Below are 57671 nucleotides of genomic sequence, written 5' to 3'. Positions count from 1 at the left end.
GCGGTCACCGCATTTCTCCCTTTGCCTGCATCATGGAAATGAAGATGGGAGCTGTGTTCTTGAAAATACTGCAATTCCAGTAGCTTCTTTACCAGTCTCGTTGAAAACTCGACTTCCCCCGCTGTTCCTGTGCGACTTTCCCAACTGACCAATTCGCACAATAAGTTTTCCAGTTGTTCAGGACTATTCCACTTCAGCTTTCCTACTCCCATTTGATGACCCCCTATTTCTATGAACGTATAAACTAGTAACTGTTTCATCTTTTGTTCTAAACGTACGACGGCAGGAATTGAATGTCAATTAATTTTATTGAATTAATTAAATAGAAAAATACTTTATTGTTAGTAAATAGACTAAAGAACTACTAATATGTGGAACGACGTTCTTACGAATGGTATAATTAATATAAAGATAGTTACTAATAGATTGATTTTTTCATACTATAGATTACTTGTACTCTCGTTCCCTCAACCGGTGGATTACACAGAAGTATTTCTTCGCGATAACGCGTTGTTTTTGTATAGAAAGGAAATGGAAATGTTGTTTTCGGAATTAAGTTATAACTCTCTCGTGTCTCTGTTGGATAAGAAATTCTGTGTATCAGTTGCTGATAAAAGAGGACGGATAACCTATGTGAATGACAACTTCTGTGCACTGTCCGGTTATTCCAAAGAGGAGTTGATCGGGAAAAGTTATGGTGTTGTCAATCCTAATTATACACCGGAGCGTTTTGTGGAGGAAATGGAGCAACATTTCTCACGTGACGAAGCTTGGCAGAAAAATATTATGGCAGTTGCAAAAGATGGCTCCCCTTATTGGGTGAACGCCAACATAATACCGGTCTTGAATGAGGACGGGGAGATCATCCAATTTCTTTCTATAGATAGTGATATTACAGCGCGAGAGTTAACGAAGGAAAAATATAAAGAAACGCTGCAAAATCTGCGTAATATCGAAAATGCGCTCGACCACTCGTCGGTCGTCGCAATCACCGACGCGAAAGGCATCATCACTTATGTCAATGAGAAGTTCTGCGCCTTGTCCCAGTATTCGAGCAATGAATTGATCGGAAAAACACACCGGGTCGTAAATTCAAAAGTTCATCCAAAGAGCTTCTTCAAGGAAATGTGGAACACCATTCAAAGCGGGGAAATCTGGCAAGGGGATATTTGCAACCGGGCGAAGGACGGCTCATATTATTGGGTCAGCACGACAATCGTTCCATTTCTTGATGATGAAGGGAAACCGGAACAATATATTGTAATCCGCCATGATATTACAGCACGGAAGCAGGCAGAAGAATCATTGGAAATCGCCTTACAGAATGATTTCCGTACGACCGTGAAAAACTTGCAAAATGCTATTTTCAAATACAAGGCTACTGAAGACGGAGAAATTGAATTCACCCTTTTCGAGGGACAAATTAAAGAACGGATCGGTATTTCGGTGGACAAGTTAAACACTCAAGAACTCGCCTATTTATTCACCGAAGAGGAACTCATCACATTCAAGAATCATTTATTGGCAGGGATGGCTGGGGAGATAGTTCAATTCGAGTTGCATTACGATGGCTTATACTTCCTCGTTTACCTCTCGCCGATAGCAAAAGATGGAGAAATCGCCGAAGTTGTCGGCACGGCGATTGACATTACAGAGCGGATTGAAGCAGAAAAAGTCATTGAGCACATGGCCTATTTCGATTCCCTGACCAGCTTGCCAAACCGGAGGAACCTTCAAGAACGAGTGAAAAAGAAAATCGCCGGAGCTAGTGAGGGTGAGCGGTTTGCCGTCCTGTTCCTCGACTTGGATCGATTCAAAAATGTCAATGACACGTTAGGCCACCATGTCGGCGATCAATTGCTCATTGCTGTCGGGGAAAGACTGCGCGATTGTGTTCACAGTGAAAATGCAGTTGCCAGACTGAGCGGGGATGAATTTGTCGTCCTCATGGATTCCGGTGATATAGATAAACTGACAGCCCTTGCCGACCAGATCGTTGAAGACATTTCACAGCCCTACTATTTTGAGAAACAAGAGATCTTCGTTGCCCCAAGCATTGGAATTGCATTGTATCCAAATGATGGCGAGGACTATAGTACACTGATCCGCAGTGCGGACACCGCCATGTATGTGGCAAAGGAGGCAGGCAGGAGAACGTTCCGATTTTTCACCGAAGAGTTCCACGAAGAATTGATGGAGAAGACATTCTTCGAAATGGAGCTTCGGCAGGCATTGGAAAAAGGGCAATTCCTTCTTCATTATCAGCCCCAATACGATTTAAAAACCGGGCAGATAAAAGGGATGGAGGCGCTAGCCAGATGGAATCATCCGGTCCGGGGGTTTATCCCGCCACTGAAATTCATTCCGATTGCGGAGGAGAACGGGTTCATCCTCCCGCTCGGCGAATGGGTATTAAAAACAGCATGTATGCAGGCAAAAGCATGGCAGGAACAAGGACTCCCTCCGTTACGGATGAGCGTCAATGTATCGATGAGGCAATTCAATCAGCCTTCCTTCGTGGAAGATGTACTCAGGATCCTGATCGAAACAGAACTGCATCCATCGTATTTGAATTTAGAAATCACGGAAAGCATGATGTCAGACGTCAAGCGCTGCGAAACTGTCTTGCAACAGTTGCAGGACGCCGGCATCACTGTCAGCGTCGATGATTTCGGGACAGGGTACTCATCTCTCCTCTATTTGAGCAAATTCCCGCTATCGCATCTGAAAATTGACCAGGCTTTCATCAGGGAACTGAGCAACAGCAACACCGCCATCGTAAAAGCGATCATCGACCTTGCGAAGAACTTAGGATTGAATGTCATCGCAGAAGGCGTTGAAACGGAAGAACAGGAACAATTCCTGAAGGACCTCGGCTGCAATGAAGTGCAGGGCTATCTTTATTCAAAACCGCTTCCTCGCAAGGAAATCGAGCAATTGCTGTTCCACTAAGTTACATTTTGCGCACTCCGGTTCGGGGTGCGTTTTTCATATTGTAGGGAAAGTCGCGTCGGGGGGGTTATGCGCGAGTATGGGTTAGTTTTGCTCACTATAAAGCTTTAGACCTCTAAGGAAGCAAACTACTACACCGCCTCACTCCGAGTCAATCTTCCTTTTCTTCCCCGTTTATGTCTAAAATAAGAGTTATATAATCCAGAAATGAAATCGAGGTGCACACATGCATAAAACCATTGGAGTCGTCGCACATGTAGATGCTGGTAAAACGACTTTTTCCGAACAGCTGCTTTTTCATACGCACAGCATTCGCCAACGGGGCCGCGTCGACCATCAAGACACATTCCTCGACAGCCATGAAATCGAGAAAAACCGCGGTATTACCGTCTTTGCAGACCAAGGTGCCTTCACATACAACGGTTCGCATTACACGCTCATCGATACGCCTGGTCACGTCGACTTTTCACCCGAAATGGAAAGAGCCATCCAAGTGATGGATGCCGCCATCGTTATCATCAGCGCGGCGGACGGAGTGGAAGGTCATACCGAAACGGTTTGGCAATTGCTGAAAAAGCATCAAGTCCCAACCTTCTTCTTTTTGAATAAAACCGATCGCGAAAGCGTAGATCTACAGGGGATCGTAGATGAAATACGCAGCAGTTTAGCAGAGGACATCGTTGATTTATCGGAAATGGAAAATGGAGTTATGATGGAAAGCCTTATTGAATTCATTGCGGAACGCGACGAGGATCTGCTCGAGCGCTATATGGACACCGGTTATGACGAAGCTGTGTGGCTCGACGCAATGAAACGGATGATTACTAATCGTGAAATCTTTGCATATGGGCATGGCTCCGCTTTAAAAGACATCGGCGTCCTCGAATTTCTTCAGAAGTTCGACCAGCTCACCGTAACAGAATATACGGATGCAGGAGATTTTTCCGCGCGCGTCTATAAAGTGCGACACGATGAAAACGGCAACCGGGTAACGTTCTTGAAAGTTCTGCAAGGCAATTTGCATGTTAGGGACGAAGTGCAGGTTGTAGGCAAACATGAGAAAATCACGCAGATTCGGCGATATAACGGAAAAAAGTTTGAAACATTGGAAGCTGCTCATGCGGGGGAAATTGTTGCGGTTATGGGGTTGTCGGAGGCAGGTGCAGGCGATCCAATCGGTACCCTCATTGAGAAGGCAGTATTTGACTTGATCCCCACGTTGAAATCAAAAGTCATCTTCGACTCCTCTATCCATGTGAAGGAAGTGCTGCGGTGCTTCAAAATGCTGGACGCAGAAGATCCTTCGTTGCGCGTTGTCTGGGATGAGCATGTCCAAGAAGTTCACGTCCATGTGATGGGCGTCATCCAGCTAGAGGTGTTGAAGCAGATCGTAAAGGACCGGTTCCAATTCGACGTGTCGTTCGGAGATCCGAAAATCTTGTATAAGGAGACAATCCGCTCCACCATTAACGGTTACGGTCATTTCGAGCCGCTGAAGCATTATGCGGAAGTTCATTTGAGGATTGAGCCTGCAGCACGCAACAGCGGCATTTCATTCGACAATGAATGCCACGCGAATGATCTGTCTGTCGGCAATCAAAACTTAGTGAGGACCCATATTTTCGAGCGGGCGCATCATGGTTTATTGACAGGATCATCATTGACCGACGTAAAGATCACCTTACTGACAGGCAGGGGGCATAATGAACATACATCCGGCGGAGATTTCAGGGAAGCGACATTCCGCGCATTGCGGCAAGGGTTGGAGAAAGCGGAAAACGTCCTGCTGGAACCTGTTTATGATTTCAAAATAAAAGTCGGAATGGATCATATCGGCCGTGTTCTGTCCGATATCCAGCAAGCATCCGGTAGTTTCGCGCCGCCTGAAACAATCGGCGAAAACACCGTTGTGACTGGTCGAGTTCCGGTTGCTACGTTCATGAATTACAGCACAACATTCGCATCGTACACGAACGGAAAAGGCGCACTCACTTTGCAATTCGGCGGCTATGACGAATGCCATAATCCGGAGGAAGTGATCGAGGGAATCGGCTACAACAAAGACGCCGACCCGGAATACACATCCACGTCGATTTTCTGTGCGAAAGGCAAAGGCTACCCCGTTCCGTGGCATGAAGCGGAGGCAGCGATGCATTTGTTGTGATTGATTTGATAAGGGCACTAGGCGCGACGGGAAAGGCCTATTACTTGTTCTCTTCCGCGGTCATTTTCATTGCGAATGGCCAAGCTTTGCGCGCCGAATGCTTTTGACCAATAAAAACTCTCTTCGCCATTAGAATCTTGTGGGTAAAAAGACACGAAATGACGATAACTTTGTGAATTTGACCGATAACTTTCAGAAAGTGACCGATAATTTCCTCGAACTGACCGATAAACTTGTAAATTTGACCGATAACTCACCGGAAATGATCGATATCTTTCTTACTCACCCAATCGATAGATCAAAAATCGCTCATTTTCATTTTTATCATATAGCCGGTCGACTTTTACTTCTTTCCATAGCTCAAATGGCGTCTGATTGTCCATATATTGCACATACTCCGCTGTCGGGTAATAGAGGATGACATCGACCGGGCGTGCATTCCGTTCTACAGACAGTAAAATGTTGCCGATGACCGTCATGAATATTTGAATGGAAAACGGGTTAAAGAAGTAGAATTTATTCTCCAATGGATCAATTTCATACGTTTCCGCGTAGCACCGTTCAAAACGGATCGCTCCACCACGGAATTTTGCTTTACGGCGATACCTGACCAAGTTTTCAATCGCGTCCTCGTAGAGCTGGCCATTCATCTCAATACCGGTCACCGATGCCCCGAAGTGATGATGGACGTAAAATGACACGCGCGCTTTGCCGCACCCAAAATCGACAAATCCGTCCGACTGCTGCAGCTCGTACGATTTGAACAGTTCATCCAACACTTCGTAAGGCGTCGCTTCATAACGGTTATAATGGGCGGACTGGCTCAACAGCTCGAGCGTTCCGCCTGTTTTTATCCGAAGAAGGTTGTCGTACTCCTTTTCATTCAACGAACTCACTCCCTTTCTTCATCGCCTCATTGTAGCTGTCTTACTTGCCTTATGACAAGCGGAAAACCACGATCCTTTAATCACATTCAGCAGTTATTCTCTCTACGCCATTACCCCTCGACAGATAGAAAATTGTATACTTTTTGATAACTCGTTAGGTATGATAAAAGAAAAAGCCAAAAGGGAGAAATGTTACATGGGGACAATCACAAAAATCGGACAAATTGGGGTACCGGCAAAAAACATCGAACGGGCAACAGCATTTTACAAGGAGCAATTAGGCTTGCAGCTTTTATTCACAACGGACACAATGGCGTTTTTCGATTGCGACGGCGTACGCCTTTTCATAAGCCTTCCTGAAAAAGAGGAGTTTGCCCATTCAAGCTCCATCCTTTATTTTCACGTGGAAGATATTCAACAGGCCTATGAGGAATACAAGGAGAAAGGCATTGTTTTTATCGATGAACCTCATGTAGTCGCGAAGATGGGGCAAACGGAAACGTGGATGGTGTTTTTCAAGGATACGGAAGATAATATGCACGCGTTGATGAGTGAAGTTGTGGTGAGATAACTTAGAGACACGCAAATGGACGACTACTGACCCAGTAGTCGCCTTCTTTTTATTATGATATTCATATAGTACTAAGATAGGGGTGTAAAATGAATAAAGCTTCCTCACCGTAGCGATAATAAACATCATTACTGCTTGTTCAGCTCAGGTTTTCTATTGGTCAATGCCGGATGGAACAATTGATTTGGCATGGTTCCAATTTGTGATATTCCCTTTAGTGATTGGATTAACCAATATTCTTCTCGGAGTCAGCAAATTTAGGATAGCGTCTTTCAAGCATTCACTCGCTGCCTATTTAGCTTTCCTAGTATCCAGTGTGGTTTCCTTTTTTATGAGTATAGACCCCTCTAAAGAGCTTCCGCCTGGCGAAATCATATTATTTGCGGATGTACTATTTATTACTTTGATATCAATAGTACAGCTACTCGTGCTGCTTATCTTACATCTTTTCATTTATATCGGATATCGTGTCTTTACTTCTCGTACGGAACAAGTAAACGAACGCCACTAGTGATAGCAGTATAACGATTGTCAGTGCTTCATACATGCCCCGATAGCCGAGACTTGGAACGACTACGCCTAAAAAATACGGCCCAAATCCGAGTCCGGAGTCAAGGAAGATATAGAACGTAGAAGTAGCGATACCAAGCCGTTCAACGGAAATCCCTTTCAATGCAATCGCTTGGGCACATGATTGGAAATTCCCGTAGCCAAGCCCAAAGACGGCACCCGCCGCAAGAAGCATAATACCGCTATGCGTCTGGCTCAATATGATCATGCCGAGCGCAAAAAGTAGAAGCGAAGGGATGACGACATACTTCGCTCCTTTTACGTCCAATAGCTTTCCTGAGAATGGGCGGGAAAGTAGCACGACGATGGCATAGACGAGGAAAAAGAAGCTTGCAACTTGAACGAGGTTAATTTCCTTCGCGTAAAACGAGATGAATGACAGTACTCCTGAATAGGCGAGCGCTACGAATAGCGTAATGATGGAGATCGGCAATGCTTTTCTTTCAATGAAATTGGATAGGCCAAATCGTTGTCTCGCTACTTCCGGCTTGTTCAATGAAGATGGCTTCACCGTTTCATTGACGAAGAAGAACATGATCAATGTCACAATGCTTAAAGCGAGGCAGAGGACGAACAGCATATGGAATGGATAGTGTTGGCTAATGAAGATGCCGAAAAACGGCCCGATTGCTGTTGCCATAACGGTGCTCATGCTGAAATATCCAATCCCTTCTCCTCTTCTCGAAGTTGGAATCGCTTGTGCAATCATTGTGCCGGTTGCGGTGGACGCAATGCCTAACCCGATTCCGTGAAATAGCCGGTTTGCAAGAAGCAATGGCATATTCGCTGATCCGAAATAAAAGGCGGTCGCGATCGTGGACACGAGAAGGCCGATAAACAGCATCTTCTTGCCGCCGACTTTTCCAATTAAGCCTCCTGAAAAGATCCGTGCAAAGAGCGTTCCGATAATGAATATACCCGAAACTAGCCCCGCCATGCTCGGCGAAGCCCCGTATTGCTCAACTGCGAACGGTGCAATGGTGACTAATAACAAATACATTGCAAGCATGAGGATGAAATTGATAATTGAGATCGTAATGAAATCCTTTGTCCATAATTTTTGTTCTTCCATATTTTCACTCTTTCATGATGTTAGATTTTGGTGGGCGCGCGCCAATACGCTTATGGCTATTTCCACTTCTTCTTTCGATGAACCTTGTAGAAGGTCTTCGTAAAGGGATGCGAGTTGCTCCATGACATCGCGGCAAACCGCTTCCCCTGAACTTGTCAGCCGAATCCATTTTTCCCTCTTATCTTGTCCCGGCGTCGATTCCACATACCCCATTTCTCCTAGACGCTGGAGGATCTTCGTGATGCTCGGCTTCTCTACTTGCTGCCGCTGCGCAATTTCCGCAGGCGTCATCGCGCCTTCCTGCATAAGCAGCTTCATGAGCTGCCATTGGGAACTAAACAACCCGTATTGGGTCAGCTTTGCATTGACTTGATTAAGCAACGGGCGATAAAGTTTGTAATAAAGCCCGAAAAAGTTTTGTTGTAACAATTCGATGGGTTTCGCCCCCCTTTGTGAATAATAGTTAGTTAGGTTAATTAACTATTTAATTATGACATATAAATGGAAAAATGTAAAGAGTCGAGGTTGAGTTCTGTTGAGTCCAAAGTCCCGAAATGACCATAACTCTCGGGAAATGATTGATAGTTAGATTCATGCCGTGTTTTCTTAAATGCGTAAAAAACCGCTTCAGTCTCCTCTGACTGAAGCGGTTTAATTTATTCATCCCAAAGATAATAATCCTGTCCTTGGACAGTCTGGAATCCGGTTGACTCATAAAGACGGAGGGCATTGCGATTTTTCGCTTCCACTTCAAGTCTGATCGGGTTGCCGGACAGCTGTTCCATACGGACAACAGCTTGCAAGGTTTGGCGGCCGTATCCTTTCCCTTGAAAGTCGGGATGAATGACAAAACCATAAATAGAAGACTCGCCATCATTCCGGCTTACACGGATTTTGCCCACGCTCTTGCCTTCCACTTCAATAATGTAATGTGCATCATTCGGATTCTTTTTCACTTCTTGCTTATGAAGAGTAGCGTCTTCCTGCGACATGCCGAAGCCTGCCATATCCAATTGGATTTCAAACGGGACATCCTCCTCGGTAGATTGCCTTAACTGGATACCCCTGCCTTCTTCCATAGGCTGCTGTTTCCAGACCATTTGGTATTCAGAAAAATCATAGGTACATGGCTGATTCTCAAGCCATTTCTTTGCCGTTTCAGAAGTGGAAGGCGCATTTAAGAGGATTTTTTTATATCCCTTTTCCTTGATGACTTGCAATGCTTGTTGCCATAGATTCAAAAAGTGTTTCTTCCTTCGTTCAGCAGGCTTCACCATCCCACAAACTTCTACAGTTGATCCAAAACCATACAGAGCCAAATATGCAACTAACTCGTCATCCTCGTAATGAAAAAAATCCATCACCTGATCTTCACGTTGACGAAGCATATCCCAGTTTAATTTCAATAGGATCCCGTCAGTTGTCTCGCATTCATTTTGCAAGCTTTCAATTTTCTGTAGCTGTTCAGTCGTTAACATTGTTTTCCTCCTCATTTTCCATAAACTAATTATAAAGGGAAAATGATGAATCGCCTATATGTCTTCAAAATTATTTGACGACGCATATCGCTCCTCATTCATCCACGAACCGGTATTGTCTCCTGCATCGGAAACACCTTGCGCCAGCCGAGGAATACTCCAATTAGCAGTACTGCGATATATACATAAATTCCACCCCTTATTGCAGTTGCAATTAGATGACCTATGACGAAAATTCCTGTCGAAAAGGTGATCAAAATCATTTTCGCCGAGCCTTCCGATTGAGCAAACTCGAAGGATTCGGTGAACGGAAATTCGCCTGAATTGAGCCACTTGTATGTGAGCAACGTTTGGAGAATCGCCCCTAATAACACAGCGAAGAGATCGGGCACAATACGCCACGAAAAGATTGTAATAAATGCAATTGACAGTAATACGAAAACCGGCATATATAACTTCACTAAAAATGCCTTCAGCGTCCCACTATATGCCGCAGCGGGCTGCTGGATCGGCGCTGCCCTGAAAAGCCAACTCCCTTTATGATTCACGGAAAACTGCATCGTATGAATGATGCTCGGGATCATCAGACTGCCGAAATAAATGAACAAAAACAACTTTCCTGTGGAGATTTCCGCCAGCGTCCTCATTTGCAGTTCCGTAAAGATGAAAATGAATGGAAATACCATTGCGAAGCCCAGTGATGGATAGACTTTGAGTTTGAAATCCCGTTCCTGTTGCATCATCAAGGCTCCAAAACGGAAGAAAGTCCTTTCTTCCTTGTTCCGGCAGCATAGCTTCGCCCAACTATCCACCCACCAGCTTGTTTTCTTCTTCCTATTTTTCGACTCGCTCATCAACTTATCCATATTGCGTTCAAATGAAGGCATGAGCCGCACGTAAATAAACATGGAAATGAGAGGGACGAGCAAGGCGAGTGTCGCTAACAGAATCAGCACTTTCGAGAAGTCTTGATTCAACAACAGTTCGAAGGCTGCGCCAAACCACATCGGAGGCAAAAATACATGCCACCAGCTAAATGTGTACGTCAAATCTATATCGACAAAATCGAATGCGCGGATGACAACTTGATAGCCAACGATGACGCCGACAGACAGCAGGATTTGCACGTAGTTGATGATGTCCTTCAGTTTTTCACCGTCAAAGAACCGCAGAACCGCAAAGTACACGAGTGACGTAATCACAACGATAAAGAGCATCGTCAACACCAATGCTGCAAGAAATACTAGGGTAAATAGAATTCCTTTCGCAAACAGCCCGACGACGAGCGGTATACCAATAAAAGCCCCCGCTATGAAAAACATATAGATCAATATGTGGATCGTTTTCGCGGTACCAAGTGTCCTGCTGCTCACCGGTTTGGTCTGCAAGATCGTTTTATCCCTTACATCCAGGAGTACCGAAGAGAAATCGGACACCATCGTCGTCGTCAAAATGAACATGATGATACCGAACACGATGCTCATTTGGAAAATATAATGACCATCCCGGAGGAGAAGGAACGGGATCACCATCAGCCCATATATGCCGTAGATCCATAAAGACTTCAGGAACTGATTGCCTTCCTTTTTCTTCTGCCCATTGAAAATGGTCGGCGTGCGCCTGCCATCCATCGTCAATTTTATGCGTAAAATGGTTTCCATTGCGTTGTAGTCAATTCCCGCTCTTTCGAAGAGCCTTTTACATTTAGAGAGGATCGCAAGTGTCCGGAATTCATGCATTGGCTGTTCCGTCCTCTACAATTGAGATGAATCGTTCTGCCCGACTTGCATGATCGGTGAATCCGGTCAGCTGGTTGAAGATTGCAGCTAGCGACCCCTCTTCGCTCAATTCCTGCAATTCCTCAAAACTGCCATCCGCGACAACGGTCCCTTTGACGAGCAGCACAATCCGGTTGCTGATCTTCTCAACGACATCCATGATATGCGATGAATAAAAGATCGTTTTTCCTTGCGCCGCCAATTGCGCAAGCATTTCACGGATAACCATCATGCTGTTCGCATCCAATCCGCTTAACGGTTCATCGAAGAATAAGAGATCAGGATTGTGCAGCAAGCTCGAAATGATGAGCACCTTTTGCCGCATCCCTTTAGAAAAGGAAGAAAGCCGCGTATGCATCACGTCGCCAAGTTCAAATTCCTCCATAAGCTTCTGCGCTTTCTCTTCCGCAAATGTACGGTCAAGTCCGTACAATTCCCCCGTGAACGCCAAATATTCCATTGCCGTCAAATTATCGTACAGCTCCGCTTGCTCCGGCACATACCCAATTCTTCGTTTATAAGATGGATCTCCCGAAGCAATATCCTCGCCGAAGATAACCACCTGGCCCTTATAATTTTGAATCAAGCCGAGCATAATCTTCACAGTCGTACTCTTCCCCGCACCATTCGGACCGATATAGCCGATGATCTGCCCCCGCTCGACTTCCAAGTTTACACCATTCAACACACGTTGATTTCCATACGTCATCGTCACGTTCCGCAAAGATAGCACTTTATTGGATGACTCCATATCAACACCCCCGTTTGTTCAAGTTTACCATTTAGTAACCAGATGAGGCATACTATTCTATGATTTTCAGCTGTTTTGATTCCACTTGACCGGGTACTGGATGAATAGAAGATTGAGAGCTAACAAGTGAAGGAGGAGATTGTATGACTACTGATAAGAAACGTGACCAAGACGAGTATTTCGAAGATCGCGCAGGAACGGACGATGCGAGATTCCACGTCGTTCCCCATGATGAAGATGGCTGGGCCGTGAAAGTGGAAGGCGACGATGAACCGGCCTATACAGCAGGCAACCGGAATGACGCTGTCGAGGAGGCAAAACGGATGGCGGAGGAAGCCGGAACGATGGTTTACGTACATGGAGATGACGGGAAGATCGAGGAACAGTTTGAATACGGAAAGTAAATAGAGAACGGCAACGCATTGTGCGCTGCCGTTTTTTTGTTCATTCAATAAAAACCGTTTTCACCTTGGGATTACACAATACTGCAATGCCAAAGATTCACTTACCAATTCCGCATGTCTATCATCTTTGAAGGGCACTGGAATATTTAGGCGGGATCAAAGTCCTGAAATGACGATAACTTTTGAGAAGTGACCGATAACTTCTTACAACTGATCGATAATTTATAGGAAATGAACGATAACTATTCAGCGGCAACAACTATATAGATTTTTCAGACTTTTATGGTAGAATAGATGTTACAAAACGATAATGGAGGCGGTATTTCATTGATCATGAAGGAAAGAGAAATCTCATTAAAGGCAATCGGGCTGGAGGCCATGCTACGAAGGCTGCCGGAGCATCACCCGCGCTACGCGGACATCGAGAACGAGCTGAGGAAGACGCGGGCCGGCGAAAACGGCGAAAAAATACTGGCGGATGTTTTCAATAAATATCAGTTCCCTTTCGAGCATTACATCTTCCATGATTTGAATATGCAATCCACAGGCAAATTCCAGGTGGACACACTATTTCTTTTTCAACAAGGCGCTGTCATTTTGGAAGTAAAAAATATTGCCGGCCGAATCAGTTTCCCTGAAACACAAAATCAATTGACACGAACCCTTGAGAATGGACAAGTTGATGCATTTGAATGTCCATCTGTCCAGCTAGAGCGGAATAAAATGCTTTTAGAAGATTGGTTCAACATGCATCTCACGCCTATCCCAATTTATCAGGCAGCGGTTTTCCCCAGACCGCATCAGCAATTCGAAAATCTACGCAAGGATCTGACTCTCCTTTTTCCTCTTGAGATCCCAATTTTTCTTCGAAGACTCACTTCATTCCACTCAGCTATTGATGTATCCGAACTTGAGGACATTGCAAATAAGATAGCCGATGCCCACAGTGAATTTGATCCGTTTCCCTTGTCAAACCGATTTGGAATCCAGCCATCAGAACTTATATCGGGAGTCCGCTGTGCGCATTGTGGTTTCCACGGCATGGAGTCGATACAAAATGGTTGGGGTTGTCCGCAATGCAGGTACGTTGACCCTCATGCCCATATCGAAGCACTCCTGGATTATTTTATGTTGCTTGATTATCGCATTTCTAACAAGACAGCCCGACAATTTTTACGTCTGTCCGACGAACAAAAGATGAAACGGATTTTAAGAAGGACTGGAATTCCTTTTGAAGGAGACAGAAGGGGAAGAGTTTACATATCGAACCTTGAATTGGTTAGAAAACTTTACGCTAAGTGTAGGTCTAAAGTAATGAAATGACGATAACTTTGTGAAAGTGACCGATAACTTACAAGAAGTGATCGATAACTCGCGATGATTGACCGATATCCGCCAGGAAGTGACCGATAATGCACACCATGTGACCGATAACTTGCCAGCCGTTCCTATTTCAACTCAAAAACCGCTCCAGTCCTCGGACTGAAGCGGTTTATCATTTAACTAACTCTTTATAAGCCAACGCTTTTAACGCCAACATCTCTTCATCCGTCAGCCGGCTCTCGATTTTACTAAGCAGTGCTTGTTGTTCCGATGCAGTCATGCCTTGCCGTGCTTGGATTTGTAGTTGGTTGAGCTCGTTCAAATCGAATTTTTTCATCAAGACTCTCGTCGCTTCCTCTTTCGTTTGGAAAGGGAGCTTCGAGCTGTCAACATTCTTCCCTTCTTCGATGAAGGCGCGAAGTTCCGGGTTATTTTGAACTTCCTGTCTGATCGCTTCCATCTGACCGCTCGATTCCAGTTCCGCCGCCACTTGGCCCATTACTTCGTCGGCGATGAATTTAGTTCCGAAATGGTAGACACCGTAGCCGATGACCGTAATCACGACTACCACACTCAGTAGTATCTTTAGTGCTCTCAATTGATCCGCTCCTTTTCCAGTAGTATCCACTGCGCTTGCAGCAACTATACTTCTATATTTCCAGCAGCTTCCGGATGTCGTCCTCAGTCAATGTAGTAGTAGAAGCATCCTTCGAATCAATGATCTCCTCGATTAGATTCCTCTTCTTCTCCTGCAACTCATTCATTTTATCCTCGATTGTGCCGCGCGCGACGAGCTTGATGACATGGACGGTTTGCTGTTGACCCATGCGATGGGCGCGGTCCGCGGCTTGCTCCTCCACGGCGGGATTCCACCAAAGATCATACAAGATGACAGTGTCTGCCCCTGTTAAATTCAAACCCGCCCCGCCAGCTTTCAATGAAATGAGAAACACATCGCGCTCACCTGCATTGAATCGATTGCATAATTCCAACCGTTCCTCGGAAGGCGTTTGGCCGTCCAAATAAAAGAACGGGGTTCCCTTCATCGCTAGCTCCTTGCCGATGATGCCGAGCATCTTCGTAAACTGCGAGAAGATCAGCACTCTTCTCCCCGCCTGTTTTGATTCCTGAATCAATTGCTTCAACTGCTCGAACTTCGCGGAACTGCCCTGGTAGCCATCGACGAATAATGCCGGATGGCAACAGATTTGCCGCAGCCTGGTCAGTCCGGCGAGGATTTTGATTTTATTCCTTCGAATCGTATCCTTATCCAAATGCTTTAACGTATCGTGGCGCAGCTTTGCCAAATAGGCGGCATAGAGCTTCTTCTGTTCTGGAAGCAGCTCCGAAGACTCTATCGATTCGACTTTTGCCGGCAGCTCTCCGAGGACATCTTCCTTCATCCGCCTCAGCAAAAATGGCCTCACGCGGCGGGATATCGCTTTCACCGTAAGTTCACTATATTCCTGCAGTCCCATGAACAGTTCAGGAAATACGACGTGAAAGATGGACCAAAGTTCCTCCTCCGAATTTTCGATAGGCGTTCCGGTCAGCGCGAAACAGGTATCTGCCTGCAATCTTTTCACAGCCCGGGCCGTTTGCGTAAACGGGTTTTTAAATGCTTGCGCCTCGTCGAAAAAGATCGTCAGGAAGTCTTGCTTCTCATACCATTGGATATCCCGGCGTATCAACGGATAGGACGTGATCAACACATCCTTGTCCGCAACGTCACTTTGCCGCTCTGCCCTCTCCTTTTTTGACCCGTCCAGGACAACGGCATTGACTTCAGGCGCAAATTTCCGGAATTCACTCAACCAGTTATAGGTCAATGAAGAGGGGCAGACGATCAAGACTTGCCGTTTCTTCTTGCGAATGTTAGGAAGAACGGACAGGATGAACGCAATGCTCTGCAATGTCTTGCCGAGCCCCATATCATCAGCCAGCACGCCCCCGACGCCGAATTCAGCGATCGTTTTCATCCATTGAAAACCTGTTTTTTGATAATCGCGCAATACTGGTTCCAACGACGGCGGCACTTCCGCGTACTCGCCGGGATTCAACAGACGTTCGAAAAACAGGCGAGCAGATTCCTCAACGGAAAACATTTCATCGTCACCGACTGCATCTAAAAACCGAATGCCACGCACCATCGGAACGTTCAATCCCTTTTCTAAGGTCTCGAGATCTTCCGGAATTTCATTCAAAAACCGTTGGATTTCCTCAAATTCCTTCGTTTCCAATGAGAGAAGAGAGCCATTCCGCAAACGGAAATACTTTCGTTTCTCTTCCAGCGCTTCAAGGATTTCGCGTATTTGCTTATCGGGTATGCCGTCCATCTCAAATTTGAATTCAAGCCAATTCGTCCTGTCCTCATGCGCCTTCACCCGGATTCGCGGCTTGGCATGCCCCCTGAAAACCCGATTCCTGATCGCTGTCGTCGCATACACTTGGACGAGCTTCTGAAGTTTTGGGAGGATGTGATGAAGAAATTCATATTCCAATTCCTCATTGTGCAATAAATATCCTTCATCCGTTGTGGCAAATGAGCTGTCTTCCATTAAACGGAGGATGTCCTCTTCCTTTTCCAAGTCGCGGACCAATACGGATCCCGTCGGTAAATCGCTTTCCGCAACAGGATTCAGTATGATCTGGTCGTATTGGAATTCGAGGCTTGCAAGCAATCGGTTGTTTACCCGATCGATGTAAAGCTTCGCCTTCAAAGGAGATTTCACGAGCTGGTCCATGACCGTTTCATCGAGTTGGACTTCACCGATTCTCCGCAGTCCGGGTACGACCTTTTCGATGAAGAATCCAATTTGCTCATTGGAGATGGGCAGCTGGCGTGTGCCCGACGTTTCAATCATTTGTTGCAGATCGGCGAGCCGTTTGCAATCCTCATTGCTAAGCTGAAATAATTGCCCATCGTAAAGGACAAGCTCGTAAGCCTCCAATACGTGCACCTGATTCAACCCGTCAATTGTGAGAACATGCCCAGTTTCCTGCTTTTTTTCGAAATGAAAACGGACGGGCAATGTCGCTTCCGCTATGTGAAAGCTCGATATTCTGCCGCCAAGTTCCAGTTGAACGTCGGTTGCTTGTTGTATTAGCGACAGTAACCTTTCCCACGAGGATGGCGGAATGAGTATTGCAGCGGGACTGACTGAACGGTGCCGAAAATCCCTGTCTTCACTATGAATACCGATAAGTTGCTGTAGAACTGAATCAGCTTCCCGGTTGAAGCAGTGCAGGTGAGAATCAAAAGTGAATGCATGGGTCAGTGTGCTGGGCCGTCCTTCATTCACATCCTCCAAAAACTGTCGGATGTCCTCAACTTGAACCCCGGCGACCATCAATTCCATGCCGAGCATAGGTTGTTTGCCCACAGCAACGGGCTTCAACGTAAACGCAAGCGCCATAACTTCCCTATTTTCAAAATGAAGCTGATGTCCGCTAGCCCTTGGTTTGTCATTGAATAGTGACAGCATTCCTTCCGCCAAATCGGGCGCCGCCTCCCGCCTGCGCTCCATCATGGCAATCAATACAGCCGCAATATGTTGGCATTTATATGTATAAAAAGACAGAACCGGACAGCTGCACTCCAATTGAAGGTTTTCACCTGATTGATCGATAGCGACATGGAAGTTTTCCTTCCCCGCCACAATTGCTTCGCAGTGCGTGTCGCTAAAGTGTGTAAACCTCACTTTTCCTGCACGGTTAAACATTTCGCCCCTTTTAAATGAGACGGATCCGCACAGATCCATGATTTTGTTTTGTGTTATATGGATGCTCAAATCCGCTTGTCTCCTTTCGGGGTTCAATCAACTGTACAGGCGCTTTGTATATACTATCTTATCACTCAGAGGAGGTGTTTGATTGTTTTATTATGGATATATGGCTCCTTCAATGATGCCGATGAATCAGTTTGCCCAACTAGGACCTGATGATAGGAAGCGTCAGCAAACGTTCAGCAGTTTTGCAGAAAATCCGAGGGGAAATTATGACCTGTACCGGGAACTCGACCGGTAGCGCATAGAGGGACGGACAACGGCTTGTACATGTTGGAGTGGAACGGCACACGCCGGTCCGACTGGCAAAATCTCGGCGAATCGCTCACGTCGAGGCCATCAGCTGTTTCGTGGGGGCCGAACCGGACCAATGTATTCGCAAGAGGGCAAAATCAAAACCTAAATCATTTGTATCAAAACAGATAGACAATCAGCCACTGAAGAAAGTTCATCTTCAGTGGCTCTTCCTGCCTTTATCGATGAAACTGCTTATCATTCATGATCCTTCCGCTGACTACCGCCAGTTTTCCAATAGAATGGCTTCCGTCTCTTCAGGCGAGAGCCTTGTCACCAAGGCGATTTTTTCTATGGAGAAAGCCAAGCCATGCATTGTCAGTACTGTGGAAACCTTCTCTTGACGGATGCCTTGCTTCACCCCATTCAAGCGCGCTTCCTCCAATTCATCTTTAATATTTTGCATTTGACTCCCTCCTTTCAATTCTAATATAAAACAAATGTTCCCATTAATCAAAGAAAGCGAATTTGGATAGCTAATTAGGAATAAAAAAGCAGGGACACGTCAAAATGTGTCCCTGCCTATATATCGTCGCTTCAAAGTTCCTGATAGTCTTTCATGAACCTGCCGCTTTCCTTCACTTCGGAGTGATACAGTGCTTTCAATGCAAAACTCTTTTCCAACTCATGTTCCTTCATGATCCGCTTCAACCGCTGCGTCAATTCCGCATTGTTTTTCACAAGCAGTTCCATTTTCGATTTCGAATATTGCATGATCGTGTCCTCCTTGGGCTTTCATATTCTCAGTGTAGCATACTCAATCGTCCGGTTACGACCCGTCCGTTTCGCTTCATAAAGACATTGGTCTGCCAACTCCAGCAGTTCATCCGAGTCCTGGCGATCTTCGGGATGCATTGCAATCCCTATCGAAATCGTCACTACCTCCCCGCAAGGACTGATTGTACTTTCCAATTTCTCGCGTAAGCGTTCCGCCACTTGGAATGCCGTCTGCCGATCTGTCTCCGGCAGCAGCATGACGAACTCTTCCCCGCCGAAACGGCAGCATATATCGTCTTTACGGGCGGCTTCAAGCATTGACGCTGCCAAGTATTTCAGCACTTCATCACCCATCGCATGTCCATATGTGTCATTGACACGTTTAAATTTATCAATATCAAAAATGAGCAATGCGAAAGGGCGGCCCTGCCCTGTCCATTGTTCCAAATGGGCATCCATCGCACGTCGGTTCATCAGCTTCGTCAACGGATCGACCGTCGATTGGTGAATGAAGAAATTCAAACTGTAGTTCAATGCCTGTTTCAACTGAACCGCCTCGTAATACCAAGCACGCACATCATTTATTTTTCCGCCTTGCTTGTTTTCCGTGCTGGATTCGGCGTAGGTAGCTAGCTTTGTCAAAGGCTGGGCTATCTTATAGGACAAAAGTAAAATGCCTAGGAAGGAGAATAGTAGGATGGGAATCGTCTTCAAAATCATTTCTTTTATCATCGTGACGGATGAGGCCAATGCGACTTCCTTCGGCCTTTGGGTTACGATGCCCCAATCGGCTGTTGGAATCGTCGCGTAGCCCGCCAGCATTTCGACTCCCTCCGTATTCACAACTTCCATCGCACCGCTCTTTCCTGCTATCAATTGCTGGACAACGGCATTCCCCTCCACGACTTCGTTTACCCGCCAAGGATTTTGGTGATAGATAATGCGACCGCTTTTATCCACGACATATACGTAGGAGCCGTCCTTGTAAAAATGTTCACCTAATACTTGTTGGAGGATGTTTTCCTCTTTTAAATAAATTGTTCCCCCGATAAGACCGAGATAGTCGCCTTCATTGCCGAAAATCGGAGAGGACAGGAAAATAATCAAGCGGCCTGTTAACCCGATATAAGGTTGTGAAATGAAAGCTTCGCGCTTCTTCAGCGCCTCGCGACCGCCTTCCGAGTTCAGCATTTTCCCCTTTAAAGCCAGAGTCTCCGGGGAGACGGCCAGAATTTCACCATCTCTATCAGCTATAGCAACTGAGTTGAATGTATCTGTCTGTTTTTTCATACGATTCACTTCGGAAAGTAAGATCTCTTCTGCATTTTCTTGACCCATAAACGGCGCCATCTGATTCGCGCTCGCTTCCATTGATTGCAGTGTCATCGACAAATACGACTCTGTCGACTGTGCCATTTTCACCGCATACGCACGATTCGTTTCTAATGTACTCTCAATTAATGATTGCTGTTCCACCCGGTAACCCGAAATGATGCTCGCCGCCAAAGTCAGCACTATTGATAAGAACGCAACCAACCCTATTAAATACTTTAAGGATAGTCTCATGGTGACCGGTCTCCTCTGTAAATTTTCAAACCATCACCCATCATATCATCTATAAATCCTTTGAGCACCCTTAATTTGGAATATAACTTTCGTAATAAACAGGAATAGTAATTGACGAAAAGGGAAAAATAATGTAAATTACAAAAGTACGAACGTTAACATTGAAATAAAAAATATCATTCGTCTTTAGGAGTGTATTGTATGGATACCGTATTTGATTATGAAGATATTCAATTGATTCCCGCTAAGTGTATTGTAAATAGTCGTTCTGAATGTGACACTTCCGTTACATTAGGTAAACATAAATTCGTCTTGCCAGTCGTCCCTGCAAATATGCAGACGATCATTGATGAAAAGGTCGCCATTCAATTGGCAGAAGGCGGTTATTTCTACATCATGCACCGTTTCAATCCAGAGACGCGTGCAGATTTCATTAGAGATATGCATACCCGCGGTTTGATTGCATCAATTAGCGTCGGTGTAAAAGAGGAAGAGTACGGTTTTGTAGAGCAATTGGCTGCTGACCAGCTAAATCCTGACTACGTAACAATTGATATCGCACATGGGCATTCCAATGCAGTCATTAACATGATTAAACACTTGAAAAAACATCTTCCGGAAACGTTTGTCATTGCCGGCAATGTCGGTACGCCGGAAGCTGTCCGCGAACTTGAAAATGCCGGAGCGGATGCAACGAAAGTAGGCATAGGACCGGGTAAAGTTTGTATCACGAAAATTAAAACCGGTTTCGGAACTGGCGGTTGGCAGCTAGCCGCACTTCGCTGGTGTGCAAAAGCCGCTTCGAAGCCGATCATCGCTGACGGCGGAATCCGTACGCATGGAGACATCGCGAAGTCGGTTCGCTTCGGTGCGTCCATGGTCATGATCGGTTCCCTTTTCGCTGGACACGAAGAATCGCCAGGCGAAACAATTGAAGTGGACGGCAAGCTGTACAAAGAGTATTTCGGATCTGCTTCGGAATACCAAAAAGGCGAGAAGAAAAACGTCGAAGGCAAGAAAATGCATGTGGCATACAAAGGTAGGTTGCAAGACACGCTAACTGAAATGCAGCAGGATCTCCAATCGTCCATCTCCTATGCAGGTGGAACAAAGTTGGATGCTATTCGTACAGTTGATTATGTAATCGTGAAGAACTCCATTTTTAATGGGGACAAGGTTTATTAATGAAGTAGGGGTTGGCCTCGCGCCAACCCTTTTCTTATTGGCTGATTGGAGCCCAAGTTCGGACCGCCTGATATAGTACAAACACCGCCTATTCGTCAGCGTCTCACACTCCTTCTAGCTGTTAAACAGCAAATAAATCCCCGTAAATAATAAAATGATATACATGAAAATGCGGAAACCTGCTTGATTGACCTTCAGGAATAAATACTGCCCCGCATAAAGGCCAAGCCAAACAATTGGCAATGCAAGAACGCTTGATTTCCATACTGTCACACTTGTCCCCGCAAAGATGATCTGAATGAGCAAGCTGATGGAATAGATGAATAAATAATAGACAAGCGTCGTGCCGCGCAACATCTCCTTCGACGTGTCCGTACTTGAAAAATAAAGCAGCAATGGCGGTCCCGGCATGCCGATACTTGTCGTCAACGAACCGGAAAGTCCACCGATGGCAACATCCCTTTTCGGTGATTGCTTCATCCTCAACTTCAGCAGCAAAAGTGCTGTCAACAGGAGGATGACAATTCCGATGCCTAGTTTCAGTTTTGAAATATCGACGAGCAGGAATACGACGATTCCAAGCGGCAAACCGATGAAACTGCCCATGATGAACCGCTTCATCACTCCCCTATCAATATCCGTCCTTACTTTGCGATACATCGCCAATGAAATGATTAACGATAGGAGCAAATTGATTTGGATGGCATCCCGCGCATCGAATAATAGCAGAAGAAACGGCGTCGCGACGATGGAGAAACCGAATCCGGTCCCCGTCTGGAGGGCGGATGCTAGTAGTATGATTGCAATGAATAATAGAATGTCCAAATGAATCCCTGCTTTTATGTATTCGTTCTGTTCAGTGTAACATTTCCTCGACATGAAGATAGGAAATGTACGCACACTTGCATCGCACGCACATTTCCCTCCTTCATAACACTTCAATTTCAACCGACATATCAATATCACTTATTTTGATAGCCTTCTATCAATAGCTCCTTTACACTCTTCATTCGGCTCATCATTGATCGGTTGTTGGCATAACCGCATGACACCGCAGAAGCAATCCTCAACTTTATGTAAAGCAACGCCCTCCCCGCCTTCTCTATCATCTGCTTTCTTGATGGCTAACATTAATCGTAAAAGGGTATATGGATACGTAAACTGCTGCGATAGATTTGGAGGAATTGACATGTTGAAGATACGCATACGGCATACAAAACGATTTCAAGAGATTACGAATGTTTTTCTGCGCAATGGGTTCAGCCACTTTCTGTTCCGATTAGGGCTAACCGATCGCAGTTCGTCAAACGACGATGGCGGAAATGAAATGAATATGCATGATGCCGGGGTCAAGCTTCGTCATGCCTTGCAGGAATTGGGACCGACTTTCATCAAACTTGGGCAGATTGCGAGTTCACGGCGGGATTTAGTTCCTCTTGAAATCGCTTCGGAGCTAGAAAAACTGCAAGACCATGTGACAGCTGTTCCATTTGATCAAATCCGGGAAATAGTTGAGCTTGAACTCGAAGAGCCCCTTGAACACCTATTCAAGACATTCGATGAAAAGCCATTAGCTGCCGCCTCTATCGGGCAAGTCCATATCGCACACTTGCCAAGTGGAGAAAAAGTGGCTGTCAAAGTTCAGCGACCTGACATCAGACCCACCATGGAGACGGACCTTGCCATCTTAAGCGATCTGGCCCGCTTTTTAGAAGACAATACAGATTGGGCCGAAACGTATCACCTCCGCGAGATGGTCATCGAATTTTCCAAATCATTGCAAGATGAACTGGATTACCGGGTCGAAGGACGCAATAGCGAGCGCATCGCGAAACAATTCGAGGAAAATCCAAGCGTCTTTATTCCAAAAGTCTATTGGGATTTTTCGACGGACAAGGTACTAACGATGGAAATGGTCCACGGCGTCAAAGCGAATGATTTGGAAACGATGGATGCAGGCGGATATGACCGGAAGTTGATAGCGCGACGGATCGTCGATTCGATGTTCCATCAAATTTTGGATGAAGGTTTTTTCCACGGCGACCCGCACCCAGGCAATATTTACATCCTCCCTGAACACGTCGTTTCTTATTTGGATTTCGGGATGATCGGAAGGCTTGATAAGGAGCTGAAATACCATTTCGCCTCGCTTATCCTCAATTTGCGCGAAGGAGACACAGAAGGAATGATCGAAGTGTTTTCCGATATGGGCATTCTGTCTGAAGACACGGATATGCGGGCATTTACGAGGGACGTGGATGATCTACAAACAAGGTATTATGATGTTTCATTAAATGATGTGAGCCTCGGGGCAATCTTCATCGAACTGTTTCAAGTCGCCTATCGACACCATATAATCATCCCTTCTGAAATTTCGATATTAGGAAAGGCTATTCTTACACTCGAAGGGCTCATTGCAAAGCTGGATCCTGAGCTGAGCATCATGGAAGCGGTCGAGCCTTTTGGAGAGAAATTGATGCGGGAACGTTATCATCCGAAGAACCTACTGGAGAATTCGTGGAAAGACTTTGTTGAAAATATCGAAATCCTAACGAATCTGCCCAAAGACTTGAAAGCAATTACGACGACAATCCGGAAAGGGAAGCTTCAACTCGACATTAATATTCAGCAACTGCAAGCATTTCTGCATCGGCTGGACCGGATCAGCAATCGACTTTCATTCAGCATCATCCTGCTCTCTTTCAGCATTCTCATGGTCGGTTTGATCATCGGCTCCGCAATTGCCGGCCAGACGAACGTGCTATGGCAGTTCCCGATTATCGAAGCTGGTTCCATAATTGCCACTCTCATGTTCCTATTCATGATCTACTCCATCTTCCGTTCGGGAAGGTTGTAGGTTTCCAAGTAGTGATGCGGTTTCATTATTTTGGAAAAGGGAAATGGAACTCTACTAATCCGTTAGGGGGCATGATTATGGAAACTTCAGAACTATCTAATCGCAGGAGAAAGTTGAAAAAGACATTGAAGCCGTCTTGGGTGTTTGCCATTGCACTTGGCTCATCGGTCGGTTGGGGGGCATTCATCCTACCCGGCGATTGGATCAGAGAGTCCGGCCCGCTCGGTGCGATGATCGGCCTTTTCATAGGCGCCTTGCTTATGATGGTAATCGCTTCAAGCTACGGTGTCATGATTAAGAAATTCCCCGTGTCAGGCGGAGGATTCACATATGCATTCATTGCTGCAGGAAAGGTATGGGCTTTCATATGCGGCTGGTTCCTGTCGCTCGGCTATCTTTCAATTGTCGCGTTAAATGCATCCGCCTTTACTTTATTACTAAAGTTTCTCGCCCCTGATTTCATGAACCGATATTATCTTTACTCAGTCGCCGGTTGGGACGTCTACGCGCCAGAAATCATCATCGCATCGGCACTAATCCTATTATTTGCGTTCATTAACACAACAGGTACAAGCCTATCGGGAAGAATTCAATTTTATTTCAGTCTTATACTGATCGGCGGTGTAGTCATCCTAGGCTTATTCACCTTAGGAGTGGCAGACCAGCCCTTCCAGAACTTAAAGCCTTACTTCAGCGGGAAGCAATCCATACTCACTTCCATTCTTGTGATTGTGGCAATCGCGCCATGGGCCTATGTAGGATTTGATAACGTTCCGCAAGCAGCGGAGGAATTCAACTTCTCCCCTCGGAAGGCAACAATGCTCATTGTGGCATCCCTATTCACTTCGGCATTGATCTACGCCATCATGATTGGGTTGACTGCCTGGACATTCCCGGATTTATCGGCCATCGGGCAAGGAAATCTCTGGTTGACCGGGGATATCGTTGTTTCCGCTCTTGGAGCAGGTGGATTAATTGTCATGGCAATAGCTATTATCATGGGGATTTTCACTGGGCTCAACGGTTTTTATATGTCCGCAAGCCGTCTGCTATTTTCAATGGCGCGCGCCCGTGCTTTGCCGAATGTATTCCGCACGATTACGAAGGAAAAACAAACACCGATATGGGGAATCTGGTTTGTAGCGCTCATCACGCTGCCAATGCCCTGGTTCGGTCGGCAGGCGTTGTCATGGATTGTAGATATGTCATCGACAGGCGTATCCGTTGCTTATCTATTCACATGTCTGGCTGCATATAAAGTAGTAGCGTGGAAGCAAGAAGATGCCGGCAGGGAAATTGCACCCGTAAAAAAGGCCTTGGCTCTAATCGGCATTATGGCAAGTTCCGCTTTCCTCGCTCTCCTTCTGATTCCTGTTTCCCCTGCAGCATTGTCCATGCCTTCCTATATTTTGCTGCTCGCATGGACGGTTATCGGTGGTGTCTTCTATGCTTCCATGCGAAAACGTTATAACAGTTTGTCACAGGAAGAAACAGAGTTGTACGTACTAGGAAAAACCATCGCTTCTGAAGTGATGGATGCCCAAGAATCCTCTCTCCCGGATACAAAGAAACCTTCCATTGGTATGGACGGATTGCCTGCAAAGCAAATTACTTGAATAAGCAATTCACCTCCATTGTCACATGGAGGTGGTTTATTATCACGCGATTTTTTAATTTCCCATGAATAATCAATCCGCATCCTGCACAATATAGGATTACTTGATATTATCCTTCCGAAATAGCTCAGCGGTGGAGCAATCGGCTGTTAACCGATAGGCCGTAGGTTCGAATCCTACTTTCGGAGTAAAGGCTGTCTCTGTCGTAACGACAAGGCAGCCCTTTTTCATTTTGAATACCAGTGTGGGAGGACATCGATGTGGACACAAAATTAGCGGTTTTTGCTTTAGGCGGCATCAATGAAATCGGAAAAAATATGTATGTTATTCAATATGCAGACGATATCGTTGTCATCGATTGTGGTTCGAAATTTCCGGATGAGAATTTACTGGGCGTTGATTTGATCATTCAGGACATTAGCTATTTGAAGGAACACCAGGAAAACGTGCGGGCACTTATTGTCACGCATGGGCATGAGGATCATATCGGAGGCATTCCGTATTTCCTGAAACAAATGAACGTCCCTGTCTTTGCGACGCGGCTGACACTCGGACTGATCGAGTTGAGATTAAAAGAGCATGGACTTCTGCGGGACACGAAGCTCGCTTTAATTGACGGGGATTCCACTATCGATCTCGGTACAATGACGGCCTCCTTCTTCAGAACAAATCACAGCATACCTGATTGTCTTGGCATCGCATTTGAAACGCCTGAAGGAACAGTCGTACACACGGGTGATTTCAAATTTGACCTGACGCCAGTGAATGATGAGTATGCGGATCTTCATAAGATGGCCGAACTCGGGAAAAAGGGTGTCCTGCTTTTATTATCAGAGAGCACGAATGCAGAACGTCCTGGCTTTTCGCAATCCGAACGGGTTGTCGGCAAACACATCGTAGACGCATTCCGGGAAGCCGACCAAAAGATTTTCATCTCGACATTCGCTTCGAATGTCCATCGTGTACAGCAAATTATTGAAGCTGCACAGATGACGAACCGGAAGATCGCTCTGCTTGGCAGAAGCATGGTCAATGTCGTATCGGTCGCCGCAGATCTTGGTTATTTGAAAGTGCCTGATGGGATGTTGATTGAACCGCAGGAAGTCGATCAGATGAATCCCGAAAACGTAGTGATCATCTGTACAGGCAGCCAAGGCGAACCGATGGCTGCACTTTCACGCCTCTCCAGCAATAACTTCCGCCAAGTATCAGTACTGCCGGGAGATACCGTCATTTTTGCATCCAGCCCGATTCCTGGGAATGAAAAAAGCGTGTCACGCATCATCGATAACCTTTACCGTCTAGGGGCTAACGTCGTATATGGATCCGGCGGCACAACCGGCATGCATGTTTCCGGACATGCTTACCGAGAAGAGTTAAAGCTGATGCTGTCGTTAATGAAGCCAACCTATTTCATCCCGATCCACGGTGAATATCGAATGTTGCAGCTCCATCGGGAAATGGCGGAGTCGGTCGGTGTGGATAGTGAAAATATTTTCATTCTGAATAACGGCGATGTAGTGGATATCCAAAATGGAATCGCACGCCAAACGGGAAATGTAGAAGCGGGGAATGTCTTTGTGGACGGTCTAGGCATCGGGGATGTCGGAAGGGTCGTCTTGCGCGATCGGAAACTGCTTTCCGAAGAAGGGATGCTTATCATCATCGTTTCCATGAGCAAAGCGGATGGTCGAATCATATCGGATCCGGACACGATCTCACGCGGCTTCGTCTATGAACGCGACGCAAATGAGCTTTACAAAGAAGTAAACCAGTTAGTTATTTCAACAATTAAAGATGCAAAACCATCTACTCGATACCGGCAAAATGACTTGAAACATGCCATTCGGAAGGCGGTCGAGAAGCTGCTCTACACCCGGACAAGAAGAAAACCGATGATTCTTCCATTTATCATCGAAATCTGAGAACGAAAGCGGAGGACATCGCTTGTCCTCCGCTTTTTTAATCCACTTTCACCAATCCAAACACATAATGATCAACGAATTTATCATACAGCCACTCCGCCTGTTGCAAACGGCCTTCCTGCTTGAATCCCAGTCGCTTCGGAATCGCTGCGCTTTTCACATTTTCAGTCGCCGTACGGATTTCAATCCGGTTCAGCTCTAATTCATTGAAGCAATAGTCGACAACTGCCTGGCAAGCTTTCGTCATCAAGCCTTTCCCTTCGAAGCCGGACCCTAGCCAATAGCCTATCGATGTTGATTTGTTAGACCAATTAATGCCGTGCAAGCCGATCACACCAGCGAGCTCCCCATTGTACCAAACGCCCGCCTGGAAGCCATCATTTCTGCTGAACTGCAACAAAGTTCCACCGATGAAGTTCTTCGAATCCGCAACTGTTCTTGTGAAATCTAGCCAAGGGAGCCATTCGCGAAGACTTTCCCTTGATTGATCGGTCAATTGAAATAGCTGCTCGGCATGTCTAACTTCCAATAAACGCAGCTCGATGTTTTCATCAATTTTAAAAACAAACATTGTATTGATCCCCCTTTATTTAAATCACCGTGCCAGAAACGCATAAAATATGATAAGCGCGCATAAATCCAATTATATACGCATAAATCTGTCCAAACACGCATATATGGAAATAAAGGCTCATAACTCTTGCAAATAGCGCATAAACGAACATAATGACGCATAAATGGCCACTACTGCCATTTCATTCCCCTACCAACAGTTCCCAAAATCTCGTCGATGCCGGTGACAGCGGCACGCTTTTCAAGGAACAAACGCCGATGCTTCGATGCGGGATCTGTTCGGTCAGTTGGACTTCATGAAGTGCTCCGCTTTCCAAATAGTCTTTTGTAAACTCTCTTGTGACACAAGCAATCCCCATATTCATTCTGGCGAACTCTACAACGAGATCATGGGAGCCCAACTCGAATTCGGGTGAAATCCTCACACCTTTTGCTAAAAAATGCTCTTCAACATATTTCCTCGAATTCGAACTTGGCTCAAGAAAAATGAGCGGCAGTTTGGCAAGTTCCTGAAAACCGACCGGCCGGGCGAGCAGCTTCCTGTATTTATCTCCATAGACGAACGTATCGTGGATGTCCATGGTAGGCATCACGTTCAAGGTTGGGTCTGCGACTGGCAAATTACAGACCACGATATCGACTTCCCCCGATTTCAGGAATGCAATAAGCTCATCCGTCGTTCCATTCTCGATTTTCAATTTGATATTCGGGTAACGAGCACGGAAGGCTTCCAGCTGAGGCAGAAGAAAGTACTTCGAAATCGTGTCTCCAACGCCGATCCGCAGTTCACCGGTCGTCAGATTTTTAAACTCGGCAATCTTTTCTTCCCCGATTCCGATTAAATTGATGGCCGAATTAACATACTCCAAAAGAAGGCTTCCTTCATTCGTCAGCGTGACTCCTTTAGGCGTCCGGTTGAAAAGCCGTGTGTCAAGCTCACGTTCCAGCTGCATAATCGATTGACTAATGGCTGGCTGGGTCATGAAGAGTTCCTTTGCGGCGCCTGAAAAGCTTTCGTTTCTCCCAACAACACTAAAAATACGATACAAATCTAATTTACTTACCATATAACCATCCCTTATACCCATCATTAGAACTATTAATTTTACTTATACCATTATCCGGTAGTATAGTACAAGTAGATCGTCAGTTAAGTTATACCGATAAGGAGCGATAACATTGGAAAGAGTAGTTGGAACGGTTGTTAGAGGTCTTCGTTGCCCGATCATTAATAAAGGGGACAATATAGAAGAAATCGTCGTGGATAGTGTATTGAAAGCGGCGGAAGTCGAAGGATTTGCCATCAATGACAGAGATATCGTCACAATTACGGAATCCATCGTAGCTCGCGCTCAAGACAATTACGCGACAGTCGATCATATCTCAAGAGACGTTGCTTCTAAGTTCGGCGACAGCACAATCGGCGTCATTTTCCCGATTCTAAGCCGCAACCGGTTTGCAATCTGTCTCCGCGGAATCGCGAAAGGTGCTGCGAAGAAAATCGTTTTGATGCTCAGCTATCCATCCGATGAAGTCGGCAATCACCTTGTCGATATTGACACGCTCGACGAAAAAGGCGTGAACCCTTGGACGGACGTGTTGAATGAACGAGAATTCCGCAATCATTTCGGATACAAAAAACATACATTTACTGGTATCGATTACATCGAGTATTATAAATCAATCGTTGAAGAATACGGCATTGAATGTGAAGTCATCTTCTCTAACAACGCGAAGACGATTCTTGATTACACAAAAGACGTGCTCACTTGCGATATCCATACACGCGAGAGAACAAAACGCATCTTGAAAGCAAATGGCGGCGAAAAGATCTATAGCCTTGATAATATCCTTGCTGAATCGGTCGATGGCAGCGGGTTTAACGAAGCATACGGACTGCTCGGCTCCAATAAGGCGACGGAAGACAGCGTAAAACTGTTCCCGCGCAATTGCCAGCCGGTCGTCGACACAATCCAAGCTTCATTAAAGGAAAAGACCGGGAAAACGGTTGAAGTCATGGTGTATGGCGATGGCGCTTTCAAAGACCCGGTCGGCAAAATCTGGGAGCTCGCAGATCCTGTCGTGTCACCTGCCTACACAGAAGGCCTCGCAGGTACACCGAACGAAATCAAATTGAAATATCTTGCAGACAACAACTTCGCTGACCTCCGAGGCGAAGAATTGAAAAAAGCGATCAATGAATTCATTGAGAACAAAGAAGAGGATCTCGTCGGTTCCATGGAATCCCAAGGGACAACTCCGCGGAAACTGACTGATCTCATCGGATCACTGTCCGACCTGACTTCAGGCAGCGGGGATAAAGGTACTCCGATCGTGTTCATTCAAGGATATTTTGATAACTATACGAAGTAAGATTTTGCCCTTGGTCATTGAGACTGAGGGCTTTTTCATGCGTTTTAAAGTTTCAGGTACGTTGGCCGGCGGGGCTTTCTGGATATCGGTCACTTTTAAATAGTTATCGGTCACTTCTCGAAAGTTATCGGTCAATCCTGTTAAGTTATCGTTATTTCAGGACTTGTGGATCACCATTTTTCTTGTTTTTATTCGCCAGTAATGGCAAGCCCTGCATAAATTAACTTCACTCTTCTTCCAATAACTACGCCAATTAATAAACTTGAAACGTTTCATCCATCCCGTTCACCTAATCTATAGAAGGTGGTGATTCCATGCCGAAAAATGAAAGACTTGTTAAGCAAGCAATCAAAGGTGATCAGAACGCTTGCAGCTGCTTCTGAAAGAAGAGAAAGAAAAGCTTTATAAAATGGCATTCATTTACATGAAAAATGAACATGATGCATTGGAAGTATTTCAGCAAACCGTATTGGAAGTCATTGAATCCATACACCAACTAAGGAATCCGGCATATTTCAGCACGTGGCTAACACGGATTTGCATCAATGTATCGTTGAAGGAGATTCGTAAAAACAAAAAGATTGTTCCAATGGAGAGCTATTCAATTCCTGACGTTGTTGAGATCAGCGGCACCATTGAAGAAAGAATGGATTTGACCAATGTCCTTTATGAATTGGATGAAAAGTACAGCTCCGTTCTCGTTTTGCGCTTTTATCATGATTTAACGGTCATTCAGATTGCGGATATTCTTGGATGTCCTGAGGGCACTGTCAAAACGAACTTACATAGGGGTCTCGCCCTATTGAAAACAAAATTGAAGGGGGTTTATATGGATGAAAGACGAAACGAAAATTATTGAAGACACAATGGATTCCATTCCTGTACCTAGTGAGAAGCTGGATTCGATCATTGAGAATTCATTTAAATCGAATGCCCCATCCCGTAAAAGGACTGGCAAAAAGCTTGCTGGATATGTACTTGCAGCCACATTGGCAATTAGCATTTTAGGCGGGACGATACTGTTGAATCCAGCGATGGCGAATATGATAAGCCAACTGCCGGTCATCGGGAATGTATTCGACTATTTCGGTTCAACGAGTAAACCCGCATATAAGGAGTTCGGACAGCTTGCGACTGACGTCGGCAGGACTGCGGAAGATAAAGGCGTTTTAATCAATATCGACCAAGGAGTCTTCGATGGGACGACAATCACTTTGGCAGTGACGGTACAAACGACTAAAAATTATGGCTCAACCTTATTTTTTAACGGCTGGCCTTCCGTTGAGGGCGAGTCCGCTGGAAATGCCGGTGCCTCCTTTGAGAAGGTGAAGGGATTAGGTTACGCAGGCATTATAACCATCACTCCCCAGTTTTTTGATACACCCGATGAGGTGGATATTAACTGGGTGCCAGAAATGCTATTTGGCGATAAAAAAGAGGTGAAAGGCGACTGGAAGTTAAACTTCTCCTTGCCTTTGATCGAACCCGAAGTGCTGACTTTGAATAAGCAAGTCGAAAAAGATGGTGTAGCTATCTTATTCAAGGAAGTGAGAAAGACACCATTAACCTTCAATATTTACTATCAACAATTGGTCGACCCTGCATTGCTCGAGGATGACTGGACGGCTGTCGAGGCGGAGCTGAAAGCGACAGATGATCTGGGGAATGAATACGAAGTTCCTTATAACGGCGGGTTTACCGATGGTGGCGCCAGGACTCGGGAGGATTTGCAATGGAGCGCGACCATCCATAACATTGATCCGCTGGCGACTAAACTTATATTTCACCCGTTTGCGACTGTGAGCACGCCTGATGGTGCGAAGAAAATCTATTTTGAAGACATCGAAGTAGAGTTATAATTATTAGTCCAACTGTCGGTCGTCTAACAATGACCGACAGTTTTTTATCAATTATTTCCCGTGGCATATCGTCTAGGAGTTAAATATTTTAGTTTTAGTATGCCGTATATTAGACCTATATCAAATCTTCGTAACCACTTTGCAGACATATCCAAATTAGTCCATGAAACTGGAGAGCCTTTTTTTCTAACCAAAATGGGCACGGCAACATGGCCGTCATGAGTATCGAAGCTTATGAACAAAATGAGCGCTAGCAATTAAACGAGAACTCCATCTGCCTAGCGTGTGCACGTTTTATCTATCTATCCGGTATATCCCTTTCCTGTCCCTTAACACACAGCCGTTGTGCTTAAAAATACCAACCATATGATAATTTGCTTCATCGGTGCTACCAACGTATGTCGTCGCACCAATCTCCCTCAGCACGTTTAGCGAAATCCGGTGAAACAAAGTGCCATACCCTTTCCCTCTCCATTCAGGTACAACTCCGAAATAAAACAGACGCCCCTCATCGACAGTTCCTTGCTCGATAATGGGGATGCTTATTCCAACTGGCTCACCTGATTTCCGGAAGATGAAGCAAGATGCCCTCCATTCAGGTCCGAATTCATTTTCAAGGGATTCCATCACCTGCTCGATTGTGAACAGGTTATTTTTATTTGCAGAACCGCTGCGGCATGACTCATACAGCTGCGCAAAATCCGAATCTGCCATGCCTCCAGCTGCTAACATCTCCGTTGTAATTTGAGGCTCTTCCGCAAAACTTTCCTCTAATGCCCGGGTATATTCAACAATCGTTGAGATCTTGCGGAAACCCAGCTCCAACAACCATTCCTCATATTCGGCATCCATTAAAAGGGATAAATACTCAACCTTCTTTTCTCGCCACTCGCCGAGTAAACTTCTAAAATCTTCTATATACTCCTGCTTGGATACACCGTCCAATTTCACTTGATCAACAAGCCAATACTCGTGTTCCTTCTCAATCCGGTTAAATAAATTCATTCGTTCATTCTCCTTCTGTCTCACTAGCCTATAAGAAGGTTCGCCAGAGCACATACAGATTCCTGCTCGTCAGGCAAAGATTCAACTCGCCCTCCTTTGGGTAGGTTGAGTAGAGGCGGTAAAATAATTTTTGATTGAAGAGAAGGGGCTGCTATGTTTGGACTTTCAGATTTAGTTTCGTTGATCATCTCTGTCTTCATCATCCTACCAGTCGTCACGTTCATAAGGGAAGCCGGATATTTCATCATAAGTGCCATTTTCGGCGTCAAGAATCCAAGGCTGACGATCGGATCGGGACCGCGTTTTAAAAAGATCGGCATCTTCGACATTCGAAGATATTATCACTTATATAGTTGGTTTTCTTTTGATTCCTTAAAAAGGGATAACAAGTTCGCATATATTTGCATTTACGCCGGGCCAATCCTCATTAATCTTGCGGTGGCTTTTGCCATCAATACATTGTTGGCGAATGGTTTCTTGGCAGATTTTCGGACCTTTTGGGAACGCTTCATATTTTATGTGTTCTACTATGTGCTGTTAGATACTGTGCCGATGTTCACCGTGAACGGAAAACCGAACAACGGAATGATCTTATACGAACTGATACGTTATGGGAAACGTACTGATTACAACAACGAGCCTATCATTCCCGCCACTACGGACGTGGAGGAAGAAGTTCAGGAACAAATGGAAAAAATCGAGGAGGTTGCTGAGGAAGATAAAGAAGAGTGACAGCTGCCCACTTTCGCGGGTTCGCTGTCACTCTTGTTATTGTTCGTCTTTATCAGATAACTTCCGTTCCTTCGTGAAATCCGGTTCTTCTCCGAACTCCGTATAGGCCGGGGCGGAAGTGCGGCTACGAGTCTCAACGATTTCCTCGTCCGGTTTGAATAAAAGACCCAAACAAATCAATCCGCCAATTGCTACAAGGGCATAAACCACCCTTGACATAAATGCATCCTGCCCGCCAAATAACGAAGCAACCAAGTCAAATTGGAAAAAAGCGATTAGTCCCCAATTTAATGCTCCTATAATAACCAATGCCAATGCAATACGTCGAAGCGCTCCCATACATTATTCCTCCTCTATAAACAATTATCATTATCTTTTGCTAAACGAGGATTTTCATACATGCCGAACAACGCCAAAAATAACCAATAGGGTCCGAACCGATGAAACTTTCGAGAATGACGAATGACTATACGTAAATGAAGGCATAAAAGGAGTGTGTAACATGAACAATAAACCTGTCTTGGACATTCCGAAAACGTTTTTCGAAAAACTGTTGGACGCTCTAACGACAATTGTCTATTTAGCTGTCCTCATTTATACAATTGTCATTTGGAGCCAGCTTCCTGATCAAGTGCCTGCCCACTATAATAGTGCGGGAGAAATAAATCGGTGGGGATCGAAATGGGAACTCATCCTGCTGCCCATCATTGCCGCCATCTTAGCTGTTTTCATGACATTTTTGGAGAGGCATCCCGAATGGCATAATTATATGAAGTTAAACGAGAACAATATTGAGTTCCAATACAAAAATTCACGGCTGCTGATGAATGTACTGAAAAATGAATGTGTCCTGCTTTTCATATTTCTCACTTACAGCACCGAGCAAGTTGCTCTGGGAAAAATAGACTCACTCGGCATGGCCTTTTTGCCTATCTTCCTTGTTATCATTTTCGGATCGATGGCTTTCTTCATCGTCCGTTCATTAAAATAAAATTTGCCATTCTATAGTTTTTTAGCAAAGGGTTATCGGTCTTTTAATGAAATATACGTAGTAATTCGTGGCTCCGCCAAGCATAATACTTTGTTTTTTTTATTACTTTTTGATAAAATGGAGGGGTGAGCATTAATTTAAAAGAAGTTTGATCAAAAATAAGCCTAAGGGCTAAAGGAGTGAGCGATTCAAATAAGGAGCTGGAATTTATGACAACAGAACAAACTACTACTTTGCAACAAGACACAGGAGAAGAGGTCGTTCGGGATTATTCTTTGGACCGTGTACCTCGCGAGGAACGAAAAGCTGGCTGGCTTAGCATAACGAACATTACGTTCGGCATCGCTACAGCGATTTTTTACTTTCAAATGGGAAGTGTTATGGCACTCCAATTCGGGGCACCCAATGCCCTACTATCCGCAGGCTACGCGATTATCGTGGCGGGTATACTCGGTACAGTCATTGTGTACCTATCTGCGAAAACCGGCATGAATGTGAACCTCCTATCGAGGGGCGGCGGCTTCGGCTATATTGGAGCATCTTTGACATCACTCATCTACGCGTCAAATTTTATTATGTATTGTGCTTTTGAAGGTCTGATTCTGATATCAGCTGTACATCATTTTCTACCCTCCTTTCCAAAATGGGTTTTAATCCTCGTATTTGGACTCATTGTTATTCCTCTTAATTGGTTTGGAATTCAACAACTGGACAAGCTGCAAAAATGGTCATTACCGATTTTTATCCTCTTTTTGATCACTGCAATTGTCATTTCGTTTATCAAACCTGCTATTTATACGGGTCCTGTTTTCTCTTACATGCCAGAAGGAGTCCAGCTAGGCGGTACCGCGCTGCTGTTCTGTATCGGTATGCACAATGGGATTATGGGCTTGACCGCTCTTCTCGCTTCTGATTATGCCCGTTTTCTACGCCCTAAAGATATCAAAATTGGATCTTTAGCAATCGGGTTTATTCCTCAAATTTTTTGTTATGGCGTTATGGGAGGACTAGGAATCTGGTTTGGCGTCCGTTATTTGGAGTCGGATCCAGGCGTTTATATTGTACTGCTGCTCGGAATCGGCGGTGCGTTATTTACCATGTTGACGCAATTACGTATTAATGTCACAAATATTTATAGTAGTTCACTCTCCTTATCAAACTTCTTTGAAAACATCTTCCGTTTCACCCCCGGCCGACGATTTTGGGTCGTTGTATCCGCATTGACGGCGATTGCTCTAATGCTCGGCGGCATTGTAGACCATCTTGCTACGGTTATGACATTCCAAGGAGTCTTCCTGTTCTCCTGGGCGTCCATCTTGGTGACGGATGCGCTAGTCGTAAAAAAATGGTTGAAAATCGGACCGAATTATTATGTTGCCACACAAGAGTATTTGTATAAGTGGAATCCGGTCGGTGTTGTTTCACTTCTCGTTTCAAGTGTAATCGGCACAGTTGCCGCACTCGGTTATATGGGATTATTTCTCCAATCGACAGCCGCGTTTTTTGCTGCAATACTCGCTGCTATTTTGACGGTCATCATCGCGATACTGACAAAGGGCGCGTATTATTTGCAACAAGAACCAACTCATATTGTCGAAGAGGACAAACTTAAGCGATGAACAACTGGAAGCCATGCCCGTTTGAAAATGGGCATGGCTTTTTCATGCGATTCGGATGGATCTAAAGCCCCGAAATGACGATAACTCTTGGCAAATGACCGATAACTTTCGAGAAGTGACCGATAACTCACCGCAACTGACCGATAACTATTTGAAATTGACCGATATACACCAGGAAATGATCGATATCTTCAACCGATAAATAAAAAGAGCCATTCAAGTTGCAAACACAACCTGAATGGCTCTTCCCATTTTTTATTCAAACGCCGGAATGGCGGTTTCGTCGTAGTTCTCTTCTAGAAACTTGCGTACTTCCGGGCTTGTCATCGCGTCAGCCAACTTTTGAATCGGCTCCCAGTCTTTATTGTCTTCACGTGCGATTAACGTGATCGCAAAGTCATTTTCGACTCCTTCTGTAAGCAATGCATCGCTCTTCGGCGTCAAGCCGAGCGGAGCCGCGTAGGCAGGCGTCATAACAACCGCGTCCGCATCATCATACATACGAGCTAGCATCAGCAAATCGACTTCTTCAAATTTGTAGTTTTTCGGATTGTCGGTAATATCCGCTTTTGTATAATATGTGTCTTTCTTTTCACCTAACGTAATGACGTCATGCTGGGCAAGTAATGACAACGAACGGTCGATATTGGATACATCGTTCGCCATGGCGATGACCGCACCTTCCGGCAGTTCATCAATTGAGGCGTAGTCTTTGGAATAAACACCATAATTCGCAAAGTAGATTGGTGTAATCGGAACTAAGTTTGCATTATTATTACGGTTGAATTCCTCCATATACGGAACGTGCTGGAAGAAGTTCGCATCCACTTCTTTTGCGGCAAGCGCACTGTTCGGTTGGACATTGTCGCCTAATACAACTACTTCAAGATCGATTCCTTCCTCAGCAAGCTTCGGTTTCACAAGCTCAAGAATTTCCGTCATCGGTGGAATCAACGAAGCGACCTTCAACGTTACTGCTTCATTTTTTTCTTCTACTTTAGCAGGGGTATCCGCTGCTTTATCCTTGCCGCAGCCTGCCAATATAATCATCAGCAATGCCGACAGCATCAATAGTTTTCTCATGTTGTATCCTCCTGTTATCGTTTATCTATCATTCTCGATACAGTCGTTCCGGTAAATTGGATGAGCTGCACCAGTATGACCATTATGATAATCATGTACATCATTAAATCCGTTTTGAACTGCTGGTAACCATACCGGATTGCAAAGTCTCCGATGCCCCCGCCTCCGACGACACCCATTATCGTTGAATACGATATGAAACTGATGATTGACGTCGTTAATCCTAAAACGAGTCCTGAGCGGGCCTCGACGTATAAGAATTTAAAGATGACTTGCCTGACCGAAGCCCCCATCGCAATTGCCGCCTCCATTACCCCTTTCGGCACGTCGAGTAGCGATTGTTCAACGAGACGGGAATAATGCGCAATGGCAATGATCGATAGCGGCACGGTAGCGGCCGTCGTTCCGATGGCCGTTCCAATGAGCATCCTTGTGAACGGGATAAGAAAAACGACAAGCAATAGGAACGGGAATGAACGGATGATATTCACCAATAAATTCAATATTGAAAAGATGATTCGGTTTTCGAAAATCTGCCCTTTCCTGCACAAAAAGAGCAATGTGCCAACGGGAAGCCCAACTAACACGGCTGCAGCAATTGAAACCCCGACCATTATGAAGGTCTCCCCTATCGAACTCCAAATTTCCGCTTCATATTGAAGTAAAACGTCAGGCATGACCCACGTCACCGTCCTTTGTCAGCTGATCCACAAAGAACTTCGGGCTGTTGTTCATCATTCCAATCCCTTTCGGCTGGATGGAAACCGTATCGTACACTTGTCCTTCACTCATGACCGTGACGCGGTTGCAGATACTTTTAATCACTTCCATCTCATGGCTGACAATGACAATCGTCACACCGAAGCTCCGGTTAATGTTTTGCAACACAGTTAGAATCTCTCCAGACGTATTCGGATCGAGCGAGGACGTCGGTTCATCGCATAGCAAAACCTGCGGATTATTCGCTAATGCCCTGGCGATTGCTACGCGTTGCTTTTGCCCGCCGCTCAATTGGGCAGGGTACTTGTCCATATAATTCGAAAGCCCAACAAACTGAAGACATTCCTCGACGCGGGAAGGGCGTACTTTCCGAGGAAACTTCGCCAATTCCAACGAGACCGCCACGTTGTCAGATACGGTTTTATTCGCCACTAAATTAAAATGCTGAAAAATCATTCCAATTGATTTTCTTGCTTGGCGAAGGTCTTTTCTGCTTAACTTCGTTAAAATTTGACCATTAATTTCCACTTCGCCTTCGTCTGGCTTTTCCAAGAGATTCATGACTCGAAGCAGTGTCGACTTTCCTGCGCCACTCGCCCCGATAATACCGTGGATTTCCCCTCTGCCGACCGATAGGGATACAGAATTAATCGCCTGAAAACACGAATAACTTTTACTGATATTATGTAATGTAATCATAAAAAAATCCCCTTTGCACGATTTGAAGGGTGATTGCGACGCTTACTATTATAGCCTAATCTGCCTAGGTTGTCATATTATCATTTTCATACTATTATTGGTAATTCCTCATTAGCTCCTATGGTTTTTAGAAATTTCCCTGTTTTTAAAAATTAGACTTCCAAGGCGGCCAAATCATCGATTATAATTTAGCAAAGGGGAGATGATCATGCTGCATTTGGAATCAATTACGAAGGACAATTGGGTGAAAGCCATTTCGCTTCGCGTCCGGGAAGATCAAGTGAATTTCGTCGCGTCAAACTCGGTTTCGCTTGCCCAGTTGAATTTCCTTGAAAACTTCCACGCCAAAGGGATTTACCTTGGCGAGGAAATGATTGGATTTGCGCTTTACGGAATCGATGAAGACGATCATGAATACTGGATTTACCGAATGATGATCGACCAAAAACATCAGGGAAAAGGGTATGGAAAAGAAGCGATTCAGCTTGTAATTGATGATATTCAGTCCATTAAAGAAGATTGCCATCAAACGATCACGCTTTCTTATGAACCGGCAAATGAACATGCAATACGCATTTATGAAAAGATGGGGTTTAAAGAAATCGAAGGGCTACTTATTAGCGGCGAACAAGTGGCGCGCTATACATTCTGAACAAGTAAAAAAGCTGACTACGGTACGATTCCGAGTCAGCTTTCGTAGTTTATTCTTTTTTACTTGGCTCTTCTTCTACAACCAACGTGTCATCCACGTTAAGCACTTCCCTATCTACTCCAAGGGCTGGGTCTTGTTCGGTATCCCCGGTTTCAACAACAACAGACTCTTCTACCAATGACTCTGTTTCTTCATTCGAAGATTCCGGTTCGTCTTTCTGGTCCACAAGACCTAGCGCTTGCGCAGTTGTCGCATGGATTTCCTTAAGGAGATCCGGATTGTTAACGAGCGATACACCATAAGAAGGTATCATTTCTTTAATTTTCGGTTCCCACTCTTTCACCTGTTGCGGGAAACATCTATTCAGAATTTCCAGCATGACATGAACGGCAGTGGAAGCTCCTGGTGAGGCGCCGAGCAATGCAGCGATCGAGCCGTCTGCTGCATTGACAACTTCTGTACCGAATTGCAGCGTACCTTTGCCGCCCGCTTCCGTGTCTTTGATAACTTGGACGCGTTGGCCAGCTACGACGGTATCCCAATCCTCGCTTTTCGCGCTCGGGATGAAGCCGCGCAATTCCTCTATCCGCTGTTCCTTCGATAACATCAGTTGCTGAATCAAGTATTTCGTCAATGACATTTCCTTCGCACCTGCCGCCAACATCGTAAAGACGTTGCTCGGTTTCACGGATGTGATGAGATCCATATTGGAACCCGTTTTCAGGAACTTCGGAGAGAAGCCGGCGAAAGGTCCGAATAACAATGATTTTTGATTATCTATATATCTTGTATCCAGATGCGGAACAGACATCGGCGGCGCGCCTACCGAAGCTTTTCCGTAAACTTTCGCGTGGTGCTGTTCAACAACTTCAGGATTTTTACACACTAGGAAGAGACCGCTTACCGGGAAGCCTCCAATATGCTTTCCTTCCGGAATACCAGATTTTTGCAAGAGATGTAAACTTCCTCCGCCAGCGCCGATAAAGACGAATTTCGCGGTATGGCGTTCAACAGCCCCACTTTCAAGATTTTTCACTTTCAATTCCCATAAACCATCAGTTGTGCGTTTCAAATGATTCACACTGTGGTTATAGTTTATATTAACATTACTATTCTTCAAATGGTCAAATAACATGCGTGTCAAAGCGCCAAAGTTGACGTCCGTTCCTGTATCAATCTTTGTAGCTGCAATCGGTTCATTCACGTTCCTGTCTTTCATCATGAGCGGAAGCCATTCCTTCAACTGCTCAGGGTCATCAGAGAATTCCATTCCTTCGAACAGCGGATTATTGGAAAGCGCTTCAAAACGCTTTTTCAGAAACTCAACGTTGTCTCTCCCATTCACATAGCTCATGTGAGGCAATGGCATAATGAAGTCTTCTGGGTTACTAATCAGTTTATTGTTTACAAGATAAGACCAAAACTGCATCGAAAGCTGAAACTGTTCGTTGACTTTTATTGCCTTACTAATATCTAACGTGCCGTCCGGCTTTTCATTTGTGTAGTTGAGCTCGCATAGTGCAGCATGTCCAGTCCCTGCATTATTCCACTCATTGGAGCTTTCTTCTCCTGCGCCCGGGAGCTTCTCAAATACTGTGATTTTCCAGTCCGGTGCCAATTCTTTCAACATTGTTCCCAAAGTTGCACTCATGATTCCGGCGCCAATTAAGATGACGTCTGATTTTGTTTCTCCGTTGCTCATTTTTATCATCCTTATACCCTAGTTTTGCAGAAAGGATGTAGACGCTCCTTCTTAGGCGTCAAAACAAGACAAGACGCGAGCTAGGAACACACCTTTTCTGTTAATAATAACCTCATATATTATATCACAATCTTTTGTCAGAAGGCCCCCATATGCATAATTGTTTAATTGTTTAGGTGAATTGTTTGGGAATTGTTTGGGTGCCTGTGCATGGTGCAATTATGACTATTCACCCTAACGCATGAATATGCCGAAACCAGAACACCTAACTCCATTACACGTGGGGCGTCTATTATTCCTATGCAATTGTAGTGCATAATCTGAATTGTTTTTTGCACAGGCACCTATATTTCCTATAGTTACATCTCCCGTATATCTGGTGTTATACTGACAGTACAGCTACGTCAGTCAGGAGATGTGAGAATGAGATATGATGTGTTTTTGTTCGATTTAGATGATACGTTAATGGATTTCGGGGAAACGGAAAAACATGCGTTCACGAATGTGTTCACAACACACGGTTTACCAAACGCATTAGCGGACTTCAGGGACACGTACCGGGCAGTCAGCACGGTGCTTTGGGAAGATTTGGAGCAAGGCAGGATAACGCTTGCGGAGCTGAAAACGGAGCGATTCAGACGATTGTTTCTTGAGCATGGTCTTGAAATGGATGCAGAGCAGTTCGGCCAAATGTATCTTGATTATTTAGGGAAAGAAGTCCACTTAATCGACGGGGTAGCATCCATGCTTCATTCTCTGAAGGGAGCAAGGATTGCGGTTTTGACGAACGGCTTTAAAGAAGTTCAATTAGCTCGTATTGCCGCTTCCGGTCTAGCCGATACTTTTGAAGCGATTTTCACATCTGAAGAGATCGGTCACCAAAAGCCACAGCCTGAAATTTTCGAGCATGTATTCAAGCAGCTGCAAATTAAAGACAAATCACGTGTCTTGATGGTCGGGGACTCACTCTCGTCGGATATTCGCGGGGGCAATAACTACGGCATCGACACATGCTGGTATAATCCGAATCGAAAAGAGAATAACGGCTTGGCTAAGCCCACGTATGAAATTCATGATTGGAAAGAGTTCCAATCCATATGCACTGAAACGCTCGCGTCCAGTTGAAGGATGCGAGCGTTCATGGGATTATTGTAGATATGACTGCACGGGCACAGTTTCGAAAAGCCCACTCTCCTTTGCGAAGTTCTCGACGATCCTGACATGCGAGCCGCCGACGATGAATAGAATCCGGTCCTCTGGAGTAGTGGCCAAGTCCGATAGATTTGAAAAAAGAATGAGATTTCGCTGATACCACCAGATCAGCCAGTCCATGCCGACATATTGTTCGGCTTCTTTGATGCGCGCCATATTCACATAGCTGCGATGGAGTTGTTCGACTACTTCCGGCTGATTGTAATAAAGGAGCAGATCATTGACACTCTTTCCGGCTGTTGTGAGCTCAAGCTGGTACAACGGCCCGAATAATTCTTCATACAACTTGGGCTGATGCTCTTTCGCCCATTCAGCAACTTCTCCAATCTCTCTTAGACAAGCACCTTGTTCCATCCAATCCACGGCGTAAACTTCCTGATGCCCCATTTCTTTTGCCAACCTGTATCCGATCTGGTCGATTTCGTCCTCTTGCAACTGATAGTCGCCCTTTAAATAGCGCATGAATTCCTCATTGATGGGACCATTTTTCTTCTTCTCAATTTCCAAAGCGATTTTCGTAGGCTTGAAATCTTTTAAACAGCCGACCACCTCTTCGATCTCTTTCTGCCTTTGTGTTGACAGCATGCTGTCCTTTTCTACTTCAATCATGTCTGCAGTGGTACCCATGTGAAACGTTCCCAAAATCATGATAGTAGGCTTGCTTATTGCTTTCGACTGCATCTGTATTTCCCCCTTTTGTCTGCACGATTTCCCTCCTTATTGTGCCTTTTGCATCACGTTATGTCCAGCAATTCAGAAATTTCATTATAGATGAAAAAAGCAAAGGAATGGAGCTGTTACTTCATCTGTTTACCGAGCTCAAGGGAAAACTATTCCTCTGACGACTCACTCCCTACGAATAAAAGGAAATTCTTGATATAGAGACGAATAAGTTGTTAATGAATTGAAATCATTGAGGAAAGCAGGGAAAAAGATGGAAGTTGGCATATTTGTATTGGCAAGTTTACTTTTACTAGGATTCATATACGAACTTCTTTCACGGCGGAGGGACGCAAAAAGGACCTACCCCGGTAAAATGATTGATGTCGGCGATTATCATGTCCATCTGACGGATGATGGCCAAGGTGCACCTACTGTCGTCATCATTCACGGGGCAGGTGACAGCTCTTATTCATGGATGCATATTAGCAAGGAAGTATCCGGGTTTACGAGGGTCATCACCTATGATCGTGCAGGTATGGGCTCAAGTGACCCCGGTCCCGCCCCAATGCCCGAACATACCATCAAAGAACTACACAGCATGTTGGATGCAACTGGAGCCCGCGGTCCTTATGTGCTTGTCGGTCATTCCTTAGGAGGGCTGATTGCCCGGCTTTATGCTTTGAAATATCCGAATCAGGTGGCCGGTCTCGTGTTCTTGGATTCTACGCACGAGTCTCTCAAGGAAGATGCAAAGTTCAAACAGGGCTTTGCCGCCATTGGTGTTATGCTAAAAATCGTAAGGCTAGTCTCTCCATTTGGGATTCCACGGTTCCTCGGTGACGTTCTAGGCGTCATTCCGATGTTTGGAAATGAACTTTCCTATTATAAACAACAGTTGAGTACCGAAGAATATAAGCAATGGAAAGGAAACGTTTATCGTATCTTTGCCGGCAAGACAGCCGGATTGGAGTTTAGAGGTGCATGGCCCCACTTGGCTGCTGCCGCGAATCAATTACGAAATAATCGAGAGAATCCCCAGTTCGGTGACTTGCCGATTGCTGTTGTCAATAACCCAGGTTTTGGTGCCCAATGGACCGATATGCAAAAAGAACTTGCCTCCCGCTCAACTAACAGTATCCATAAGACGAGTGATCGTAAGGGGCACAGTCTCCAAATGCCACGGCCAGAATATGTGATTGAAGCAATCCATCATGTCGTTGAACAAGTACAGGAACGAAACGGTAGAACCCTTGCCGAATCCTATGAGGAACATGCTCTCGAGTTGATATGACTTTTAGAATTTAAAAGCCTCATTCAGTTTTGATGCAGCATTGCATCAAGTTGTTCGAATTGTTCGGGTGCCTGTGCAAGGCACATTTATGACTATTCAATCAAATGAATGATAATACACGAAAACAAAACCCGACTCGAAGATGAGTGGGTTTTGTTTTTTCTTTATACAATTGTAGTTCATAATCTGAATAGTTTGCTGCACAGGCACCAAAAATATTCTGACAACTCATATCAGTTATCCCGGTTTACGATGTAGTGTAGGAGGTGTTTTAAGTAGGTTGTTTTGTGGTGCATCTGTTGTAAGGTTTCCATGGCGGTGCAGTAGTGGTCCCACATTGCTTTTCGGGCGCCTTCCACACCGAGGATCGAGACGAAGGTCGAGTTGTTGTTTTCTACGTCTTTTCCAGATGGCTTTCCGAGGGATGCCAGGTCGCCTTCAACGTCGAGCAAGTCATCCTTGATTTGAAATGCGATGCCGGCATGATAGGCAAACCGTTTCAATGCTTCCAGTTCCGTGTCCTGTTTCCCGGCTAAGATTGCCGGCATGACGAGAGAGGCCTCAAAGGCAATGCCGGTTTTGTAAAAGCACATCGTATTTAACTGTTCCACTGTCAATTGTTTGCCTTTGGAATTCAAGTCCATCGCCTGGCCTTTACACATATCCGTTGTCTTGCCAGACGAGTAATGGATCAGGCGGAGCACGGTTTCTGGGTCGAAGTGTTTGAGCGAGGCTTGTTCCTCAACCGCTTTTTGGGTCAGATAGAGACCGGTCAACTCTGCCGTTGCCGCATCGTACACATTGTGCAATGTAGGACGCCCCCTTCGGAATGGCGAGTTGTCTTGAGATGGCAGGTCATCAAAAATCAGGGAAGCTGTGTGCATGTATTCCAACGATTTCAGTAGCGGCATGATTGCAGACCTATCCAATCCATACTCATAGACGCCCATAAACCACGTCATAATGGGCCTTAGTCGTTTTCCATCGCCTTGCAGACTGTAATTTGCAGCATCCATAATCGGCACTTCCATGTTAGGGACGTCGTCATTCTCAGAGATATATAAGATGTCGTTTATCTCATTTCTCACAGTTTCGATCGAGTCTAAAAAGGATTCCCGCTCTTCCCGTTCATCTGTTAAATTGGCGATGATATGATCTCGGAGCAATTTATCAAAGAAATCCACATCGTCCGCTTTTCGTACCATCTTTTGAATGAGTCGATCGAATTTGGGATTCCCGGTTGCGAACAACTCCATCACTTCATTGTATTTTGTGGCTCCCATGCGCTCTTTAAATCGTTTCAAACCGTTGATTGCACGGTTCAGAATCACATTCCTCGTCTTCGTATCCGAATGATACACGTTATGGATCAAATTGGAGATGACCGTCCAGTACAATTCAAATGGGTTAATAAGGTCCGGACGGATGTGGTGATATTTCATGTAGTAGGTGTAGGGAGTAACCGCGCCAGCTTCCAAGTCTTCAAACATATCCGCGAAATCATCCGCCAGCTGATTGTAAATGCCGTAAAAGAATGTGCGGTTGTCAAACCCGTCATCCTCTTCTGCACTAAGCACCGATCGGACAATTAAACGGGACGAAGATGATTTTAAAATGACAGGGATATAGAGCTCTTCATTCGAATATCTTGCATCCGACAAATCCTTTTCTCGGTCCACTTCTTGGGAATTAAAAAACACGTAGGATTGCTCGAAGAAATTATCCTTTGTCTCTTGTCGCAAACACCCCTGAATATATGCAAATGCGTCTCGAAGTTCGGAATGAATAAATTGCATCAACTCTTTATTGGGGTCAGGCCAGGCCCCTAATTCGGGTACAGCACCTGTCACAAGGGTAGTTCGTATCAGACTTGAATATTGTTTCTTCTCCTCCTCGGACAAGACATCCGAATCCAAAAGATCATCAATGAATGGATAGGTCAGGCCATACGAGTAGCCCAGTCTTATCGCTTGATCCAACTTCCTGGCGCGTTCTTCGTACGTCGTCTCCTCTCCCATTTCTTCAATCTGGTGAAAAATGACTCCTGCAGTGATCTTCATCAGCTTCCGCTTCGCTTCTTCAGCATTCATCCCTTCTGGAATAGCAGCGGAAACCGATTTCAATTTGTTCATCAACCAGATCATCGTCGACTCGACGCCTTCCTTCTGAGCCCAACGGTATAACCCCGCCATGCTGAACACCTCGGCTTTTCCTCCGTTGCCGATTGCAGCGGAAAGTGGAAGATGTTTCTTTACATCTTCAACGACAAGCCGAATCCTACTCTGTGTATGAGGTGAAGTAAGGGATTTGCCCAAATCACGCAAGAAAATGTAAGATATGCTTCGATCTAAGTAATCATCGAGCTTTCCAGTGTAATCAAGCCATTGAATATAATTGTAATACCCGCGTGAATCGGATTTTCCCTTTCCCTGCGAAAATAACGATGCCATTGTATTGTGATGGATATGATTCTGTTTCCAAGCTTGTATATCTTTAGTTAAGGTAGTAGCATAAATCTTGTTTGCGAGCTGCCCGGAAAGTGCTGCAAAATATTCCGCAGCCCTCTTCTCGGCAAGCTGATAACCTGCATCGGCATTTTTTTGTAACCTATCATTCATACTATATTACCTCTACTTCATGTTTTTTTAGTGCCTGTGAAATGAATCACTCTACTATATGCTATGGGATATCATTGTCTGCATGTTGGATGCTATCGCAGACCTAAACAAATACTAACATAATAGCTTGAATTACTATTATGATTAAAATGAATCGGAGTCTAACAATATCATGAAGCTGCATAAAAGACGGGAAAAAAACCCGCATCTTCAACCAACTATTATTATCAATTTCAAAATGAAAATGATTTTATTAGTTGCCGCCCTCATCATTGCAATTATCTTGGTAATCGGGATTTTTATTGGTCATTTCATATCTGTTACGATGGAAGAACAAGTTGGTGATCGCGCACTTAGCGTGGCGGAAAGCGTGGCACATATTCCTGAACTGGCAGAAGCATTCGGGCAAGATGATCCTGCATCCATTATCACCCCCCTTGTCGCCCCCATCCAAAAAGCGACAAAGGCTGAGTTCATAGTCGTCGGCAATACGGAGGAAATTCGATATTCGCATCCGAAAGCCGATAAAATCGGTATGAAAATGGTGGGGGAAGACAATGAAAAGGCGTTGATTCATGGCGAATCGTATGTCTCCAAAGCAGCCGGATCATTGGGCGACTCAGTGCGCGCTAAAGTTCCTGTGTATGTGGATGGAAAAATTGTCGGCGTCGTTTCGGTCGGATTTTTAATGAACGATATCCAATCGATAATTAAGTCTTATACTAACCAATTATGGCTTGTGTTAATAAATATCGCGATTGCTGCAGTAATCGGTGCGATATTGATTGCGTCGTATATTAAAAAAGTATTGTTTGGGTTAGAACCGGAGGAAATTGCACATTTGTTTCTCCAAAAGGAAACGATTCTTCAATCGACGCATGAGGGCATTATTGCTGTTAATCAACACGGCATAATCACAATGCTCAATTCTGCGGCACAACGTCTATTGTTCAATCAAGTCATTCAACCTGAACAATATGAAGGAATGTCAATCAAGGACCTAGCACCCGCTCAGCAGTTGCTCCGTTTTCTTCATGATGAAACTAATCGAATCGATCAAGAGATGATGATCGGCAATACAATTGTATTTGCCAATAAAGTCCCTATCTACTTCGAGGATTCGTTGATCGGAACCGTATTCACTTTCCGCAATAAAACCGAAATTGATTTATTGACGAAAGAATTGACGTCTGTTAAACAATATACAAATGCGCTACGTGCCCAAACACATGAATTCTCAAACAAGCTCTATACGATCCTCGGTTTATTGCAGCTCGGTAAAAAGGAAGAGGCAATCCACTACATTAAGCGGGAAAGTTCGCTTCAAAAAAGCTGGATTCGTTTGCTCATTAAGAAAATATCCGACCCACAGGTGAGCGGCCTTTTACTCGGTAAATTAAATCAGGCAAGCGAGTTAGGGATAGATATAGCAATTCAAGAGGATAGCAGACTGGAAACCCTCCTAAGTGAAAAGCAAAGGGAAGCACTGTTGACGGCGATTGGAAATCTAATTGATAATGCGATAGATGCGGTGAATCAAAACCCGCCTGCTGACCGGAAAATAGCGATTTATTTTACCGATATCGGGAATGATATCATCTTCGAAATAGACGATGCCGGCGAGGGCGTGCCCGATCGGTATGTGAAGTTGATTTTTGAGCAGGGATTTACATTAAAAGAAGGTGAACACGGCGGTTTTGGACTGGCACTTACAAAGCAACTTATCAAGGGAGTAAATGGAGAACTCTATTTGGAAGAAGGAGATCTTGGCGGTGCAAGCTTCGTGCTATCAATGCCAAAAGAAGGGAGAGAATCGGATGCTTGAACCGATTCAAGTATTGATTGTTGAAGATGACTTTCGGATCGCGGATATCAACCGTCAATTTGTAAATCGTGTGCAAGGATTTGTCGTGGCGGAAACTGTAAAGACGGGCGAAGAGGCTCTCACTTATTTGCGAAGCGCCAGCAATTGGCCACAGCTTATTTTATTGGATGTCTATATACCCGACGTTCAAGGATTGAATTTATTTTGGACATTGAGAGACGAGTTTACGGAAATTGATGTCATTATGATGACCGCTGCAAAGGAAGTGGAAACCATTGCTGAAACACTGCGCGGCGGGATTTTCGATTATATCGTGAAGCCAGTGGACTTTGAACGTTTTGAACGGACATTATTGAGCTTCCGAAACAAAAAACAATTGTTGACGACAAAGACGGAGCTCAAGCAAGAAGAAATCGACCTTCTGACAGGCTTGCAATTCACCCCTGCACCAATAAAAGATAACGTAGAGCGATTGCCGAAAGGTGTCGATCAACTTACATTGGAAAAAATAAAAGTGATTTTACATGAAAGCAATGATTCCGGCATCACGGCATTGGACGCCGGAAAAAAGGTGGGCGTGAGCCGATCGACCGCCAGGCGTTATCTGGAATACTTAGTGTCTATCAATGAAGCGGATGCCCAGCTGAAATATGGAGATATTGGGCGCCCAGAGCGAAGATACACACCGTGGACAAAATGAACAAAACGACCAGAACAACCATTAGTGTTTTTAATTAGATAAACTTATCCTTATAACCTCTTTATGATAAATTTCTAACTATAGAATATTTTGAAATAGAGAGGTTATTTTCTAGGACAGCATTACTTGTTTTTTTATCAAGTATGTATCCGCTTACATAGGCCTCTCTCTTTCAAAAGTGGACTTCGGTTTGCTGGAGAGGAGATATATATGCTAAGTATTATTGGTTTAATTACAATCGTCATCATTGTAGCGCTGCTTATTAGCGGTAAGGTTTCTCCCATTGTTGGACTTGTGTTAGTGCCAGTTGCGGGAGCATTTGCTGCCGGCTTCAGCTTTGATGAAATCGGTGTGTTTTTCACGGAAGGTACAACCAAAGTTGCAAGCGTTGCCATCATGTTCATCTTTGCAATTTTATTTTTCGGAATTATGCAAGACGTTGGTTTATTCGACCCTCTCATTAACAAAATGATTGCAATATCCCGTGGAAATGTAATTGCTGTTGCTGTTGCTACCGTTATCATTGCCGCAATCGCACATTTGGATGGATCTGGAGCATCGACATTCCTCATTACAATTCCGGCATTGCTGCCTTTGTACAAACGGTTAAAAATGAATCCATATTTACTTCTATTGCTTGTCGGAACAGCTGCCGCCATTATGAATATGGTACCGTGGGCTGGACCGCTAGGAAGAACGGCTTCTGTATTAGATGTGGATGTTACAGAGCTTTGGAGGCCGCTCATTCAGATTCAAATTATTGGTCTTGTTTTATTAATTATTATTGCCGTCACTTTAGGCTATCGTGAAAAACGCTTAATAGCGAAAAAGGCTTCGTTAGGCGAAGGAACGATGGAAGAAGGAATTTTCGAAGATACATTAGCTGAAGCACAAGTAGCCGCTACTGTTGCAGAAGAGAATAATCTGAAACGCCCAAAACTTCTCTGGATCAACGCCCTCCTCGCCATTGCCGTCATCGGCGTTCTCGTGTGGGGCATTATCCCTGCAGGATTTGCGTTTATGATCGGTGTCAGTATTGCATTGCCACTGAACTTCCCGAAAGTTCAAGACCAAATGGCGCGCATTAAAGAGCATGCGCCAGGTGGAATTATGATGGCGACGATTATATTGGCGGCTGGATCTTTCTTAGGAATTTTGAACGGCACAAATATGTTGACCTCGATTGCTACCGATCTCGTGACGGTTTTACCGGCATTCGTTGCTCCATACTTGCATATCATCATCGGGGTGTTCGGTGTACCTTTCGATTTGCTGTTAAGCACGGACGCTTACTATTTTGCACTGTTGCCGATTATTGACCAGGTTGCCCTTTCATTCGGCGTCCCATCCCTATCTACTGCATACGCGATGATTATCGGTAACATTATCGGTACATTTGTCAGTCCTTTATCACCTGCTCTGTGGTTGGCGCTCGGACTTGCTGGCCTGGAAATGGGGAAACATATCCGCTATTCCTTCATGATCATGTGGGGACTTAGCATTGTCCTTTTAATCATTGCAGTTTTACTTGGCGTGATTGTGATTTAATCAAAAAAAGTATCAGACACTCCTAGAAGCTTGGGCTACAGGAATGTGCTGATACTTTTTTGTTTCACTGCAATTTGTTTCACGTGAAATACTCGATCTTCGCGTTTGGAAAGTACTTTTCCATATAGCTGTATAAACGATCCTTCAATTCATCCTCTTCGTCCTTCTGATAAATGTACTTGCCGATGCCGTACTTCCCCCATTTGTAGCGTCTTTTCTCCTCATCCAACTCGAGTTTCGTCTTCGGGTAGTTCTTCTCGATGACCTTTTTCGCAGGCTTCGTAAACCTGTGCTGGATGAATTCAAAGGTAATGTCTTCACGAGCATCCTGCGGCAACTCCTCATCAAGACGCTCAAACAAATGCCGATACCCTTCCTCCCAGCCTTCATGGATGTAAATAGGCGCAACGATAAAGCCGAGTGGGTAGCCTGCTCTCGCCACCTTCCCCGCCGCCTCAATGCGTTTCGCCAAAGGAGATGTTCCCGGCTCAAAGTTTTTGATGACGTAATCGGCATTGACACTGAATCGGAACCGCGTATGTCCATTGTGCTTTGCGTCAAGCAGATGATCCACGTAATGGAACTTAGTCACAAACCGAAGTCGACCTAGCTCAGTTTGGCCGAAATGTTCAATTGCCCTTTTCAAAGAATGGGTCAAATGATCAATTCCCACAATATCCGATGTACAGGCCGCTTCAAACCTCGTGATTTCAGGCGCACGTTCTGCAATATAATTGTCAGCGGCTTCGAAGATCTCATCCACGTTCACGTACGTACGGATATATGGCTTGGTCCCCATCGTCGTCTGCAAATAACAATAATGACAATGCCCCATGCATCCTGTGGCTAACGGAATGGCATACTCCGCTGACGGCTTCGACGTATCGAATTTCAACGTTTTTCGAATACCGACGACTAACGTCGATTTGGCGATTCGGTATTTCTGGGCATCCGTCTCACCCGGTAAATCCCGGATCTGATTATGCGAAGTCGTAAAACGGATTTCAATTCCCATTTTCTCGAACTTCTCTTTCAATTCTTTACCAAGCGGATATTCCAATGCATTTGGCTCAAAATAGACAAGCTGTGGTGTGAAGGGTTTATTCATGCTGTATAGGACCTGATCCATGTTTTGTATCCATGTGATCACCTTTCTCTTTTCCCTTAGCTTGTCTTTAAAATGAGAAATTATTTAAAGAAGGTGTTCCACCTCTTTGTTAATCCAACAGTTCTTCAGAGAGGAGTGTAAATCCTTCAATCATTGTGTCCTCTTCCACTTCAATCAAGATGCAAGTTTTACCGTTCACTTCAACTTGCCTTACAAACCGCAAGTCCTGTGGGCTAATGGCGATATTTGCTACTTTCGTTTGGATTTTGATCGATTTCGAAGTATAGCTTGGGACAATATGGCTTGCTTTCATCTCATATTTATCATCATCGATTACTTTCCGAAATGCCATTTCAACCTTTTCGGTATCGACATCCTCCACGCCGCTCGCCTTCAGGACGCGGGTCACTTCTTTTGTATCTAAGGTAGGAATGCTCTCATCTTCCTCATCCTCTTCATCCGCTTCCATCATGCGCTGAATCTCATCGTATACGCTCGCAATGGTTCGTGTATTCATTTCATCTCCGATAACCGATTTCACAATTTCTTCAAAAACAACTTTATCCTCCTCGGCAGTCATGATTTCCTCGCCGTCCAACACATTTTCGATAAAGTGGAAATTCGGCTTATTCACTTTTCCTGCTGCGTAGAGGACATGATTGACGTCTGCCGCATTATCCGTAAAACACGGGAATAAAAAGCCGCCAGTCGGGGACGTTAGATTAATGATCGGGTCAAGCGTTATCTGTGATTTGAATTTCTTCTCATTGAAATCAAATACTAGAGATTGTTTCGGCAAGTCGGTCTGATTCATGCTGCAGAGAATGAACGGATTCTTGTACACTTCATCCCGAACCGCCACTTCCGCCTCTTCGCTATTCCGTTTCGTCGGTCTATAATAATTCCCTCTAATGAACGTAACAACGATGTCTTTCTCGTATTGCGTTTCTTGTATCATCTTTTGGGCAATTTTTTGCATTTCCACCTTCCAATCCTCGACGTTGTCCGACTGGAGGCCCTCATATAAGATCTGCTGCGTATGGTCTGTTTCCTCTTCCGTTTGACTTCGGAACTTCACTTCGAAAAGCTTTGCATCCAGTTTGCCACCAAGCACTTTTTTGAAATTAGATAGGAATAATTCCTGTTGCTCGCGGTCCAAAAGGGCGAACGGTTGGCTCACCTCGTGATAGACTTCATTGTTCTCCTGCCGAATATAAATATTGTAAATATCAATGATTTTCAATAGATCTGTATCTAGCTTAAAGCGTTTGCGAAAATCAGCAATTGCTTTCTTGTTCATTTATCGCTCAACTCCCCAGTTAATCTGTCATATGATAAAAGAGTGTCAAAGCTATCGTTCGGCTTTGACACTCCTCTATTATATCAATGTTTATATAGATAGCAGGAACACAATCAATTTCGAATTTTATTGCCGCGGTGCAAATAACATCACCGAAACACCAACTAAACAAATAGCTGCTCCTAGCCAGTCATATAGATCAGGTGTTTTTCTATCAATGCTCCATCCCCATAATACGGAGAGAACGACAAATATCCCACCATAGGCAGCATACACTCTACCGAACGAAGGGAACGTTTGAAAGGTAACTATAATCCCATATAATATTAAAGCTACGCCACCCAACATACCCCAATAAAACGGCTTCCCCTCCCTTAACCATAGCCAAATGAGATAACCTCCGCCTATTTCAGCAAGTCCTGCCAATATGAATATTATAATTGCGTAAATCATTTATCATTCACTTCCTTTATTCCTATACAGTCAGTATAACGTAAAAGAACCCCCAAAAGCCTTCGGGGGTCGGGTCCGCAACTCTTACTGTTCCTCCACTTGCTCATGCACTTCGTTCAATTGCTGTCTCATCAAGTCCAACTGTTCTTTGTTTTGCTGAACTGTATCCATATGCTCATTGCGTTCCACGGCGTTCGCAAATGCATTTTCAGCACGTAAGATCGAATTGAACGCATGCTCCGCTGCAATCTCTTCCGGATGTGACATCGCTTGCTTTACCGAGCGATCCGCCTTTAGAACTGAGTTGCTTAAGAAAGTGCTCGGATGGTCCTTTTTCCAACTTGGTTTTGAATCCTTCGCCATTTATGTTTTCCCCTCCTGCACATAAGATAAGTTGCGGCGAGCTTAGTATTGTAAAATATCCAGAAACTATGCGTGATGTTTAGAAACCGCTCGGAAGTGGTATTCATAGACATAGATTAAAAGGCAGGTGACTAACACATGACCAAACAATTCAACTTTATTATTGGAAACAAACTGATCACCATCTATGACAAGGATCAGCAAATAGCTGAGCAAAAGGCCCACGAGCTTTACAAAGAATTACAAAATAATGATAACTAAAAACACCAGCTGCTTACTGAAGCTGGTGTTTTCTACTTCTTACTATTTATAAATTCGCATTCATTCAGGACTAAAAGCTGAACTATACGTATACTGAATGTAATTTTAAAATTCCCTATAAGTGGTAGAAACTATAACTCGAAACATTAAAAATTCCTTGGCGGCATGTTAATCATCGTCGGTAATACCTTCAGTTTCGTCGTCATGATCGTCATCATCATACCTTTGTTTTTTCGGGATGGATGACACTGAGGATACTTTACCTGTGTCTGATTGAACATATACATGAGCAACTTCTTTCACGCTGTCAATTGTTACTTTATAATGATCACCTTTTTGTGTAGTGACTTTTTCAACATTCGTAATGATTCCATGGGCTTGCTTCAAAGCAATTTCTATTGCCTTCTTTTCATATATCGCCTCCAGCTTTTCTTCATTTATATTTATCCTGCCGTCTACAGGATCTTTAATGCCGGGGATGTCGATAGTATCGCTAACGACTTTCCCTCCTGCGGAATCAAGTTCGTCTTTCTTCTCAAGAAGTTTTATTGTATTCACTTTTTTGTTTTTCCCATCGACTACCAAAAAATAAACACCTCTATCGTTCTCAAGCGTTATTTCATAGTCGCCATTTTGCTTGGCATAGTCGAGCACTTTTCCACCGTAGAGCTTTATAGCTATATCTTGGGCTTCTTGTTCCGTGAATTCCGCTGAAGAATCACTAAAAATCTGAAACAGCGAAAACAATAGGCCAAGAATAATAAAACCTATCAGAAGGAGCTTCACCTTCATTTTTTATACCTCCAGCTTCGGAAGGGTTACGATAAAATTTGAACCCATTCCCTCTACACTTTCAAGAATGATTTTGCCGTCATGCTGCTCTACGACCTTTTTTGCAATTGCCAGGCCAAGCCCTGTTCCGCCCGTTTTGCGGCTTCGCGTCTTATCAACCCGGAACATTCTATCAAACACAAAGGCTTGTGCATCTTTCGGTATGCCGACTCCCCTGTCTTTCACCGTAATACTTACAAAGCCGTTACTTTCCGTCATTTCCACCGTTATGCTGTCGTCACTGTACTTGTTGGCATTATCAAGTAAAATAACAAGCAATTGAACAAAGCTTTGTTCATGTATTTTGACGTAACTATAACCGGAATCATTCAGAAAGTGAATTGTATGTTTAAAGGACGGTTGCAGCCGCTGAATCGTGCTTCGAACAATGGCGGCAATATCCACCACTTCTTTTTCATATTCAATACCCTCTTCCACTTTCGCCAATTGCAAAAGCTGTTCGGTTAAATATTTCATATGGCGTGATTCCGATTCAATTGAGTAGATAGCTTCCTCAAGCATATCCGGTCTCTCTTTCCCCCAACGCTTCAACATTTTTATGTAACTATCTATGACCGTCAAAGGCGTCTTCAATTCATGAGAAGCATCTGAAACAAATTGTTCTTGCTTTAAGTAGCTCGCTTCTAGCTTTATCATCATCCGATTAAAGGTCATGGCCATTTTATTTATTTCATCCTTCGATTCACATGCAACAGCAATCTTTTCAAATGACCCTCTTTTTTCAATCGTGTTCATCGTATTCGTCAATCGTTGAATCGGCAGTAGAATTATCCTTCCTACAAAACCGCTTGTGAAATATAAAATGATTATAACGACTATGGTGGTCATCACTAACACCCATTTTAATTCCTGTATATTTTCATACAACAGATCAATATTCTCAATCAACTGCAGGTTGATAATTTCCCCGCCTTCACTTATTGCAGGAATAGAAACGATAGCAAACATCGAATCTTCAAATTCAAAGACTCCCTCAAACTGTTTTTCATGATAACTTGATGGAATTTGCCGATAGATATTGTCAGTGAAAACCTGAATGGATGGGTGCCTTCCCTTTTTAACTACAGTTCGGATCAGTCCGTCACTAAGTAAATATGCTTGCAACATAGATTCCATTGAAATTTCCGGTTTCTCGTTCATTTCTATAAGAATATGATTGGAGATGTTCGACAAGCGATTTAGTTCTGATGAAATACTTGTGTTTTTAAAGATAAAATAAATGCTCGTATTTGCAGCTAATAACAGCACGATTAATACAACCGTCGTAAATAACTGTATTCTCGTTTGCAATTTCATGATGTTAATCCTTTATCATATAACCGACACTACGGACAGTTTGAATGAATGATTCTTCCTTTGAGTCAATTAATTTCTTTCGTAAATAGCGGATGTAAACATCTACAATATTTGTATCTCCATAATAATCATAGCCCCATACTTCTGTTAAAATTTGTTCGCGCTCTATCGCCTGATTTTTATTCGTCACCAAGTAGAGCAGCAAATTATATTCCTTCGGAGTCAACTCCACTAAATTGCCGAATTTGTACACTTCTCTCGTATTTGTATTGATCTCA

52 protein-coding genes and 1 tRNA gene (2 of these 53 cut by a window edge) are annotated in these 57671 nt (G+C 44.5%); 23 read left to right on the top strand and 30 right to left on the bottom strand.

Going from position 1 to position 57671, the window contains the following annotated elements; translation table 11 throughout:
* A protein-coding gene (locus M3193_RS10865) for a M20/M25/M40 family metallo-hydrolase (protein WP_251627533.1) crosses the window boundary here: on the bottom strand, nucleotides 1-212 show its start. Its footprint begins 1414 nt before the window's first position; only the first 212 of its 1626 coding nucleotides appear in the window; its start codon is at nucleotides 210-212; its stop codon lies beyond the left edge, outside the window.
* Between the two features lie 328 nt (nucleotides 213-540).
* On the opposite strand from M3193_RS10865, the gene M3193_RS10860 reads away from it, so the two are divergent.
* Together M3193_RS10860 and M3193_RS10855 are read left to right on the top strand one after the other, a co-directional pair.
* Nucleotides 541-2952 (top strand): sensor domain-containing protein, encoded by a 2412-nt coding sequence (locus M3193_RS10860; RefSeq protein ID WP_435372043.1) that lies wholly within the window; start codon nucleotides 541-543, stop codon nucleotides 2950-2952.
* A gap of 226 nt (nucleotides 2953-3178) precedes the next feature.
* Complete coding sequence (locus M3193_RS10855; RefSeq protein WP_251627528.1) at nucleotides 3179-5116, top strand: GTP-binding protein; 1938 nt, start codon at nucleotides 3179-3181, stop codon at nucleotides 5114-5116.
* Nucleotides 5117-5394: 278 nt separating this feature from the next.
* On the opposite strand, the gene M3193_RS10850 is transcribed toward M3193_RS10855, so the two are convergent.
* Nucleotides 5395-6003 carry a class I SAM-dependent methyltransferase gene (locus M3193_RS10850; protein WP_251627526.1) on the bottom strand — a complete coding sequence of 203 codons (609 nt, stop codon included), beginning with the start codon at nucleotides 6001-6003 and terminating at the stop codon, nucleotides 5395-5397.
* 196 nt (nucleotides 6004-6199) lie between these two features.
* Here M3193_RS10850 and M3193_RS10845 point away from each other — a divergent pair, with 196 nt between their 5' ends.
* Nucleotides 6200-6574 (top strand): VOC family protein, encoded by a 375-nt coding sequence (locus M3193_RS10845; RefSeq protein ID WP_251627524.1) that lies wholly within the window; start codon nucleotides 6200-6202, stop codon nucleotides 6572-6574.
* Between the two features lie 439 nt (nucleotides 6575-7013).
* Here the strand turns inward: M3193_RS10845 and M3193_RS10840 are convergent, their stop codons facing one another.
* The 5 genes from M3193_RS10840 to M3193_RS10820 all read right to left on the bottom strand — a co-directional run bounded on the left by M3193_RS10840 (nucleotide 7014) and on the right by M3193_RS10820 (nucleotide 12223).
* Nucleotides 7014-8216, bottom strand: coding sequence for an MFS transporter (locus tag M3193_RS10840; RefSeq protein ID WP_251627523.1), 1203 nt, complete (start codon nucleotides 8214-8216; stop codon nucleotides 7014-7016).
* 12 nt (nucleotides 8217-8228) lie between these two features.
* Nucleotides 8229-8645, bottom strand: coding sequence for a MarR family winged helix-turn-helix transcriptional regulator (locus M3193_RS10835; protein WP_251627521.1), 417 nt, complete (start codon nucleotides 8643-8645; stop codon nucleotides 8229-8231).
* A gap of 227 nt (nucleotides 8646-8872) precedes the next feature.
* Nucleotides 8873-9694 (bottom strand): GNAT family N-acetyltransferase, encoded by an 822-nt coding sequence (locus tag M3193_RS10830; protein ID WP_251627519.1) that lies wholly within the window; start codon nucleotides 9692-9694, stop codon nucleotides 8873-8875.
* 98 nt (nucleotides 9695-9792) lie between these two features.
* On the bottom strand, nucleotides 9793-11433 hold the full coding sequence (locus tag M3193_RS10825; RefSeq protein ID WP_251627517.1) for a hypothetical protein: 1641 nt from the start codon (nucleotides 11431-11433) through the stop codon (nucleotides 9793-9795).
* Nucleotides 11426-12223, bottom strand: coding sequence for an ABC transporter ATP-binding protein (locus M3193_RS10820; RefSeq protein WP_251627515.1), 798 nt, complete (start codon nucleotides 12221-12223; stop codon nucleotides 11426-11428). Before M3193_RS10820 ends, M3193_RS10825 begins: the two co-directional genes overlap by 8 nt.
* Nucleotides 12224-12366: 143 nt before the next feature.
* Between M3193_RS10820 and M3193_RS10815 the strand changes: the two genes are divergently transcribed.
* Both M3193_RS10815 and M3193_RS10810 read left to right on the top strand, forming a co-directional pair.
* The gene (locus M3193_RS10815; RefSeq protein ID WP_251627513.1) at nucleotides 12367-12627 is read left to right on the top strand and encodes a DUF2188 domain-containing protein; all 261 of its coding nucleotides are present in this window, start codon (nucleotides 12367-12369) and stop codon (nucleotides 12625-12627) included.
* Nucleotides 12628-12921: 294 nt separating this feature from the next.
* Entirely contained in the window at nucleotides 12922-13950 is a 1029-nt protein-coding gene (locus M3193_RS10810; protein WP_251627511.1) for a nuclease-related domain-containing protein, read from the top strand.
* 172 nt (nucleotides 13951-14122) lie between these two features.
* Here the strand turns inward: M3193_RS10810 and M3193_RS10805 are convergent, their stop codons facing one another.
* Nucleotides 14123-14548, bottom strand: coding sequence for a hypothetical protein (locus tag M3193_RS10805; RefSeq protein ID WP_251627509.1), 426 nt, complete (start codon nucleotides 14546-14548; stop codon nucleotides 14123-14125).
* 52 nt (nucleotides 14549-14600) lie between these two features.
* Nucleotides 14601-17741 carry an SNF2 helicase associated domain-containing protein gene (locus M3193_RS10800; RefSeq protein ID WP_435372042.1) on the bottom strand — a complete coding sequence of 1047 codons (3141 nt, stop codon included), beginning with the start codon at nucleotides 17739-17741 and terminating at the stop codon, nucleotides 14601-14603.
* A gap of 82 nt (nucleotides 17742-17823) precedes the next feature.
* On the opposite strand from M3193_RS10800, the gene M3193_RS10795 reads away from it, so the two are divergent.
* Complete coding sequence (locus M3193_RS10795; RefSeq protein ID WP_251627507.1) at nucleotides 17824-17976, top strand: hypothetical protein; 153 nt, start codon at nucleotides 17824-17826, stop codon at nucleotides 17974-17976.
* Between the two features lie 273 nt (nucleotides 17977-18249).
* Here M3193_RS10795 and M3193_RS10790 read toward each other — a convergent pair whose 3' ends face one another.
* The 3 genes from M3193_RS10790 to M3193_RS10780 form a co-directional block, all read right to left on the bottom strand.
* Nucleotides 18250-18435: a hypothetical protein gene (locus M3193_RS10790; RefSeq protein ID WP_251627505.1), complete on the bottom strand. Its 186-nt coding sequence runs from the start codon at nucleotides 18433-18435 to the stop codon at nucleotides 18250-18252.
* A 131-nt stretch (nucleotides 18436-18566) separates the two neighbouring features.
* Nucleotides 18567-18743: a hypothetical protein gene (locus M3193_RS10785; RefSeq protein ID WP_251627492.1), complete on the bottom strand. Its 177-nt coding sequence runs from the start codon at nucleotides 18741-18743 to the stop codon at nucleotides 18567-18569.
* Nucleotides 18744-18764: 21 nt separating this feature from the next.
* Nucleotides 18765-20312, bottom strand: a complete 1548-nt coding sequence (locus M3193_RS10780; protein WP_251627489.1) for a sensor domain-containing diguanylate cyclase — start codon at nucleotides 20310-20312, stop codon at nucleotides 18765-18767.
* A gap of 201 nt (nucleotides 20313-20513) precedes the next feature.
* Between M3193_RS10780 and guaC the strand changes: the two genes are divergently transcribed.
* Nucleotides 20514-21497, top strand: coding sequence for a GMP reductase (guaC, locus tag M3193_RS10775; RefSeq protein WP_251627487.1), 984 nt, complete (start codon nucleotides 20514-20516; stop codon nucleotides 21495-21497).
* A 114-nt stretch (nucleotides 21498-21611) separates the two neighbouring features.
* Here guaC and M3193_RS10770 read toward each other — a convergent pair whose 3' ends face one another.
* Complete coding sequence (locus tag M3193_RS10770) at nucleotides 21612-22322, bottom strand: sulfite exporter TauE/SafE family protein (protein WP_251627485.1); 711 nt, start codon at nucleotides 22320-22322, stop codon at nucleotides 21612-21614.
* Nucleotides 22323-22686: 364 nt separating this feature from the next.
* Here M3193_RS10770 and M3193_RS10765 point away from each other — a divergent pair, with 364 nt between their 5' ends.
* The 4 genes from M3193_RS10765 (at nucleotide 22687) to M3193_RS10750 (ending at nucleotide 27895) form a co-directional block, all read left to right on the top strand.
* The gene (locus tag M3193_RS10765; RefSeq protein ID WP_251627483.1) at nucleotides 22687-24354 is read left to right on the top strand and encodes an ABC1 kinase family protein; all 1668 of its coding nucleotides are present in this window, start codon (nucleotides 22687-22689) and stop codon (nucleotides 24352-24354) included.
* A gap of 77 nt (nucleotides 24355-24431) precedes the next feature.
* A complete protein-coding gene (locus tag M3193_RS10760) occupies nucleotides 24432-25970 on the top strand; it encodes an APC family permease (protein WP_251627481.1) in 1539 nt (512 codons plus the stop codon).
* Between the two features lie 116 nt (nucleotides 25971-26086).
* A tRNA-Asn gene (locus M3193_RS10755) sits at nucleotides 26087-26158 on the top strand.
* A 129-nt stretch (nucleotides 26159-26287) separates the two neighbouring features.
* Nucleotides 26288-27895 carry a ribonuclease J gene (locus M3193_RS10750; RefSeq protein WP_251628264.1) on the top strand — a complete coding sequence of 536 codons (1608 nt, stop codon included), beginning with the start codon at nucleotides 26288-26290 and terminating at the stop codon, nucleotides 27893-27895.
* Between the two features lie 37 nt (nucleotides 27896-27932).
* Here M3193_RS10750 and M3193_RS10745 read toward each other — a convergent pair whose 3' ends face one another.
* Both M3193_RS10745 and M3193_RS10740 read right to left on the bottom strand, forming a co-directional pair.
* Entirely contained in the window at nucleotides 27933-28466 is a 534-nt protein-coding gene (locus tag M3193_RS10745; RefSeq protein WP_251627479.1) for a GNAT family N-acetyltransferase, read from the bottom strand.
* A gap of 184 nt (nucleotides 28467-28650) precedes the next feature.
* Complete coding sequence (locus tag M3193_RS10740; RefSeq protein ID WP_251627477.1) at nucleotides 28651-29535, bottom strand: LysR family transcriptional regulator; 885 nt, start codon at nucleotides 29533-29535, stop codon at nucleotides 28651-28653.
* 112 nt (nucleotides 29536-29647) lie between these two features.
* Between M3193_RS10740 and M3193_RS10735 the strand changes: the two genes are divergently transcribed.
* The 3 genes from M3193_RS10735 to M3193_RS10725 all read left to right on the top strand — a co-directional run bounded on the left by M3193_RS10735 (nucleotide 29648) and on the right by M3193_RS10725 (nucleotide 32700).
* A complete protein-coding gene (locus tag M3193_RS10735) occupies nucleotides 29648-30841 on the top strand; it encodes a coenzyme F420-0:L-glutamate ligase (RefSeq protein ID WP_251627475.1) in 1194 nt (397 codons plus the stop codon).
* 367 nt (nucleotides 30842-31208) lie between these two features.
* A complete protein-coding gene (locus tag M3193_RS10730; RefSeq protein WP_251627473.1) occupies nucleotides 31209-31700 on the top strand; it encodes a sigma-70 family RNA polymerase sigma factor in 492 nt (163 codons plus the stop codon).
* Nucleotides 31675-32700 carry a DUF4179 domain-containing protein gene (locus M3193_RS10725; RefSeq protein WP_251627471.1) on the top strand — a complete coding sequence of 342 codons (1026 nt, stop codon included), beginning with the start codon at nucleotides 31675-31677 and terminating at the stop codon, nucleotides 32698-32700. The genes M3193_RS10730 and M3193_RS10725 overlap by 26 nt, the downstream gene beginning before the upstream one ends.
* 294 nt (nucleotides 32701-32994) lie before the next feature.
* On the opposite strand, the gene M3193_RS10720 is transcribed toward M3193_RS10725, so the two are convergent.
* The gene (locus M3193_RS10720; protein WP_251627469.1) at nucleotides 32995-33705 is read right to left on the bottom strand and encodes a GNAT family N-acetyltransferase; all 711 of its coding nucleotides are present in this window, start codon (nucleotides 33703-33705) and stop codon (nucleotides 32995-32997) included.
* Nucleotides 33706-33858: 153 nt separating this feature from the next.
* Between M3193_RS10720 and M3193_RS10715 the strand changes: the two genes are divergently transcribed.
* Nucleotides 33859-34437 (top strand): hypothetical protein, encoded by a 579-nt coding sequence (locus M3193_RS10715; RefSeq protein ID WP_251627467.1) that lies wholly within the window; start codon nucleotides 33859-33861, stop codon nucleotides 34435-34437.
* A 36-nt stretch (nucleotides 34438-34473) separates the two neighbouring features.
* Here the strand turns inward: M3193_RS10715 and M3193_RS10710 are convergent, their stop codons facing one another.
* Nucleotides 34474-34776: a DUF378 domain-containing protein gene (locus M3193_RS10710; RefSeq protein WP_251627464.1), complete on the bottom strand. Its 303-nt coding sequence runs from the start codon at nucleotides 34774-34776 to the stop codon at nucleotides 34474-34476.
* 163 nt (nucleotides 34777-34939) lie between these two features.
* Here M3193_RS10710 and M3193_RS10705 point away from each other — a divergent pair, with 163 nt between their 5' ends.
* Entirely contained in the window at nucleotides 34940-35428 is a 489-nt protein-coding gene (locus tag M3193_RS10705) for a DUF1648 domain-containing protein (RefSeq protein WP_251627462.1), read from the top strand.
* A gap of 209 nt (nucleotides 35429-35637) precedes the next feature.
* Nucleotides 35638-37047, top strand: a complete 1410-nt coding sequence (locus tag M3193_RS10700; protein WP_251627461.1) for a purine-cytosine permease family protein — start codon at nucleotides 35638-35640, stop codon at nucleotides 37045-37047.
* A gap of 255 nt (nucleotides 37048-37302) precedes the next feature.
* On the opposite strand, the gene M3193_RS10695 is transcribed toward M3193_RS10700, so the two are convergent.
* The 3 genes from M3193_RS10695 to M3193_RS10685 are packed head-to-tail and all read right to left on the bottom strand — an operon-like array spanning nucleotide 37303 to nucleotide 39549.
* Complete coding sequence (locus tag M3193_RS10695) at nucleotides 37303-38130, bottom strand: MetQ/NlpA family ABC transporter substrate-binding protein (protein WP_251627459.1); 828 nt, start codon at nucleotides 38128-38130, stop codon at nucleotides 37303-37305.
* A gap of 14 nt (nucleotides 38131-38144) precedes the next feature.
* On the bottom strand, nucleotides 38145-38807 hold the full coding sequence (locus M3193_RS10690; protein ID WP_251627456.1) for a methionine ABC transporter permease: 663 nt from the start codon (nucleotides 38805-38807) through the stop codon (nucleotides 38145-38147).
* Nucleotides 38800-39549: a methionine ABC transporter ATP-binding protein gene (locus tag M3193_RS10685; protein WP_251627454.1), complete on the bottom strand. Its 750-nt coding sequence runs from the start codon at nucleotides 39547-39549 to the stop codon at nucleotides 38800-38802. The genes M3193_RS10690 and M3193_RS10685 overlap by 8 nt, the downstream gene beginning before the upstream one ends.
* A gap of 208 nt (nucleotides 39550-39757) precedes the next feature.
* On the opposite strand from M3193_RS10685, the gene M3193_RS10680 reads away from it, so the two are divergent.
* Nucleotides 39758-40201, top strand: a complete 444-nt coding sequence (locus M3193_RS10680; RefSeq protein WP_251627452.1) for a GNAT family N-acetyltransferase — start codon at nucleotides 39758-39760, stop codon at nucleotides 40199-40201.
* Nucleotides 40202-40250: 49 nt separating this feature from the next.
* Here the strand turns inward: M3193_RS10680 and M3193_RS10675 are convergent, their stop codons facing one another.
* Nucleotides 40251-41903 (bottom strand): malate:quinone oxidoreductase, encoded by a 1653-nt coding sequence (locus M3193_RS10675; RefSeq protein ID WP_251627451.1) that lies wholly within the window; start codon nucleotides 41901-41903, stop codon nucleotides 40251-40253.
* A gap of 423 nt (nucleotides 41904-42326) precedes the next feature.
* On the opposite strand from M3193_RS10675, the gene M3193_RS10670 reads away from it, so the two are divergent.
* Entirely contained in the window at nucleotides 42327-43028 is a 702-nt protein-coding gene (locus M3193_RS10670; RefSeq protein WP_251627449.1) for a YjjG family noncanonical pyrimidine nucleotidase, read from the top strand.
* Between the two features lie 21 nt (nucleotides 43029-43049).
* On the opposite strand, the gene M3193_RS10665 is transcribed toward M3193_RS10670, so the two are convergent.
* Nucleotides 43050-43796, bottom strand: a complete 747-nt coding sequence (locus M3193_RS10665; protein ID WP_251627447.1) for a DUF5694 domain-containing protein — start codon at nucleotides 43794-43796, stop codon at nucleotides 43050-43052.
* A gap of 253 nt (nucleotides 43797-44049) precedes the next feature.
* On the opposite strand from M3193_RS10665, the gene M3193_RS10660 reads away from it, so the two are divergent.
* Entirely contained in the window at nucleotides 44050-45069 is a 1020-nt protein-coding gene (locus M3193_RS10660) for an alpha/beta fold hydrolase (RefSeq protein ID WP_251627445.1), read from the top strand.
* 233 nt (nucleotides 45070-45302) lie between these two features.
* Here M3193_RS10660 and M3193_RS10655 read toward each other — a convergent pair whose 3' ends face one another.
* A complete protein-coding gene (locus tag M3193_RS10655; RefSeq protein ID WP_251627443.1) occupies nucleotides 45303-47687 on the bottom strand; it encodes a polyprenyl synthetase family protein in 2385 nt (794 codons plus the stop codon).
* 172 nt (nucleotides 47688-47859) lie between these two features.
* Here M3193_RS10655 and M3193_RS10650 point away from each other — a divergent pair, with 172 nt between their 5' ends.
* From M3193_RS10650 to M3193_RS10640, 3 genes are all read left to right on the top strand, one after another.
* Nucleotides 47860-49512 carry an ATP-binding protein gene (locus tag M3193_RS10650; protein ID WP_251627441.1) on the top strand — a complete coding sequence of 551 codons (1653 nt, stop codon included), beginning with the start codon at nucleotides 47860-47862 and terminating at the stop codon, nucleotides 49510-49512.
* Complete coding sequence (locus M3193_RS10645) at nucleotides 49505-50212, top strand: response regulator (RefSeq protein WP_251627439.1); 708 nt, start codon at nucleotides 49505-49507, stop codon at nucleotides 50210-50212. Before M3193_RS10650 ends, M3193_RS10645 begins: the two co-directional genes overlap by 8 nt.
* A 210-nt stretch (nucleotides 50213-50422) precedes the next feature.
* Nucleotides 50423-51760 (top strand): CitMHS family transporter, encoded by a 1338-nt coding sequence (locus M3193_RS10640; RefSeq protein ID WP_251627437.1) that lies wholly within the window; start codon nucleotides 50423-50425, stop codon nucleotides 51758-51760.
* Between the two features lie 79 nt (nucleotides 51761-51839).
* On the opposite strand, the gene splB is transcribed toward M3193_RS10640, so the two are convergent.
* From splB to M3193_RS10605, 7 genes are all read right to left on the bottom strand, one after another.
* The gene (splB, locus tag M3193_RS10635) at nucleotides 51840-52868 is read right to left on the bottom strand and encodes a spore photoproduct lyase (RefSeq protein WP_251628262.1); all 1029 of its coding nucleotides are present in this window, start codon (nucleotides 52866-52868) and stop codon (nucleotides 51840-51842) included.
* Nucleotides 52869-52977: 109 nt separating this feature from the next.
* Nucleotides 52978-54168, bottom strand: a complete 1191-nt coding sequence (locus M3193_RS10630) for a DUF4317 domain-containing protein (RefSeq protein ID WP_251627435.1) — start codon at nucleotides 54166-54168, stop codon at nucleotides 52978-52980.
* Nucleotides 54169-54294: 126 nt separating this feature from the next.
* Complete coding sequence (locus tag M3193_RS10625; RefSeq protein WP_251627433.1) at nucleotides 54295-54621, bottom strand: YnfA family protein; 327 nt, start codon at nucleotides 54619-54621, stop codon at nucleotides 54295-54297.
* A gap of 84 nt (nucleotides 54622-54705) precedes the next feature.
* On the bottom strand, nucleotides 54706-54984 hold the full coding sequence (locus tag M3193_RS10620) for a hypothetical protein (protein ID WP_251627431.1): 279 nt from the start codon (nucleotides 54982-54984) through the stop codon (nucleotides 54706-54708).
* Between the two features lie 429 nt (nucleotides 54985-55413).
* Nucleotides 55414-56037 carry a PepSY domain-containing protein gene (locus M3193_RS10615; protein ID WP_251627428.1) on the bottom strand — a complete coding sequence of 208 codons (624 nt, stop codon included), beginning with the start codon at nucleotides 56035-56037 and terminating at the stop codon, nucleotides 55414-55416.
* A gap of 3 nt (nucleotides 56038-56040) precedes the next feature.
* Nucleotides 56041-57393, bottom strand: a complete 1353-nt coding sequence (locus M3193_RS10610) for a sensor histidine kinase (RefSeq protein ID WP_251627427.1) — start codon at nucleotides 57391-57393, stop codon at nucleotides 56041-56043.
* Between the two features lie 4 nt (nucleotides 57394-57397).
* Nucleotides 57398-57671, bottom strand: partial view of a response regulator transcription factor gene (locus tag M3193_RS10605; RefSeq protein WP_251627425.1) — the 3' end only. Its footprint extends 410 nt past the window's final position; only the last 274 of its 684 coding nucleotides appear in the window; its start codon lies off the right edge, out of view — the gene reads right to left on this strand; its stop codon occupies nucleotides 57398-57400.

It is taken from the genome of Sporosarcina luteola (assembly GCF_023715585.1).
Classification (GTDB): Bacteria; Bacillota; Bacilli; order Bacillales_A; family Planococcaceae; genus Sporosarcina; species Sporosarcina luteola_D.
Note: the sequence above shows the minus strand (reverse complement) of the source record. Positions and strands in the feature narration are given on the sequence as shown.

Excerpts from the sequence above, each read along its gene's own strand:
- M3193_RS10720 (WP_251627469.1), bottom strand. The coding sequence starts at position 33,705 with ATGAATTTATTTAACCGGATTGAGAAGGAACACGAGTATTGGCTTGTT.
- M3193_RS10675 (WP_251627451.1), bottom strand. The coding sequence starts at position 41,903 with ATGAGCAACGGAGAAACAAAATCAGACGTCATCTTAATTGGCGCCGGA.
- M3193_RS10615 (WP_251627428.1), bottom strand. The coding sequence starts at position 56,037 with ATGAAGGTGAAGCTCCTTCTGATAGGTTTTATTATTCTTGGCCTATTG.
- M3193_RS10760 (WP_251627481.1), top strand. The coding sequence starts at position 24,432 with ATGGAAACTTCAGAACTATCTAATCGCAGGAGAAAGTTGAAAAAGACA.
- M3193_RS10745 (WP_251627479.1), bottom strand. The coding sequence starts at position 28,466 with ATGTTTGTTTTTAAAATTGATGAAAACATCGAGCTGCGTTTATTGGAA.
- M3193_RS10790 (WP_251627505.1), bottom strand. The coding sequence starts at position 18,435 with ATGCAAAATATTAAAGATGAATTGGAGGAAGCGCGCTTGAATGGGGTG.
- M3193_RS10840 (WP_251627523.1), bottom strand. The coding sequence starts at position 8,216 with ATGGAAGAACAAAAATTATGGACAAAGGATTTCATTACGATCTCAATT.
- M3193_RS10625 (WP_251627433.1), bottom strand. The coding sequence starts at position 54,621 with ATGATTTACGCAATTATAATATTCATATTGGCAGGACTTGCTGAAATA.
- M3193_RS10825 (WP_251627517.1), bottom strand. The coding sequence starts at position 11,433 with ATGCATGAATTCCGGACACTTGCGATCCTCTCTAAATGTAAAAGGCTC.
- splB (WP_251628262.1), bottom strand. The coding sequence starts at position 52,868 with ATGAATAAACCCTTCACACCACAGCTTGTCTATTTTGAGCCAAATGCA.
- M3193_RS10715 (WP_251627467.1), top strand. The coding sequence starts at position 33,859 with ATGTTTGGACTTTCAGATTTAGTTTCGTTGATCATCTCTGTCTTCATC.
- guaC (WP_251627487.1), top strand. The coding sequence starts at position 20,514 with ATGGATACCGTATTTGATTATGAAGATATTCAATTGATTCCCGCTAAG.
- M3193_RS10765 (WP_251627483.1), top strand. The coding sequence starts at position 22,687 with ATGTTGAAGATACGCATACGGCATACAAAACGATTTCAAGAGATTACG.
- M3193_RS10785 (WP_251627492.1), bottom strand. The coding sequence starts at position 18,743 with ATGCAATATTCGAAATCGAAAATGGAACTGCTTGTGAAAAACAATGCG.
- M3193_RS10750 (WP_251628264.1), top strand. The coding sequence starts at position 26,288 with ATGTATGTTATTCAATATGCAGACGATATCGTTGTCATCGATTGTGGT.
- M3193_RS10640 (WP_251627437.1), top strand. The coding sequence starts at position 50,423 with ATGCTAAGTATTATTGGTTTAATTACAATCGTCATCATTGTAGCGCTG.
- M3193_RS10810 (WP_251627511.1), top strand. The coding sequence starts at position 12,922 with ATGTTACAAAACGATAATGGAGGCGGTATTTCATTGATCATGAAGGAA.
- M3193_RS10665 (WP_251627447.1), bottom strand. The coding sequence starts at position 43,796 with ATGCAGTCGAAAGCAATAAGCAAGCCTACTATCATGATTTTGGGAACG.
- M3193_RS10645 (WP_251627439.1), top strand. The coding sequence starts at position 49,505 with ATGCTTGAACCGATTCAAGTATTGATTGTTGAAGATGACTTTCGGATC.
- M3193_RS10620 (WP_251627431.1), bottom strand. The coding sequence starts at position 54,984 with ATGGCGAAGGATTCAAAACCAAGTTGGAAAAAGGACCATCCGAGCACT.
- M3193_RS10815 (WP_251627513.1), top strand. The coding sequence starts at position 12,367 with ATGACTACTGATAAGAAACGTGACCAAGACGAGTATTTCGAAGATCGC.
- M3193_RS10725 (WP_251627471.1), top strand. The coding sequence starts at position 31,675 with ATGAAAGACGAAACGAAAATTATTGAAGACACAATGGATTCCATTCCT.
- M3193_RS10630 (WP_251627435.1), bottom strand. The coding sequence starts at position 54,168 with ATGAACAAGAAAGCAATTGCTGATTTTCGCAAACGCTTTAAGCTAGAT.
- M3193_RS10705 (WP_251627462.1), top strand. The coding sequence starts at position 34,940 with ATGAACAATAAACCTGTCTTGGACATTCCGAAAACGTTTTTCGAAAAA.
- M3193_RS10680 (WP_251627452.1), top strand. The coding sequence starts at position 39,758 with ATGCTGCATTTGGAATCAATTACGAAGGACAATTGGGTGAAAGCCATT.
- M3193_RS10690 (WP_251627456.1), bottom strand. The coding sequence starts at position 38,807 with ATGCCTGACGTTTTACTTCAATATGAAGCGGAAATTTGGAGTTCGATA.
- M3193_RS10845 (WP_251627524.1), top strand. The coding sequence starts at position 6,200 with ATGGGGACAATCACAAAAATCGGACAAATTGGGGTACCGGCAAAAAAC.
- M3193_RS10855 (WP_251627528.1), top strand. The coding sequence starts at position 3,179 with ATGCATAAAACCATTGGAGTCGTCGCACATGTAGATGCTGGTAAAACG.
- M3193_RS10710 (WP_251627464.1), bottom strand. The coding sequence starts at position 34,776 with ATGGGAGCGCTTCGACGTATTGCATTGGCATTGGTTATTATAGGAGCA.
- M3193_RS10700 (WP_251627461.1), top strand. The coding sequence starts at position 35,638 with ATGACAACAGAACAAACTACTACTTTGCAACAAGACACAGGAGAAGAG.
- M3193_RS10830 (WP_251627519.1), bottom strand. The coding sequence starts at position 9,694 with ATGTTAACGACTGAACAGCTACAGAAAATTGAAAGCTTGCAAAATGAA.
- M3193_RS10685 (WP_251627454.1), bottom strand. The coding sequence starts at position 39,549 with ATGATTACATTACATAATATCAGTAAAAGTTATTCGTGTTTTCAGGCG.
- M3193_RS10650 (WP_251627441.1), top strand. The coding sequence starts at position 47,860 with ATGAAGCTGCATAAAAGACGGGAAAAAAACCCGCATCTTCAACCAACT.
- M3193_RS10610 (WP_251627427.1), bottom strand. The coding sequence starts at position 57,393 with ATGAAATTGCAAACGAGAATACAGTTATTTACGACGGTTGTATTAATC.
- M3193_RS10660 (WP_251627445.1), top strand. The coding sequence starts at position 44,050 with ATGGAAGTTGGCATATTTGTATTGGCAAGTTTACTTTTACTAGGATTC.
- M3193_RS10820 (WP_251627515.1), bottom strand. The coding sequence starts at position 12,223 with ATGGAGTCATCCAATAAAGTGCTATCTTTGCGGAACGTGACGATGACG.
- M3193_RS10655 (WP_251627443.1), bottom strand. The coding sequence starts at position 47,687 with ATGAATGATAGGTTACAAAAAAATGCCGATGCAGGTTATCAGCTTGCC.
- M3193_RS10740 (WP_251627477.1), bottom strand. The coding sequence starts at position 29,535 with ATGGTAAGTAAATTAGATTTGTATCGTATTTTTAGTGTTGTTGGGAGA.
- M3193_RS10780 (WP_251627489.1), bottom strand. The coding sequence starts at position 20,312 with ATGAGACTATCCTTAAAGTATTTAATAGGGTTGGTTGCGTTCTTATCA.
- M3193_RS10670 (WP_251627449.1), top strand. The coding sequence starts at position 42,327 with ATGAGATATGATGTGTTTTTGTTCGATTTAGATGATACGTTAATGGAT.
- M3193_RS10695 (WP_251627459.1), bottom strand. The coding sequence starts at position 38,130 with ATGAGAAAACTATTGATGCTGTCGGCATTGCTGATGATTATATTGGCA.